Source organism: Burkholderia sp. BCC0398 (genome assembly GCF_902833245.1).
Lineage (GTDB): Bacteria > Pseudomonadota > Gammaproteobacteria > Burkholderiales > Burkholderiaceae > Burkholderia > Burkholderia sola.
Window position 1 is genome coordinate 230,687 of sequence record NZ_CADFEM010000012.1, and the last position, 42,300, is coordinate 272,986.

Sequence of the window (42,300 nt, forward strand, 5' to 3'; positions counted from 1 at the left end):
CACTACCGCCGGAAGTGGCCTGAGCCGGCATCGACCCATTCATCCATGACAAGAAATCGCTTCGTTATGCGGCGTATCGCCACGACCCTGCTCGTGGCCGGCATCATCGTCTCGCAGGCTGCCTACGCTCAGGTCACGCTCAACTTCGTGAATGCGGACATCGACCAGGTCGCGAAAGCGATCGGCGCCGCGACCGGCAAGACCATCATCGTCGACCCCCGCGTGAAGGGGCAGCTCAATCTCGTCGCCGAACGGCCGGTGCCGGAAGACCAGGCGTTGAAGACGCTGCAGTCCGCGCTGCGCATGCAGGGCTTCGCGCTCGTGCAGGATCACGGCGTGCTGAAGGTCGTGCCGGAAGCCGACGCGAAGCTGCAGGGCGTGCCGACCTACGTCGGCAATGCGCCGCAGGCGCGCGGCGACCAGGTGATCACGCAGGTGTTCGAGCTGCACAACGAATCGGCGAACAACCTGCTGCCCGTGCTGCGGCCGCTGATCTCGCCGAACAACACGGTGACGGCCTACCCGGCGAACAACACGATCGTCGTGACCGACTATGCGGACAACGTGCGCCGCATCGCGCAGATCATCTCCGGTATCGACAGCGCCGCGGGTGCGCAGGTGCAGGTCGTGACGCTGCGCAACGCGAACGCGATCGACCTCGCCGCGCAGATGCAGAAGATGCTCGACCCGGGTGCGATCGGCAACAGCGACGCGACGTTGAAGGTGTCGGTCACGGCCGACCCGCGCACCAATTCGCTGCTGCTGCGCGCATCGAACGGCTCGCGCCTCGCGGCCGCGAAACGCCTCGCGCTGCAGCTCGATGCGCCGAGCGCGGTGCCCGGCAACATGCACGTCGTGCCGCTGCGCAACGCCGATGCGGTGAAGCTCGCGAAGACGCTGCGCGGGATGCTCGGCAAGGGCGGCGGCAACGACAGCGGCGCGTCGGCGTCGTCCAACGATGCGAACAGTTTCAACCAGAACGGCGGCTCGTCGTCGAGCGGCAACTTCTCGACCGGCACGTCGGGCACCCCGCCGCTGCCGTCGGGCGGCCTCGGCGGTTCGTCGTCTTCGTCGGCGTATGGCGGCGGCGGTTCGTCCGGCGGTGGCCTCGGTACGGGCGGCCTGCTCGGCGGCGACAAGGACAAGAGCGGTGACGACAACCAGCCGGGCGGGATGATCCAGGCCGACTCGGCGACCAACTCGCTGATCATCACCGCGTCCGATCCGGTTTACCGGAACCTGCGCTCGGTGATCGACCAGCTCGACGCACGGCGCGCGCAGGTCTATATCGAAGCGCTGATCGTCGAGCTGAACTCGACGACGCAGGGCAACCTGGGCATCCAGTGGCAGGTCGCGAGCGGCCAGTTTCTCGGCGGCACGAACCTGAACCCCGGGCTGGGGCTCGGCAACAGCATCATCAACCTGACGGCGGGCGGCTTGACCAACGCGGCCGGCGGGGTCACCGGCGGCGGGCTGGCGTCCAATCTCGGGCAGTTGTCCCAGGGCCTCAACATCGGCTGGCTGCATAACATGTTCGGCGTGCAGGGGCTCGGCGCGTTGCTGCAGTATTTCTCGGGCGTGAGCGACGCGAACGTGCTGTCGACGCCGAACCTGATCACGCTCGACAACGAGGAAGCGAAGATCGTCGTCGGCCAGAACGTGCCGATCGCGACCGGTTCATACTCGAACCTGACGAGCGGCACGACGAGCAATGCGTTCAATACCTACGATCGCCGCGACGTCGGCCTGACGCTGCACGTGAAGCCGCAGATCACCGACGGCGGGATCCTGAAGCTGCAGCTCTACACGGAGGATTCGGCGGTCGTCAGCGGGACCACGAACGCGCAGACCGGCCCGACCTTCACGAAACGCTCGATCCAGTCGACGATCCTGGCCGACAACGGCGAGATCATCGTGCTCGGCGGCCTGATGCAGGACAACTACCAGGTGTCGAACAGCAAGGTGCCGCTGCTCGGCGACATCCCGTGGATCGGCCAGCTGTTCCGTTCGGAATCGAAGCAGCGCGCGAAAACCAACCTGATGGTGTTCCTGCGTCCGGTGATCATTTCCGATCGCAGCACCGCGCAGGAAGTCACCGCGAACCGCTACGACTACATCCAGGGCGTGACGGGCGCCTACAAGTCGGACAACAACGTGATCCGCGACAAGGACGACCCGGTCGTCCCGCCGATGCCGCTGGGTCCGAGCCAGGGCGGCACGCCGGCCGGCAACCTGTTCGATCTCGACAAGATGCGCCGCCAGCAGTTGCAGCGCCAGGTCGCGCCGGTACCGGCCCAGCCGCTGCCGGAAGCAACGCCCGCGCAGCCGCAGAGCGTGCCGCAGCAGGCGGTGCCGCAACAGCCGCTGACCACCGCGCCGGGAGCGTCGCAGTGAGCGACGTGCTCGCGTCATCCGCCCACGACGGCGCGCCGGGCGAGCGCCAGCCGCCGTCGCCGCTCGCCGCGCGCCTGCTGCCGTACGGTTTCGCGAAGAGCGGCCAGGTGCTGATCGCGCATCAGCTCGACGACACGCTCGAGGTGTGGATCAGCGAACGCACGAGCGACGCCGCGCTCGCGGAGATCGCGCGCAACTTCGGCTCGATTTCCGTGCATCGCGTGCCGGCCGACGAGCTCGCACAGGCGATCAACCAGGCCTACGCGCGCCAGGATGGCAGCGCCGCGCAGGTGGTCGGCGAGGTCGAAGGCGAAGTCGACCTGTCGCGGCTGATGCAGGACATCCCCGAAGTCGAGGATCTGCTCGAATCGGAAGACGACGCGCCGATCATCCGGATGATCAACGCGCTGCTCACGCAAGCGGCGCGCGAACAGGCGTCGGACATCCACATCGAGCCGTTCGAGAATGCGTCGGTCGTGCGCTTTCGCGTCGACGGCACGCTGCGCGACGTCGTGCGCCCGAAGAAGGCGCTGCACGGCGCGCTGATCTCGCGGATCAAGATCATGGCGCAGCTCGACATCGCCGAGAAACGGCTGCCGCAGGACGGCCGCATCACGCTGCGCGTCGGCGGCCGGCCGGTCGACGTGCGGGTGTCGACGCTGCCGACCGGGCATGGCGAGCGCGCGGTGCTGCGTCTCCTGGAAAAGGACGCGCAGCGGCTGAACCTCGAAGCGCTCGGGATGGGTCGCGACACGCTCGTCCAGTTCGACAAGCTGATCGCCCGTCCGCACGGCATCGTGCTCGTCACCGGCCCGACCGGTTCCGGCAAGACGACCACGCTGTACGCGTCGATGTCGCGGCTCGAAACCGCGACGACCAATATCATGACCGTCGAGGATCCGATCGAATACGACCTGTCCGGCATCGGCCAGACGCAGGTGAACGAGCGGATCGGGATGACCTTCGCCCGCGCGCTGCGCTCGATCCTGCGCCAGGACCCGGACGTGATCATGATCGGCGAAATCCGCGACCTCGAAACCGCGCAGATCGCGGTGCAGGCGTCGCTGACGGGCCACCTCGTGCTCGCGACGCTGCACACGAACGATGCGGCGTCCGCCGTCACCCGTCTGACCGACATGGGTGTCGAGCCGTACCTGCTCGCGTCGTCGCTGCTCGGCGTGCTCGCGCAGCGCCTCGTGCGCCAGCTCTGCCCCGTCTGCAAGGAAGAGCGGCACGAGGACGGCCGCACCGTGTGGCATCCGGTCGGCTGCGACAAGTGCGGGCATTCGGGCTATGCGGGCCGGCGCGGCGTGTACGAACTGCTGCTCGTCGACGAGTCGATCCGCACGCTGATCCACCGCAACGCGGCCGATGCCGAGATCCTGGCCGCCGGCCGCGCGGAAGGGATGCGCACATTGCGCGACGACGCGGAGCGCTGGCTCGCGTCCGGCGCAACGTCGCTCGAGGAAGTGCTGCGCGTGACGGGAGGCGCATAGCGCGATGCCGGCATTCCGTTTCGAAGCAATCGATTCGGCGGGGCGCGCGCAGAAAGGCGTGATCGATGCCGACAGCGCGCGAGCCGCGCGCGGCCAGCTGCGCACGCAGGGGCTGACGCCGCTCGTCGTCGAGCCGGCCGCCAGCGCGACGCGCGGCGCGCGTTCGCAGCGGCTCGCGTTCGGCCGCAAGCTGTCGCAGCGCGAGCAGGCGATCCTCACGCGCCAGCTTGCGAGCCTGCTGATCGCGGGGCTGCCGCTCGACGAGGCGCTCGGCGTGCTGACCGAGCAGGCCGAACGCGACTACATCCGCGAACTGATGGCCGCGATCCGCGCGGAAGTGCTCGGCGGCCATTCGCTCGCGAATGCGCTGGGCCAGCATCCGCGCGATTTTCCGGAAATCTACCGCGCACTCGTTGCCGCGGGCGAGCACACCGGCAAGCTCGGCATCGTGCTGTCGCGCCTCGCCGACTACATCGAGCAAAGCAATGCGCTGAAGCAGAAGATTCTGCTGGCGTTCACGTATCCGGGCATCGTCACGCTGATCGCGTTCGGCATCGTCACGTTCCTGCTGAGCTACGTCGTGCCGCAGGTCGTCAACGTGTTCGCGAGCACGAAGCAGCAGTTGCCGATCCTCACGGTCGTGATGATGGCGCTGTCGGAATTCGTGCGGCACTGGTGGTGGGCGATCCTGATCGCGGTCGCGCTCGTCGTGTGGTTCGTGAAGGCGACGCTGTCGCGCGCCGGGCCCAGGCTCGCGTTCGATCGCTGGGTGCTGACCGCGCCGCTCGCCGGCAAGCTCGTGCGCGGCTACAACACGGTGCGCTTCGCGAGCACGCTCGGGATTCTCACCGCGGCCGGCGTGCCGATCCTGCGCGCGCTGCAGGCGGCCGGCGAGACGCTGTCGAACCGCGCGATGCGCGCGAACATCGACGATGCGATCGTGCGCGTGCGCGAAGGCTCCGCGCTGTCGCGCGCGCTGAACAACGTGAAGACGTTTCCGCCGGTGCTCGTGCACCTGATTCGTTCGGGCGAGGCGACGGGCGACGTGACGACGATGCTGGATCGCGCGGCCGAAGGCGAAGCGCGCGAACTCGAGCGCCGCACGATGTTCCTGACGAGCCTGCTGGAGCCGCTGCTGATCCTCGCGATGGGCGGCATCGTGCTCGTGATCGTGCTGGCCGTGATGCTGCCGATCATCGAGCTGAACAACATGGTGCAGTGACGGTGCGGCCCGATTCCGACGGATGGGCCGCTACCGTTCAGCGCATGTAGATCGCGGGGGACGGCGTGTTCGCCGGGAGCTGGATTTCGGCGCGGGCGCCGTTGCGGTCGACGATGATCGAGCGCGGCCGGACTTCGGCGAGCTTCGCGCCGGACGTGACCTCCGCGCCGAGCGATACGGCGCGCGGCGGTTCGCCGCCGACGCCGACGATCGCGGCGCCGCCATGATCGAGCGCGAGAATGCCGAACAGGTGGATGTCCTGGACGGGATTCTTGTCGAGCTGGCCGCCGAAGAGCGCCGCGGCGTCCTCGGTGCGGATCGGCAGCCGCGCGGCGGCGGCGGGCAGCGGCGCTTCGCGGGCCGACAGCGTGACGACCCAGTAGGTGGCCGTCGCGCACAAACCCGCGAAGAGGGCGAGGGAAAGGATCCGGATCGAGAGCGCGTTCATGCGCGCTATTGTACGGATGTATATGAAATTTGCGTTGGGTGAAAGCCCTCGGCGATGCGCGCCTTACAATGCGTGCTCCGCGCCCGCCGGTCCGGAAGGTTGCTGTCAGGCAATCGTCCGGTGCGCCGGGTGCGTCACTCAATCGACGACATTTTTTGGAAAGAGGTAGTCAGTCATGCAAACGTGGATCACTCGCCGCAACGCGGCCGTGCGTCGTCAGCGCGGTTTCACGCTGATCGAGATCATGGTGGTGGTCGCGATCCTCGGGATCCTGGCGGCGCTGATCGTGCCGAAGATCATGAGCCGCCCCGACGAGGCGCGCCGCATCGCCGCGAAGCAGGACATCGGCACGATCATGCAGGCGCTCAAGCTGTACCGCCTGGACAACGGCCGCTATCCGACCCAGGAGCAGGGCCTGAACGCGCTGATCCAGAAGCCGACCAACGATCCGATCCCGAACAACTGGAAGGACGGCGGCTATCTCGAGCGCCTGCCGAACGATCCGTGGGGCAACGGGTACAAGTACCTGAACCCGGGCGTGCACGGCGAGATCGACGTGTTCAGCTACGGCGCCGACGGCAAGGAAGGCGGCGAAAGCAACGACTCCGACATCGGCTCGTGGCAGTAAGCCGGCGCTGATCGGCCCGACGTTTCATTCCGTTCTTCATGCTCGCCATTCGCACGACCTCCCGCTGCGGCCGCGATTGCCGCGTGCGTCGCGGTGCGGTGCCGTCCGTACCGGCAGGTGCCGATGGCGGCTTGATGAAGCCCCGCGCGGCGCGCCGTCGCGGGCGCGGCTTCACGCTGCTCGAAATGCTGGTCGTGCTCGTGATCGCCGGGTTGCTCGTGTCGCTCGCGTCGCTGTCGTTGACGCGCAATCCGCGCACCGACCTGCGCGAGGAAGCGCAGCGGATCGCGCTGCTGTTCGAGACGGCCGGCGACGAAGCGCAGGTGCGCGCGCGGCCGATCGCGTGGCAACCAACCGCGCACGGTTTCCAGTTCGACGTGAGCTCGCCCGACGGCTGGCGCACGCTGCGCGACGACCTGCTGCGCCCGCGCGACTGGGACGGCGGCGTCACCGGCGCGGACATCGATTACCCGGGGTCGGACACGCGCGCGAACCGCGTCGTGTTCGGCACCGAGAGCATCGACACGCCGGTGCGCGTGACGCTGCATTCGGCCGCCGGCAGCGCGACGATCGTCGGCACCGGCAACGGTCGCTACGAGGTGCAATGACGATGCGTCGTCGCCTGCCCTTCCCCGTTTCCTCCGCCCGCGGCTTCACGATGATCGAGGTGCTGGTCGCGCTCGCGATCATCGCGGTCGCGCTCGCCGCGTCGATCCGCGCGGTCGGCACGATGGCGAGCAACGCGTCCGACCTGCATCGCCGGCTGCTCGCCGGCTGGAGCGCCGACAACGCGCTTGCGCAGCTGCGGCTCACGCATGCGTGGCCGGAAGTCGGGGAGCAGAGCTTCGACTGCTCGCAAGGCAACGTGCAGCTCGTCTGCACGCAGCGCGTGAGCACCACGCCGAACCCGGTGTTCCGGCGCGTGCGGATTTCGGTGAGTACGCCCGGCCGTGCCGGCGTGCTCGCGCAGATGGTGACGGTGGTCGCGAATGAAACCAGCCGTCCGCTCTGACGCGCCGATGCGACGCCCGTCCACCCGTGCCGCCCGCCTCGCCCGCGGCTTCACGCTGATCGAGCTGATGATCGCGATCGCGATTCTCGCGGTGGTCGCGATCCTCGCATGGCGCGGGCTCGACCAGATCATGCGCGGTCGCGACAAGGTCGCGGCCGCGATGGAAGACGAGCGCGTGTTCGCGCAGATGTTCGACCAGATGCGCATCGACGCGCGGCTCGCCGCGACCGACGACGAGGCCGGCCAGCCGGCGATCGGCGTCGCCGGCAATACGCTGCAGATCGTGCGCGAACTCGACGTGCCGGGCGTCGCGCCGCGGCTGCAGGTGGTCCGCTACCGGATCGCCGGCGGGCGCGTCGTGCGCTATGCATCGCCGCCGATCGACGACACGAACCGGCTGCGCACCCTGCTGAAGGACAGCAGCGTCGACGGCTGGAGCTGGGTCGCGCTGATGGGCGGCGTCGGCGCGATCGACGCGAAGCTGTACGTGCCGCGCGTGGGCTGGACCACCAACCTGCAGACGGCCGACGAAGCGCTCGCACAGAACAACGACGCGCTGAAGGTGCCGCAGATCGGCAACGCGCCGCCGGCGCGCGCGGTGACCGGGCTGCAGGTCAGCATCGGCGCGACGTCGCTGCGCGTGCCGGTCACGCGCATCTTCCTCGTCGGGGAATGACGATGCGTGCGCGCCCTTCCCGTCGAATCCGGGCCCGCCGCCAGCGCGGCGCCGCGATCATCACCGCGCTGCTCGTGGTCGCGCTGTCGGCGATCCTCGTGTCGGGGATGCTGTGGCGCCAGCAGGTGCAGATTCGCCGCATCGAGAACCAGCGGGTAATCGCGCAGGCACAGTGGGTCGCGCGCGGCGCGCTCGACTGGACGCGGATGATCCTGCGCTCCGAAGGCGATACGGCGCCCGGCATCACGTATCTCGGCGGGATCTGGGGCGTGCCGATCGCGAAGACGAAGCTGTCGGATTTCCTCGGCCGCATCGGCGCGCCCAACGACACGGACGCCGAAGACACCTATCTGTCCGGCTCGATCGAGGATGCGCAGGCGAAGTTCAACCTGCGCAACCTCGTGTCGTCGCCGGCGCCCGGCGTGCTGCAGCTGAACGTCACGCAGATGCAGGCGTTCCAGCGCCTGCTGACGACGCTCGGCTACGACAGCGCATTCGCGAAGCGCATCGCGCTGCAGGTGCGTGCGGGGCTGCTGCATTCGGCCACGCGGTTCCAGATGCCGAACCTGCCCGGCGGCGGCGGGACCGCCGCGACCGCCGCGACCGCACCGGTGACGAGCGGCGACATGCAGGGCAGCGGCTTCACCGACGATCCGGGGATGGCCGGCGGCGACCGCGGGCCCGCGCCGCTGATGATGACGCGCGTCGACAGCCTGCTCGACGTCGACGGCGTGACGCCGGAGATGGTCGCGCGGCTGCGCCCGTTCGTCACCGTGCTGCCGACCACGACGCCCGTGAACATGAACACCGCGCCGGCCGAAGTGATCGCCGCGCTGATACCGGGGATGAGCGTGTCGTCCGCGCAGGCGCTCGTGGCGCGCCGCGAGACGGTGTTTTTCCGCAACGTCGGCGACGTGCAGCTCGCGCTGCGCGGCGCCGGCGCGCCGCCGAACGTGACGATCGACTCGAGCCTCGTCGACGTCAATTCGAGCTATTTCATCGTGCATGGCCGGATCCAGCACGAACGCGCGGAGGTCGATCGCACCTCGCTCGTGTATCGTGATCCGACCACGCACTCGACGCGGGTCGTGCGCATCCGCGACCAGCTATAACGACGCCAATCGGGAGAGGAGCTCTTGTGAGCACGTTGATTGTTTCTTTGCCGCCGCGCGAGCCTGCCGTGCCGTTGCAGGAATGGCAGTGGCCCGAGCTGCCGTTCACGCTCGTCGACAAGGCCGGCCACGTGCAGCGCGCGGGCCGCGCCGCGCTCGCATTGCTGCCGCGCGCGAACGCGACGGTGCTGATCGTCGCCGCGCGCGACGTGCTGCTGCTGGCCGCGACCGTGCCGCCGCTGAAGGGGCCGAAGCTGCGCCAGGCGCTGCCCAACATCGTCGAGGATCAGCTGATCCAGGATCCGCTCGGCTGCCATATCGCGCTCGATCCGGCCCCGCTGCCCGACGGGCGCCGCGTGCTGGCTGTCGTCGATCGCGCGTGGTTCCGCACGATCTGCGACGCGTTTACCGCGGCCGGCCACCGGCACCTGAGCGCGGTGCCCGCGACCCGCTGCCTGCCGGCGCCGCGCGCGTCGGCCGACGCCGCATCCGCCGTGCCGGCCGACGGCGAGACCGCCGACGCCGCCGCGCTCGTCGCGGACGTCGCCGAGCCGGCTGCCCGCCCGGCGACGGTCGCCGCGGTGCTCGGGCTCGCGACGGCGGTCGAGCCGGTGCTCGTCGAAGCCGGCGCGCTGCCGGCCGCGGCCGGTGCGCCGCGCCTCGAGCTGGCGGTCGCGCGCGGTGCGCTCGGCGAAGGCTTCGCGGCGCCCGCGTCGCGCGCCGCCGGCACGCTGGCCGCGCTCGCGGGCGGCGGCGACATCGAGCTGTACGAACTCGGTGAGCCGGGCGCGGAGCCGCGGCTCGCGTCGGTCGGCCGCACGGACGCGCCGCTGCTGCCGGGCGCCGCGCCGCTGTCGTTCGATACGTTCGCGCGCCGGGCGCTGACCGAGAAATTCGATCTGTGCCAATTCGAGTTCGAATCGCAGCCGTGGCGCTTCGACCGCGCGACGCTCAAGCGCCTGCGCGTGCCGATCGCGCTCGCCGCGGCGACGCTCGGCGTCGCGGTGATCGGGATGAACGTGCACTGGTGGAAGCTGTCGCGCGAGCGCGATGCGCTGTCCGCGCAGATCACCGAGACGCTGCTGTCTGCCTTTCCGAAGACGACCACCGTGCTCGACCCGCCCGCGCAGATGCAACGCCAGCTCGACCAGCTTCGGCTGGCTGCCGGCGAGCTGTCGCCGAATGATTTCCTCGCGCTGTCGAGCGGCCTGGCGCGCTCGATGGGTGCGCTGCCGCTGAATGGCATCGCGTCGCTCGACTATCACGACCGGCGGCTCGACGTCGGCTTCAAGCCGGAGGTCAAGGTCGATCCCGATTTCACGCAGCGCCTCGCGCGTAACGGACTGTCCGGCGAAGTCGACAGCAACACGGGCAAATGGACGATCCGGAGCCGCTCATGAAAACCGAACAACTGAACCAGACGCTGGCCCAGTTCTGGGGCGAGCGCTCGCCGCGCGAGAAGATGCTGCTCGGCTGGGGCGGCGCCGTGCTGGCCGTCGCGATCGCGTATTCGGTGCTGTGGTCGCCCGCGCAGGAAGGCCGTGCGCGAATCCAGCGCGCGCTGCCGACGATGCGTCACGAACTCGCGCAGATGACCGCGCAGGCGAACGAGGCGAAATCGCTGTCGGCTGCCGCGCAGGGCGTCGCGCCGACCGGCCTCGCGCTCAAGGATGCGCTGACCGCGTCGCTGTCCGATCACGGGCTGCAGGGCGCGCAGGTGCAGATCGTCGGCAATGGCGTGCAGATCCAGATGAAGAACGTGTCGTTCCCGGCATGGACCCAGTGGCTCGACGATGCGCGCCGGCAGTTCAAGGTGCAGGTCGGCGAAGCGCATGCCACGGCGCTGAAGGAAGACGGCCAGGTGGACCTGACGGCCGTGATGCAGCCTTCCGTCCAGAAATAGATGACCGCAGTGGATGACGCAAACGAAGGCCGGCCGATGCGGCCGTGGGTGAGACGGCTCGTCGCCGTGTTGCCATGGGTGCTGGCGGGCGGCGTGGCGACGGCGGTGACGCTCGTCGCGCTCGCGCCGGCCGCGTGGATCGCGCCGCAGTTCGCGCGGGCGACCGGCGGTCACGTGAATCTCGTCGATCCGGACGGGTCGCTGTGGCACGGCTCGGGCACGCTGATGCTCGCGCCGGGCGCCGACCAGAGCGCGGCGACGCTGCTGCCGGGACGGGTCGAATGGACCACGCGCTTCTGGCCGCTGCTGACCGGGCGCGTGCAGATGCGCCTGCGGCAGACGGAAGCGATGCCCGATGCGGTCACGCTCGATGCGACGTGGCGCGGCGCGGTGCTGTCGTCGGGCACGATGGCGGTGCCCGCGTCGCTGCTCGCGGGGCTCGGCACGCCGTTCAACACGCTCGACCTGCAGGGCGACGTGCGGCTCGGCTGGAGCGACTGGCGGCTCATCGGCAACAACGCGTTCGGCCAGTTGACGGTGACGATCGATTCGATGAGTTCGCGCGTGTCGCGCGTGAAGCCGCTCGGTTCGTACCGCGCGGTATTGCAGGCGAAGGGCGCGGGCGCCGATCTCGACCTGTCGACGACGCAGGGCCCGCTGTTTCTCGACGGGCACGGCAGCTTCGGCCCCGGCCAGGGATCGTTTCGCGGGACCGCGCATGCGGCGCCCGAGCAGCAGGCGAACCTCGCCGGGCTGCTGAATCTGCTCGGCCACCCGATCGGCAACAACCAGGTTTCGCTGATCTTCGGCGACGCGCAGCGCTGATTGCGCGCGTCGCCCGCTTCCCTGCCTACTTCTGCGCGAGCGGCGCAGCGACCGACCGTGCGGTAGCCGCGGGCGCGGCCGCACCGGACGCCGGCACCGGCGCCGCCATGTCGCCGTTCTCGCGCGCCAGTTCCGACACGTCCCAGCCGCCGCCGAGCGCCTTCACGAGCCCGACCGACGACACCATCCGCTGCCCGGCGATCGTCGCGAGCTTCTGCTGCGCGGTGAACGCGGTGGTTTGCGCGTTCAGTACGTTCAGATACGCGACCGTGCCCGCCTTGTACTGGTTCGTGACGATCGCGAGCGCGTGCTCGGCGCTGTCGACGGCCTGCCGCTGCACGTCGATTTCCTGCGCGAGGATCCGTTGCGACGCAAGGTTGTCCTCGACGTCCTGAAACGCGGTCAGCACCGCGAGGCGATAGGCGGCGACGTCCTGGTCGTAGGTCGCGCGCGCGGCGTCGGTCTGCGCGGCGCGCAGCCCCGCGTCGAACAGCGTGGCCGCGAGCTGCGGGCCGACCGTCCAGAAGCGCGCCGGCAGCGTGAACAGCTGCGACCACACCGAGCTCTGGAAGCCGCCGGTGGCCGACAGCGTCAGCGTGGGGAAGAACGCGGCGATCGCGACGCCGATCTGCTCGTTCGCGGCCGCCGCGCGGCGCTCGGCCGCCGCGACGTCGGGCCGGCGCTCGAGGATCGTGGACGGCACGTCGACCGGCGTGATCGGCGGCTCGGCCGCGAGCGGGGTCGGCGGCAGCGAGAAGGTCGACGCGGGCTCGCCGATCAGCGTCGCGATCGCATGCTCGTACTGCGCGCGGGCGACGCCGTTGTCGATCTGCGCGGCCTGCGCGCTCTGCAGTTGCGTCTGCGCCTGGATCACGTCCGCGCGCGCGGCGACGCCCTGCGCGTACTGGTTCTGCGTGAGCTGCAGCGAGCGTTCGTACGACTTCACGGTGTCGTCGAGCAGCTGTTGCAGCGCATCGGACGTGCGCAACTGGAAATAGGTCTGCGCGAGCAGCGCCTGCTGCGACAGCCGCGCGTTCGCGAGATCGGCCGCGGCGGCCGCTTCGCCGGCGCGCTGCGCGCTGACGGTGCGGCTCACCTTGCCCCACAGGTCGGGTTCCCAACTGGCGTCGAGGCCGACGCTGTAGCTGTTGTTGATCGACCCGGTCGACCCGCTGCCGAAATTCGACGACGAACCCGACGACAGCGACGTGCGCGGCGACCGCGCGCGCGAGCCCGATGCAGTCAGCCCGACGGTCGGGAAATACGCGGCGCGCGCCTCGGTGACGAGCGCGCGCGCCTGCCGGTAGGCGGCCGCCGATTGCGCGATGGTCTGGTTCGACGCGTTGAGCTTGCCGATCAGCGCATCGAGCTGCCGATCGTTGTAGACCGTCCACCAGGCGCCGCGGTCGGCACGATCGGCGGGCTGCGCGACTTTCCAGCCGGCCGGCGCTTCCTTGAAGGCGGCGGGGATCGACGTGTCGGGCCGGTGATAGTCGGGCCCGACGGCGCAGCCGGCGAGCAGCACGGCCGTCGCAATGGCGACGGCGGCGCTCAGCGGGCGAACGGCGCGCGGGAGGGGGGCGTACGGCATGGTGGTTTTCCTGTCTGGGCGTGACGGCCGGCGAGCGGCGTCGCGCGATGCGGTCGTCGTGCCGCTGGCGGACAAATGGTAACTGACGGCGGGAAAGCTGCGCAGCCCTAAGGGTACGGTGCACGGCGGCCCGGATGTGTTACCGGCGCGGCCGGCCGGTTTACCGGCCATTACGGCTCGCTTGCGGGAAAACGGACGTGCGACCGGGCATACGACGCCGGTCACGCGTGACGCGGCCGGCGATCAGGCGGGATAGTGTGGAGCGTGAGAGCGCTGCGACGTCAGTGGCAGCGCGCGGGCACCGGGACGGGCTCGGCGGCGGCCCGCCATGTCGACGGCTCGGTTGCGGCCGGCTGGCTCGTGCGGCGGGCGCCGCCCTTCGCGTTGCGCTGCCGGCGATGATCGAACCATGCGAACCCGAGCGCCGCGAGCGAGCCGCCAGGCACGACCAGCATCGTCACGTACAGCGCGATCTTCCAGCCGCGGTGCGGCCCGGAGAACACATGATGAGCGGTATCGGTCAGGTTGCGGCGCAGCGCGCCGGCGGCATTTTTCAGGAACAGCATCGCGAACATCCTCGGGGTGCCCGGCAGCGCGGGCCAATCGGTCAGAACATCGTCTCCGGCAGTGCAACATGCACGTCGTAACTGGTTGACTCAAATAATATTGACTAAGCAATCATTTTTCAAGATACTGGGCGCGTTCAAACCCGAAACGCACTATTGCTGCGCGCGCAATCGTATGACCGGCGGCCTCTACGATCCCGAGAACATCGCGCTGGAAACGAGCCTCGGCTATTACCTGTCGAAGGCGAAGCAGGCGCTCGTCGAGCGGATGGATCGCGCGCTCGAGCCGCTCGACCTCACCGCGCAGCAGATCGGCGTGATCCTGCTGCTGTCGCGCGGCTACGCGCGTACGCCGTTCGAGCTGTCGCGCAAGATGTCGTACGACAGCGGGTCGATGACGCGCATGCTCGATCGGCTCGAACGCAAGGGGCTGATCGCGCGTGCGCGCAGCGAGCAGGACCGCCGGATGATCGAGCTGACGCTGACCGAGCGCGGCATCGAAGCCGCCCGCGCGCTGCCGTCGCTGGTCGCGACCGTGCTGAACGCGCAGCTCGAAGGCTTCTCGGCCGACGAACTCGCGACGCTCATCGGCCTGCTGCAACGCTTCATCGCCAACGGGCCCGGTTCGACCGGCTGCCCGACGCCCGACGAACCCGACTGCTGATGCGTGCGGAGACCCCATGTCCAGGTTTAAACAGTCGCTTATTTCTCTGTCTGGGCAGAAGATGACGAGGCACGCGCTCCGCTTTTCCCCTTTTTCATTCCACCCGGCCGGGCCGCGCTGCGTCGCGCGCCCGTGCGTTGCGCCGGCGCGTTGCGCGCGCCGCGTCTAGGAGATCCCGATGTCCGCCACCACGGCATCCGCCCCCGCCGCCGAACCGGCGCCGCTGACCGGCGGCGCGCTCGCGCTGCTGACCGTCGGGCTCGCGCTCGGCACCTTCATGGAAGTGCTCGACACGTCGATCGCGAACGTCGCGGTGCCGACCATCTCGGGCAGCCTCGGCGTCGCGACGAGCGAAGGCACGTGGGTGATTTCGTCGTACTCGGTCGCATCCGCGATCGCGGTGCCGCTGACCGGCTGGCTCGCGCGGCGGGTCGGCGAGGTGCGGCTGTTCACGCTGTCGGTGCTCGCGTTCACGATTGCGTCCGCGCTGTGCGGCCTCGCGACCAACTTCGAGACGCTGATCGCGTTCCGGCTGCTGCAGGGCCTCGTGTCGGGGCCGATGGTGCCGCTGTCGCAAACGATCCTGATGCGCAGCTACCCGCCCGCGAAACGCGGGCTCGCGCTCGGGCTATGGGCGATGACGGTGATCGTCGCGCCGATCTTCGGCCCGTTGCTGGGCGGCTGGATCAGCGACAACTACACGTGGCCGTGGATCTTCTACATCAACCTGCCGATCGGCGTGTTCTCGGCGACCTGCGCGTACTTCCTGCTGCGCGGCCGCGAGACGAAGACGTCGAAGCAGCGGATCGACGCGATCGGCCTCGCGCTGCTCGTGATCGGCGTGTCGTGCCTGCAGATGATGCTCGACCTCGGCAAGGACCGCGACTGGTTCAACTCGTCGTTCATCGTCGCGCTCGCGCTGATCGCGGTCGTGTCGCTCGCGTTCATGCTCGTGTGGGAGGCGACCGAGAAGGAGCCGGTGGTCGACCTCACGCTCTTCAAGGACCGCAACTTCGCGCTCGGCGCGCTGATCATCTCGTTCGGCTTCATGGCGTTTTTCGGCTCGGTCGTGATCTTCCCGCTGTGGCTGCAGACGGTGATGGGCTACACGGCCGGCAAGGCCGGCCTCGCGACCGCGCCGGTCGGGCTGCTCGCGCTCGTGCTGTCGCCGTTGATCGGGCGCAACATGCACCGGCTCGACCTGCGGATGGTCGCGAGCTTCGCGTTCATCGTGTTCGCGGGCGTGTCGCTGTGGAACGCGACGTTTACGCTCGACGTGCCGTTCAACCACGTGATCCTGCCGCGGCTCGTGCAGGGCATCGGCGTCGCGTGCTTCTTCGTGCCGATGACGACGATCACGCTGTCGAGCATCTCCGACGAGCGGCTCGCGAGCGCGTCGGGGCTGTCGAACTTCCTGCGCACGCTGTCCGGCGCGATCGGCACCGCGGCCAGCTCGACGTTCTGGGAGAACGACGCGATCTACCATCATGCGCGGCTGTCGGAATCGGTGAGCGTCTACGCGCAGAACACGACCGACTACCAGGGCGCGCTCGCACAGCTCGGCATCGTCGGGCAGACGGCCAATGCGCAGCTGAACCAGCTCGTCACGCAGCAGGGCTTCATGATGGCGACCAACGACTTCTTCCACCTGTCGGCGGTGATGTTCATCGCGCTCGCGGCGCTCGTGTGGATCACGAAGCCGAAGAAGGGCGCGGGGCCGGCGATGGGGCATTGAGGGCGCAGGACTGGAGACGGTACTTTCGGGCTACGTGCTCGCCTTGCGTGGATTGTCGGATTGAACTAAGCTAATAATTTCAGTGAACTTAGTTCAATTGGGGGACGTGATGCATACCTATAACATGCATGACGCAAAAACGAATCTGTCGCGTCTGATCGACGAAGCCGTGCATGCCGGCGAACCGTTCGTAATCGCAAAAGCCGGCAAGCCGCTCGTCAAGGTGGTTCCGATCAATGCGCCGGAGCCGGTCCGGCCGAGCCGGATCGGTTTCATGAAGGGGCAGATCCGCGTCCCGGACGATTTCGACACAATGGGCGGCGACGAAATCGGCAAGCTGTTCGAGGGTGACGCATGAAGTTGCTGCTCGACACACACTTGCTTCTGTGGGCGGCAGCCGGTGCAGCCGAGCTGCCCGCCCGCGCCAGCACACTGATCAACGATCCCGCCTATACACCGCTTTTCAGCGTTGCGAGCCTCTGGGAGATCGTCATCAGGCGTGGATTGGATCGCGACGATTTCCAGGTGGACCCAAACGTGCTCCGCCGCAATCTTCTTGATGCCGGCTACGTGGAATTGCCGATCACGAGCGCGCATGCACTCGCGGTCGAACAACTGCCGTCGATCCATCGCGATCCGTTTGACCGTCTTCTGGTCGCCCAGGCGATCTCGGAGGGCGTCACGCTGCTCACGCACGACCAAACCGTCGCGCGCTATCCGGGCCCGATCACACACGTCTGATTGCGTCGGGCATCGGCCTCACTCCCGCGCCCGCAATCCTCCAAACGCCAGATCGTCGGCCGGCGCGAGCGGCAGCGTCGCCCGCGCGACGTCGAGCCACGCGCGCGCCGCGTGCGACAGGTAGCCCTTCTTCAGCCAGCCGAGCGCGATCGCCCACGTGATTTCCGGCTCGACGATCGGCCGGCACGTGAACTGGCTCGCGTCGAGCCGCCGGCAATACGGCTCGGGCAGCAGCGCGATGCCGACGCCCGCATGCACGAGCGCGGCCATGAAATCCCAGTGGCCGCTGCGGCTCACGATCGACGGCGTGAAACCGGCTTGCCGGCACGCATCCAGCACCGCGTCGTGCAGCGCGAGGCTTTCCGCATAGAACACGAACGATTCCCGCGCGAGATCGGCGAGCGGCACGGCCGCGTGGTCCTCCCAGCGCGACTCGCGGGGCGCGACGAGCCACAGCGGCGCGCGCACCATCGGCAGTCGCTCGAACGTGCCGGGATCGACCGGCTCCAGCAGCCCGCCGAGTTCCAGCTCGCCCGACATCAGCGCCGCCTCGATCATCCGCGCGCCCTGCTCGAACAGCTTCAGCTCGATGTTCGGGTAGCGCTGCTTGTACGCGGCGATGATCGGCGTGAACAGCGAACCGCCGAGCGGCGGGATGCCGATCGTCAGCTCGCCGCGTCCGAGCGTGCCGAGATCGTTCAGTTCCGACTGCAGCTGCGCCTGCGCGGCGAGCACATCCTGGCCGCGCTGGAACACGATCCGCCCGGCGTCGGTCAGCACCATCTGCCGGCCGTCGCGCAGCAGCAGCGGCGAACCGATCTCGTCTTCCAGCGCCTTCACCATCTTGCTGATGGTCGGCTGCGTGACGAACAGCTTGTCGGCCGCCGCGGTGAAGCTCTGCTGGCGAACCACCTCGACGAAGTACCGCAGCGCGCGCAATTCCATCGATCACTCCCCAGATTGGTGCAGCTGAATTCAAAGCGAATTCCGAATTGGAATGACAAGGATAGAGACAAGTCATTTTATTTATGGTTAGGGGAAACCCTATACTTGCTCCATTGACAGAAACATCTGTAGGGAGCCCGCCATGAACAAGCCGACCGCCACTGCCGCCGCCCGCCCCGCCGCTTCGGGCAGCCTCGCGCACACGGGCCGGATCGTGCTGCAGGCCACCGCGCTCGGCGTGTTGTGGATGGCGGTCGACTGGGCCGTGCGCAAGGTCGGGCTGCCGATTCCGTCCGGTGTGATCGGCCTCGCGGTGCTGCTCGTGCTGCTGTTCTCGGGCCGCGTCGCACCGGCGTGGGTGAAGGACGGCGCGAACTGGCTGCTGTCCGACATGCTGCTGTTCTTCGTGCCGGCCGCCGTCGCGGCCGTGCAGTACGGCGGGCTGTTCCGCGAGGACGGCTGGCGCATCGCGCTGGTGATGCTCGCCGGCACCGCGTTCGTGATGGTCGCGGTGGCCGTCGCCGTCGATCTCGCCGCGAAGCTCGAACGCCGGCTCGCCGTGCAGCGCGTGTTCGCCGAACGCCGCCGCGCGCGCCTGAGCGCCATCGCGCACTGAGCCGGAGCCTTCCATGCTCGCCGCGCTATCGAACCTGCCCGCCGACCGGGTGAATACCGCCATCTCCGTCGGCTGCTTTGTGCTGACGATCGTGCTGTATTTCGCGTCGAAGCGCCTCTATGCGTACAAGAAGACGCTGCTGTTTTCGCCGCTCGTGTTCGTGCCGGGCGTGCTGGTGCTGCTCGTGCTGCTGACCGGCATCCCGTATTCGGTCTATTTCCGCGACACGCGCTGGCTGATGTGGCTGCTCGGCCCGGCGACGATCGCGTTCGCGGTGCCGATCTACGACTATCGCGACCTGATCCGCCGCCACTGGCTGTCGCTGTCGGTCGGCGTCGCGGTCGGAATCGGCGCGGGCGTGTGCGGATCGCTGCTGCTCGCGAAGCTGCTGCACCTGTCGCCCGAGCTGCAACGCTCGCTGATGACGCGCTCGGTGTCGACGCCGTTCGCGCTCGCCGTGTCGGACAAGATCCACGCGCCAAAGGACCTCACGGCCCTGTTCGTGATCGCGACCGGCATCTGCGGGATGCTGCTCGGCGAACTGGTGCTCGCGCTCGTGCCGATGCGCACGCGGCTCGCGCGCGGCGCGCTGTTCGGCGCGGCCGCTCACGGGGTGGGCACCGCGAAGGCGCGCGAGATCGGCAGCGAGGAAGGCGTCGTGTCGAGCCTGACGATGATGATCGCGGGTGTCGCGATGGTGCTGATCGCGCCGCTGCTGTCGCTGCTGCCGATCTGACGATGGATGCGCGGGCGGGCACCGCTGCCCGCCGGCCGCACTCCTTGCCCGAAAGCCCGGTTCCCGCCGGGCGCACGCCGTCCCGCTCCCGCCCGATCGTTTCCCCCCGCCGTTCCTGCCCCGCATCGCGCCGACATCCGGCCGACAATCGGCTGAGATAGCCGCAATTCCCCCCTCTTTTCCGCCCATCGGCCTCGGCCCGGATGCCGAACAATGCATGCTACGAGACATCACGCACGCATTCACATGGCCACGACTGCAACCCCGACCGCCGACAAGCCGGCTTCCTCCGGCAAGTTCAAGCGCATCGCGCTCATCGCCGTCATCGCGCTGGGCGCGGCTGCCGCCGCCGCCGGCGGCATGTACGTGTTCCTGGGCAAGGCAGGCGTCGGCCATCCGAGCGCGCCCGCCGAGCCGGCGCCGCTTGCCGCGCCGGTGTTCTTCGCGCTCGACCCGCTGACCGTGAACCTGCAGTCCGACGACGGCGCGCAGCACTACCTGCGCGCCGGCCTGTCGCTGAAGCTCACCGACCCGAAGGCGCAGGAGCAACTGACCGCGCGGATGCCGGAAATCCGCAGCCGGATCCTGCTCGCGCTGTCGAACAAGCATCCCGAGGAGCTCGCGACGCCGGACGGCAAACGTTCGCTCGCGAAGGAGCTGCGGGAGCTGATCGAGCAGCCGACCCAGCCGGGCAACCAGCGCGCGAAGGTCGACGACGTGCTGTTCACCGAGTTCGTCGTCCAGTAACGCGGCCGCAAAAGGAGCGCGTATGGGTCACCAGGAGTTCATGTCCCAGGAGGAGGTCGATGCCCTCCTCAAGGGCGTCACGGGCGAAACCGATTCGGTCGACGAGCAGCGCGACACATCGGGCGTCCGCCCCTACAACATCGCGACGCAGGAGCGGATCGTCCGCGGCCGGATGCCCGGCCTCGAGATCATCAACGACCGCTTCGCGCGCCTGCTGCGGATCGGCATCTTCAACTTCATGCGGCGCACGGCGGAAATCTCCGTCAGCCAGGTGAAGGTGCAGAAGTACAGCGAATTCACCCGCAACCTGCCGATCCCGACGAACCTGAACCTGGTGCACGTGAAGCCGCTGCGCGGCACGTCGCTGTTCGTGTTCGACCCGAACCTCGTGTTCTTCGTCGTCGACAACCTGTTCGGCGGCGACGGGCGCTTCCACACGCGCGTCGAGGGCCGCGATTTCACGGCCACCGAGCAGCGGATCATCGGCAAGCTGCTGAACCTCGTGTTCGAGCACTACACGACCGCGTGGAAGAGCGTGCGGCCGCTGCAGTTCGAATTCGTGCGCTCGGAGATGCACACGCAGTTCGCGAACGTCGCGACGCCGAACGAGATCGTGATCGTCACGCAGTTCTCGATCGAGTTCGGGCCGACGGGCGGCACGCTGCACATCTGCATGCCGTACTCGATGGTCGAGCCGATCCGCGACGTGCTCAGCTCGCCGATCCAGGGCGAGGCGCTCGAAGTCGACCGCCGCTGGGTGCGCGTGCTGTCGCAGCAGGTGCAGGCCGCCGAGGTCGAGCTGACCGCGAATCTCGCCGAGATCTCGGCGACGTTCGAGAAGATCCTGAACCTGCGCGCGGGCGACGTGCTGCCGCTGGAGATCGAGGACACGATCACCGCGAAGGTCGACGGCGTGCCGGTGATGGAATGCGGCTACGGAATTTTCAATGGTCAATATGCGTTGCGCGTGCAGAAGATGATCGGCGCGAGCGATTCGATGAAGGAAGGTGGATATGAGTGAGCTGAACCAGACGCCCGACGACGACATGCAGGCGATGGCCGATGCGGCCCTCGCGGCGTCGGCCGCCGCGGCATCGGCCGCCGACGCGAAGGCGCCGGCCGCGGCCGACGAAGAGCAGGGCCTCGACGACTGGGCGGCCGCGCTCGCCGAGCAGAACGAGCAGCCGGTGCAGGTGGGCGCCACGGGCGCCGGCGTGTTCCAGCCGCTGTCGAAGGCCGCGGCGAGCTCGACGCACAACGACATCGAGATGATCCTCGACATCCCGGTCAAGATGACGGTGGAGCTCGGCCGCACGAAGATCGCGATCCGCAACCTGCTGCAGCTCGCGCAGGGCTCGGTCGTCGAGCTCGACGGCATGGCCGGCGAGCCGATGGACGTGCTCGTGAACGGCTGCCTGATCGCACAGGGCGAAGTCGTGGTCGTCAACGACAAGTTCGGTATTCGCCTCACCGACATCATCACGCCCGCCGAACGCATCCGGAAGCTGAATCGATGAACGTCGTGAAGCCCGGCTGGCGCGTGTGCCGCGCGATCGCAGCGGCGGCGCTGGCCGCCGCCGCGTCGCTCGCGTGCGCGCCGGCCGGCGCCGCCGACATGAACGCGGTCAACCACGCCGGTTCGATCGCGTCGAGCGTGACGGTCGGCTCGGCCGTGCCGTCGCTCGGCATCGGCGCGGTGCTGCAGACGCTCGTCGGGCTCGCGGTCGTGATCGGCCTCGTATTCGCGTGCGCATGGCTCGCGCGCCGCTTCGGCTTCCAGCCCGCGCGACGCGGCGGCCCGCTGAAGGTCGTGTCGAGCGTCGGGCTCGGCGCGAAGGAAAGCGCGACGATCGTCGAGATCGGCGACACCTGGCTCGTGCTCGGCGTCGCGCCGGGCAACGTGCGCCTGCTGCATACGCTGCCGGCCGGTTCGGTGGCGGCCGCCGCCACGGCGGGGTCGCCCTCGACCGACGCAGCCGCCAGCGGCAATCCGTCCGACGGCACCCTGCCCGGCACGTTCGGCGCGCGGTTTCGCGACGCGCTCGCGGGCGAAGCCGCGAAACGCCTCGGTCGCGGCAAGGACCGCTGACATGGCGCCGCGCCCTCTTTCCGTCTCCGCACTCCGATGAAACACGCATTCCTGCATCACGCGGCGCGTGTCGCGCCCGTGCTGATCCTCTGTCTCGCGCCCGCGCTTGCGTGCGCGCAGGCGAACGGCCTGCCCGCGTTCAATGCGAGCCCGGGCCCGCACGGCGGCACCACCTATTCGCTGAGCGTGCAGACGATGCTGCTGCTCACGATGCTGTCGTTCCTGCCGGCGATGCTGCTGATGATGACGAGCTTCACGCGCATCATCATCGTGCTGTCGCTGCTGCGCCAGGCGCTCGGCACCGCGACGACGCCGCCGAACCAGGTGCTCGTCGGCCTCGCGATGTTCCTGACCTTCTTCGTGATGTCGCCGGTGCTCGACCGCGCGTACAACGACGGCTACAAGCCGTTCTCCGACGGCTCGATGCCGATGGAGCAGGCCGTGCAGCGCGGCGTTGCGCCGTTCAAGACCTTCATGCTGAAGCAGACCCGCGAGACCGATCTCGCGCTGTTCGCGAAGATCTCGAAGGCCGCGCCGATGCAGGGTCCCGAGGACGTGCCGCTGTCGCTGCTGGTGCCCGCGTTCGTCACGAGCGAACTGAAAACCGGCTTCCAGATCGGCTTCACGGTGTTCATCCCGTTCCTGATCATCGACATGGTCGTCGCAAGCGTGCTGATGTCGATGGGGATGATGATGGTGTCGCCGTCCACCGTGTCGCTGCCGTTCAAGCTGATGCTGTTCGTGCTCGTCGACGGCTGGCAACTGCTGATCGGCTCGCTCGCGCAGAGCTTCACGTAAGCGGAGGATCCACGCGATGACGCCTGAACAAGTGATGACGCTCGCGCACCAGGCGATGATGGTCGGCCTGCTGCTCGCGGCCCCGCTGCTGCTGGTCGCGCTCGCGGTCGGCCTCGTCGTGAGCCTGTTCCAGGCCGCGACGCAGATCAACGAAGCGACGCTGTCGTTCATCCCGAAGCTGCTCGCGGTCGCCGCAACGCTCGTGATAGCCGGCCCGTGGATGCTGACGACGATGCTCGACTACCTGCGGCAGACGCTGCTGCACGTCGCGACGCTCGGCGCCGGCTGAGCCGCGCGCAGCACCCGGCGACGATGTTCTCGGTCACCTATGCGCAGCTCAACGGCTGGCTGACGGCTTTCCTGTGGCCGTTCGTGCGGATGCTCGCGCTCGTCGCGACGGCGCCCATGGTCGGCCACGCGGCCGTGCCGGTGCGCGTGAAGATCGGCGTCGCCGCGTTCATGGCGCTCGTCGTCGCGCCGACGCTCGGCGCGATGCCGGACGTCACCGTGTTCTCCGCGCTGGGCATCTGGATCCTCGTCAACCAATTCCTGATCGGCGTCGCGATGGGTTTCACGATGCAGCTCGTGTTCGCGGCCGTCGAAGCGGCCGGCGACTTCATCGGGCTGTCGATGGGGCTCGGCTTCGCGACCTTCTTCGATCCGCATTCGAACGGCGCGACGCCCGCGATGGGTCGGTTCCTGAACGCGGTCGCGATGCTCGCGTTCCTCGCCGTGGACGGCCACCTGCAGGTATTCGCCGCGCTCGCCGCGTCGTTCCAGTCGCTGCCGGTGTCGGCCGAGCTGCTGCACGCGCCGGGCTGGCGCACGCTCGCCGCGTTCGGCGCGACCGTGTTCGAGATGGGGCTGCTGCTGTCGCTGCCGGTCGTCGTGGCGCTGCTGATCGCGAACCTCGCGCTCGGCATCCTGAACCGCGCGGCGCCGCAGATCGGCATGTACCAGATCGGCTTTCCCGTCACGCTGATCGTCGGGCTGTTGCTCGTGCAACTGATGATCCCGAACCTCGTGCCGTTCGTGTCGCACCTGTTCGACATGGGGGTCGATGCGATGGGGCGGGTGTTGATCGGGTGGCGGTAGGCGCCCTGTCGACGCACATAGATCCTCTTCTGCCTCATTCGGGCCGCACTTTCCTTCCGCGATTCTCCCTGCTGGCACCCCGGCATTTGATTCCGACCGTGCCCCTTTTTTCGTCCTTTCCACCGCGGCGCCGACCGCCCGCGGCGCGCCCACCGCCCGCCCCGTGCGACAACCGGCCCGAACCCGCTTCCAGCCCGTCCGGCGGGCGATCGCGGCCGATACAAGCACGTTCGTCGCACATCGGTGCTTGACCTGCGCCGACCGACTCGCTAGCGTTTCGGGTTTGCCCGGGCGGCCATTGCCGCCGGTGCCGTGAGCGCGCCCGACGTCCTGGCGCGCGCGGCCGGGCTCCGATGGAAAAGACGATGCAGAAACTCGATGCGGCCAGCCCGCAGGCGATGTCGACGGATTTCACCGCCGACAACGTCGCGCGCCTGAAGGCGCTGTTCCCCGAACTCGTGACCGAAGGCCCGGACGGCGCGTCGGTCGACGTCGACGTGCTGAAGGCGCTGGTCGGCGAGCGCACGGTCGGCGACGCCGACGAGCGCTACGGCTTTCACTGGCACGGCAAGCGCGCCGCTCGCCAGGCCGCGCTCACGCCGTCGACGGGCACGCTGCGGCCCTGCCCCGACGACAGCGTCGCGTGGGACGACACGCGCCATCTGGTGATCGAGGGCGACAACCTCGACGTGATGAAGCTGCTGCACAAGAGTTACGCAGGCAAGGTGAAGCTCGTCTACATCGATCCGCCGTACAACACCGGCAGCGATTTCGTCTATCCGGACGACTTCAGCGACAGCATCCGCCACTACCTGGCGATGACGGGCCAGACCGAAGCCGGCGTGAAGCGCAGCACCAACACCGAGGCGAACGGCCGGTTCCACACCGACTGGCTGAACATGATGTATCCGCGCCTGAAGCTCGCGCACGCGCTGCTGTCCGACGAAGGGCTGATCGCGGTGCACATCGACGAGCACGAAGTGCATGCGCTCGTGCTGATGCTGCGCGAGATCTTCGGCGAGGAAAACGAGCTCGGCGTGGCCGTGTGGGACAAGCGCAACCCGAAGGGCGACGCGCGCGGCGTCGCGTACCAGCACGAATCGCTGGTGCTGTTCGCGCGCAACGCCGAGACGCTGCTCGAACAGGCGCCGCTCAAGCGCCCGAAGCGCAATGCGCAGCGCATGCTCGACGCCGCGCACGACGCGGTGTACCGCAGCGGCAACCCGAAGGACGCGCAGAAGGCGTACCGCGCGTGGATGAAGGCGCAGACCAACCTGTCCGGCGGCGAGGTGATGTACGACCGGCTGTCGGCGGAAGGCCGCGTGTACCGCCTCGTGTCGATGGCCTGGCCGAACAAGAAGAAGGCCCCGGACGAATATTTCACGCCGCTGATCCACCCGGTCACCGGCAAGCCGTGCGCGATGCCGGCGCGCGGCTGGCGCAACCCGCCCGCGACGATGCAGGCGCTGCTCGAGCGCGGCCAGATCGAATTCGGCCCGGACGAAACCACGCAGCCGCAGCGGATCTACTACCTCGACGAGAACATGTACGAGAACGTGCCGTCGGTGCTGCCGTTCGCGGGCTCCGACGACGCGCTGTTGAAAACGCTCGGCATCCCGTTCGACCTGCCGAAGCCGGTCGACTTCGCGGCCGCCGTGATCGGCTGGTGCACGCGCGGCGACGACATCGTGCTCGACTGCTTCGCCGGCTCCGGCTCGACCGGCCACGCGGTGATGCAGGTGAACGCGACCGACGGCGGCGCGCGCCGCTACATCCTCGTGCAGCTGCCCGAGGCGCTCGACCGACGCGACAAGACGCAGACGGCAGCCGCCGATTTCTGCGCGAAGCTGAAGAAGCCGCTGACGCTCGCCGAAATCACGAAGGAACGCCTGCGCCGCGCCGCGCAGCAGGTCGCGCGCGACTATCCGGAAAGCTATGGCGACCTGGGTTTTCGCGTGTACCGGCTCGACACGACCAACGTGATCGAGTGGGACCCGCGCCGCGACGACTTCGACCATGCGCTGTTCGCGTCCGTCGAACACGTGAAGACCGGCCGCACCGAGGACGACCTGCTCGCCGAGCTGACGCTGAAGCTCGGCCTCGACCTGTGCACGCCGGTCGAGCATCACCAGGTGGCCGGCAAGACGGTGCACCTGATCGGCCGCGCGATCGTCGCGTGCTTCGATGCGCGCATTTCGCGCGACGACGCGGGCCCGCTCGCCGACGGCATCGTCGACCTGCTGGATGCGACCGGCGCGTCGCGCGACGTCACGTGCCTGTTCCGCGACAGCGGCTTCGTCGACGACGTCGCGAAGCTCAATCTCGCCGCGCTGCTCGAACAGCACGGCGTGAAGCGCGTGCGGAGCCTGTGATGCGGCTGCATTTCGAAGCGGATCTCGACTACCAGCGCGAGGCGATCGACGCCGTCTGCGACCTGTTTCGCGGGCAGGAATCGTATCGTGGCGACTTCAGCGTGCTCGCGAACGCCGCGCCCGGCACGACGGCCGCCGCGCAAGGCTCGCTCGGCTTCGCGGTGTCCGAGCAAGGCGTCGGTAACCGGCTGTCGCTGACCGACGACGCGCTCGCACGCAATCTCGCCGACGTGCAGTTGCGCGGCGGGCTGCCGCCGTCCGGCCTGCCCGGCTCGCGCGACTTCACCGTCGAGATGGAGACCGGCACCGGCAAGACCTACGTGTACCTGCGCACGATCTTCGAGCTGAACCGCCGCTACGGCTTCACGAAATTCGTGATCGTCGTGCCGTCGATCGCGATCAAGGAAGGCGTGCACAAGACGCTGTCGATCACCGAGGATCACTTCCGTGCGTTGTACGCGGGCGTGCCGTACGACTACTTCCTTTACGACTCCGCGAAGCTCGGCCAGGTGCGCCACTTCGCGGCGAGCGCGGCGATCCAGATCATGGTGATGACGGTCGCCGCGATCAACAAGAAAGAGATCAACAACCTCTACAAGGACAGCGAGAAGACCGGCGGCGAGAAGCCGATCGACCTGATCCGCGCGACGCGGCCGATCGTAATCGTCGACGAACCGCAAAGCGTCGACGGCGGCCTCGAAGGGCGCGGGCGCGAAGCGCTCGCCGCGATGGCGCCGCTCTGCACGCTGCGCTATTCGGCCACGCACGTCGACCGCCACCACATGGTGTACCGGCTCGATGCGGTCGACGCGTACGAGCGCAAGCTCGTCAAGCAGATCGAGATCGCGTCGGCGATCGTCGAGGATGCGCACAACAAGCCGTACGTGCGGCTCGTCGGCGTGTCGAACCGGCGCGGCGCGATCAGCGCGCGCGTCGAGCTCGACGTCGCGACCGCGGCCGGCGTGAAGCGCCAGATCGTGTCGGCCACCGACGGCGACGATCTCGAGCGCCTGACCAAGCGCGCGCTGTACGCGGGGTTGCGGATCGGCGAAGTGCATGCGGTCAAGGGCGCCGAATACGTCGAGCTGCGCCATCCGGAAGGCGAGGCGTTCCTGTCGCTCGGTGAGGCGTTCGGCGACATCGACACGCTCGCCGTGCAGCGCGAGATGATCCGCCGCACGATCCGCGAGCATCTCGACAAGGAGCTGCGCCTCGCCGAGCGCGGCGTGAAGGTGCTGTCGCTGTTCTTCGTCGATTCGGTCGAACGCTATCGCCGCTACGACGAGAACGGCGTGCCCGTGAAGGGCGACTACGCGCTGATCTTCGAGGAGGAATATGCGCGCGCGGCGCGCGTGCCGGCCTACCGTGCGCTGTTCGACGGCGTCGACGTCGCGCTGGAAGTCGAGCGCGCACACAACGGCTACTTCTCGATCGACCGCAAGGGCGGCTGGACCGACACGAGCGAAAGCAGCGCGGCGGCCCGCGAGAACGCGGAACGCGCGTACGGCCTGATCATGCGCGAGAAGGAAGCGCTGCTGTCGTTCGACACGCCGCTCAAGTTCATCTTCTCGCACTCGGCGCTGAAGGAAGGCTGGGACAACCCGAACGTGTTCCAGATCTGCACGCTGCGCGACATCCAGACCGAACGTGAGCGCCGCCAGACGCTCGGCCGCGGGCTGCGCCTCGCGGTCGACCAGGACGGCGAACGCGTGCGCGACGCGGGCGTGAACACGCTCACCGTGATCGCGACCGAGCGCTACGAGTCGTTCGCGGAGAACCTGCAGAAGGAAATCGAGGCCGATACGGGCATCCGGTTCGGGATCGTCGAGGAACACCAGTTCGCGGCGCTGCCGGTGCAGGAAGACGACGGCCCCGCGCATGCGCTCGGCATCGAGCTGTCGCGCGTGCTGTGGAACCATCTGCACGAGCAGGGCTACGTCGACGCGCAGGGCAAGGTGCTCGACCGGCTGAAGGATGCGCTGCGCCAGAGCGCGCTCGTGCTGCCGGACGCGTTCGAGCGACTGCGCGCGCCGATCGTCGCGACGCTGCGCAAGCTGTCGGGCCGCTTCGCGGTGCGCAATGCCGACGAGCGCCGCGCGATCGCGTTGCGGCGCGATGCGTCGGGCAAGGCCGTCGTGTTCGGCGAGGATTTCCGCGCGCTGTGGGACCGCATCCGCCATCGCACCGTGTACCGCGTCGAGTTCGACAACGCGAAGCTGGTGCGCGACTGCGCGGCCGCGCTGCGCGACGCGCCGGACATCGCGCGCGCGCGGCTGCAGTGGCGCAAGGCCGAGATCGACATCGGCAAGGCCGGCATCGAGGCGATCGAAGTAGCAGGCGCCGGCACGGTGCTGCTCGACGAAGGCGAGTTGCCGCTGCCCGACCTGCTCACCGAGTTGCAGGACCGCACGCAGCTCACGCGTCGGTCGCTCGCGACGATTCTTGCCGACAGCGGCCGGCTCGACGATTTTCGCGTGAATCCGCAGCAGTTCATCGCGGTCGCGGCCGACGCGATCAACCGCTGCAAGCGGCTCGCGCTGGTTGCCGGCATCGCGTACCGCAAGCTCGGCGAGCGCCACGTGCATGCGCTCGAATCGTTCGAGAGCGAGGCGCTGACCGGCTACCTGCGCAACCTGCGGCCGGACGCGCGCAAGTCGATCCACGAAGCGGTCGTGTGCGAGACGGACGCCGAGCGCGCGTTCGCCGATGCGCTCGAAGCGCACGACGGCGTGAAGCTGTACGCGAAGCTGCCGGCGTGGTTCCGCGTGCAGACGCCGCTCGGCAGCTATCACCCGGACTGGGCCGTGCTCGCGGAACAGGACGGCGGCGAGCGGCTGTACTTCGTCGTCGATACGCCGAATGCGGACGGCCACGTGCCGAGCGAGCACGAGCGCGCGAAGCTCGCGTGCGGCGAAGCGCATTTCCGCGCGCTGGTCGAGGGTGACGGCGCGGCGCGCTTCGTGCGCGTCGGGCAGGCGGATGCGCTGTTCGAACCGGCCGCGATTGCGCCACCGGCGGGCGGCGGGCGGTAACACGAAGGGCGGCGACGAGCCGCCCTTTTTTCATGGGCCGGCGGTGTCCTTCTTCCCCCGTCGAATCCGTCCGTCAAGCGCGTGAAAGCGGTTCGTATGATGGCGGGCGGGGCGGCCCAGTTACGGCTGGTTGCAAATCGGGTCGGTTCGACGTTTCGGCGCGACGGTCGCCTCAGCCGCTTGTGTCGCTTGTGCCGCCGCAATGAAAAAAAGGCGCCGAAGCGCCCTTCTCCGGCCTGCGTGCGCCGGCTTACAGCGTCCGGCCGAACGCGTTGCGGTGCGTGTGAGGCGTGGACGTCTTGCCGTGCGTGGTATGGCTGTGCGTATGCCCGCGGCCCGGCTGCGTGCCCGCGCGATCGGCGATCGTGTCGGAACGGTCGGCCGCGCGCGCGAGGCCCTTGTCGCGGTCGCCCGCACTGAAGCCGTTCGAGTTGCTCAGCGCCTGGCCGCTCATGTGACCGGCCGACATGCCGCCCGCGTTGCCACCCATCCCGCCCATCCCGCCTGCGCCGTGACCGCCGCCATTGCCACCGCCATTGCCGCCGGCTGCCGCATTCGCGGAGACGGCACCCAGTGCGAGCAGCGCGGCTGCCAGCACGGACAGATATCGTTGGGTTTTCATTGTTTGCTCCCTGGAGCGTGTTCGAATGATTGCATTCTAGGAACGCGCGGTTTCCGCGCGACTCGACGTTGTAAATGATCGTAACGACGCGCATCGCGCGCATTCGTCCGATCAATTTGCCGTATGCCGGCTGCGTGCGCGGAATGCGCGGCCGGCCGTCGCCGAACAAGGAAGTTGCAAGGCGGAAGCGGCGCGTGCCGTTCCGCCGGTCGATGAAGATGCTAGCTCGGCGCTTATTGCGCCGGCAGCATCCGTTGCGCAGCCGCCTTGTGCTGCGCGGCCTGCTCCTGCTCGTGCTGCTTCGCGACGTGATGGCCGACGATACAGCCGCCGACTGCGCCGACCACCGCGTGGTGCCCCGCATAGTGGCCGGCCACCCCGCCGACCACCGCGCCCTTCATGCAGCCCGCCGCGTGCGCGCTGCCGATCGTTGCGAGCGCAACGACAGCGGCGGCGGCACACAGCCTGATGTATCGCACGGGCATCATGTTTTCATCCTCCTCTTGCGACGATCAGATGGGCCGCTTAATCCCAGCGGCCGCCACGCCAGCCGCCGCGCTCGCGCCACTCGTGCTCGCGCCATTCATGGCGGCGCCATTCGCGTTCGCGCCATTCGCGCTGACGCCAGCCGTCGCCGCGCCAACCGTAGTCGCGATAGCCGACCGGCGCGTACATCACCGGCGGCGGCGCCACATAGACGGGCGCCGGCGCCGTGTAGACGCCCGGCACGCCGATGCCGACCGACAGGTCGACGTGGGCCGACGCGACGCCCGAAGCTGCCAGCGCCGCTACACCGAGAACTGCACCGAGAATAAGTTTCTTGCTCATTTCGCGACTCCCTGCACGTGTCGTGCGTCATGTGACTACGGTTCGGAGTCTAGGCACCGGACGCTGACACAGGTGAAACGGGTATGCGAGACAGGTAACGGACGTTTACGGGTGCCCGCAAAGCCTTATGGAGCAAGGGAAAGGCGACGTTCCGGACACCGTTGCAGCGATGCACCGGGTCGGTAAAAAGGGAATTTTCGGCACGAAACCGGCGATCGGATCGAACCCGCCGGTGTGCACGGGGAGCGAACCGCCCTCACCCCGCGGCGCGGGCGGCTCGCAACGGCGCGCGTTACGCGCGGATATCGTCGACGCTGCGCAGCCAGTGCACGCTGAACAGGTTGTCCGCATCGGTCCACACGGTATCGGGTGCGAACCCGGCGCGGCGCGCGATCGCGTGGAAGCCGTCGATCGTGAACTTGTGCGAGTTCTCCGTGTGGATGCGCTCGCCGGCTTCGAAGCGGAACACGTGGCCGCGCACGTGCACGGTCTGCGCGACGTCGCTGACCAGATGCATCTCGATGCGCTGGCGCTCGCGGTCGTAGAACGCGCAATGCGAGAACGCGTCGACGTCGAAATCCGCGCCGAGCTCCGCGTTTGCGCGCACCAGCAGGTTCAGGTTGAACTGCGCGGTCACGCCCTGCGCGTCGTTGTACGCGTGATGCAGCGTGCGCTCGTCCTTCACGAGGTCGGCCCCCACCAGCAGGCCGCCGCCGCGCAGCAGCCGTGCGGCGTCACGCAGGAACGTGTCGGCCTCTTCCGGCGAGAAGTTGCCGATCGTCGAGCCGGGAAAGAAGCCGATGCGTCGCCGCGGCGTTTCGGTCAGCCCGGCCAGTTGCTCGGCCTTCGTGTAGTCGGCAGCGAGCGGCGCGACGTCGAGCCACGGATAGGCCGCACGCAGCCGCGCGGCCGCACCGTGCAGGTAATCGGCGGAGATGTCGACCGGCACGTAGCGCGCCGGCGCGTTCGCGTAGTTGTCCGCGAACGCGTCGAGCAGCACGCGGATCTTCTCGAGCGAACCCGCGCCGAATTCGACGATGTCCGCATGCGGGCCGACGCGCCGCACGATCTCGGCCGCGCGATCGCGCAGGATGCCGAGCTCGGTGCGCGTCGGGTAGTACTCCGGCAGTTCGCAGATGCGGTCGAACAGCGCGGAGCCGGCCGCATCGTAGAAGTATTTCGGCGGGATGCTGCGCGGCGTGCGCGACAGTCCGTCGATCAGGTCGCGCTCGAACGCGCTCGGCCGCGAATCGCGGGCGGGTTGCAGGCCACCGCTCGTGGCCGTCAGGTCAGACGTCTCGCGCAAGTCGCACCCCCGTGAATTGCCAGCGTGCCGCCGGCGGAAAGAAATTGCGGTACGTCGGCCGTTCGTGCCCGGGCGGCGTCGCGATGCTGCTGCCGCGCAGGACCTGCTGGCCGACCATGAACTTGCCGTTGTATTCGGCCGCGACCCCGGCGAGCGGCCGAAAGCCCGGATAGGGCTCGTAGGACGAACGCGTCCACTGCCAGACGTGCCCGAGCATTTGCCGGATCCCGTCGGCCGCGAACGCGGTTTCCCATTCGAATTCGGTCGGCAGCCGCGCGCCGGCCCATTCTGCATACGCGGCGGCCTCGTAGAAGCTCACGTGACACACTGGCGCGTCGGGCGCGAGCGGTTCGACGCCGTGCAGGCCGAAGGTGCGCCGCACGCGCGTGGCGGCTGCATCGTCGTCGTCCGGGATCCAGTACGCGGGCCCTTGCCACCCTTCCCGCTGCACCGTGGCCCAGCCGTCGGACAGCCAGAACTCGGGGCGCGTATAGCCGCCGTCGGCGACGAACGCCGCGAATTCCGCATTCGTCACCAGGCGGTTCGCGATCTCGTACGGCCGCACGAGTGCGGTGTGGCGCGGCCGTTCGTTGTCGAACGAGAACGTATCGCCGTCGTGCCCGATCTCGACGAGCCCGCCCGGTTGAGGCAGCCAGCGCAGCGGGCCGGCATCGCCCGCGGCGAGCGCGTGTTCCGCCTCGGCGCCGGTACGCGGCCGGAACGCCGGCTTCAACGGGTTGCACGAGAACGCATGGAGCATGTCGGTGACGATCAGCTCCTGGTGCTGCTGCTCGTGATGCAGGCCGAGCACGAGCTCGGGCGCGATCGCGTCGAGCAGCGCCGCATCGGCGCCGGCCAGCGCGCGCAGCATCGCGTCGTCGACGTATTGCCGGTACGCATGCACGTCGTCCAGCGACGGACGCGTGAGCAGCCCGCGCTGCGGCCGCGGATGGCGCGGGCCGAGCGCTTCGTAATAGGAATTGAAGAGGAACTGGAAGGCGTCGTGGAACGGCGCGTAGCCAGGCACGCGGCGCATCAGCACGACGGTTTCGAAGAACCAGGTCGTATGCGCGAGATGCCATTTCGTCGGACTCGCGTCGGGCATCGACTGCACGGCCTGGTCTTCGGGGGACAGCGTCGCGGTCAACGCGACGCTGTGGGCGCGCACGTCCTGGTAACGGCGCTGAAGCTGTGATGCAAGAAGGCTCATCGGTTTACCGTTCACGTCGCGATTCGCTGCGTTGCGTTGCCGGAAAAGGGAAAGCCTTGCGCTGGGATGCGCGCGGCTGACGGGCGATTTGCTGCTGCGTCGTCGGGCAGCCGGCGCGCGCGCCGGGCCGCTCATGCGGCTTCACTTCATCTGCCCGTGCAGAACAGTATGGTCCAGAAATGTGAACGTCGCGAATCGGATTTCGGATGAAACGAAGGCGAAAGAAAAATGAAAGCATACGTGGGGTGGGCGTCGCGCGTTTCAGGAACGGCCGATGCCTGTCGTGACGGGGTTCGGCCGACGGAGGCAACCCGCGTGCCCGCGGCTGCGCCCTACTGACGTCCGGTGACAACCGCTCGGCATGCGTGAAAGGTCGATGGCGCGCGTGCGCCCGAGGCGCGGCGTCAGGCAGCCGATTCGTCAGTCGATATCGCGACCTTCCGGGTGCCCGGCTCTACGGCTCCACCCTTTGCGTGCCGTCGCTTTCTTCTCCGGCCGCAAAAAATTTTTTGCATCGATGTCACACGCGCGGGGTGCTCGCTCGTCATATCGGCGGAACCCACACGAAAGGAGAAGGAACCATGACTGCGAAACTCAATCCGTTTGCCGCCGCCCCCGCGTTGATGAAGAGCTGGATGACCGTGTCGGTCGCCGCTGCCGGGAGCCTCGAGCCGACGCTGATCGAGCTGGTCAAGATCCGCGCGTCGCAGATCAACGCGTGCGCGAACTGCCTTAACATGCACACCGTCGAGGCGCGCGAGCAAGGCGAGACCGAGCAGCGCATCTACCTGCTGTCCGCGTGGCGCGAAGCGCCCTGCTACACCGACCGCGAGCGCGCGGCGCTCGGCTGGACCGAGGCGCTCACGCGGCTGTCGGAGGGCCACGCCGCGTACGAAGCCGCCTATGCGACGCTGAACGACCATTTCAGCGAGGAGGAACAGGTGAAACTCACGGTGATGATCAACGTGATCAACGGTTGGAACCGGCTCGCCGTCGGTTTCGGGCTATGGGTCGACCCGGCCGACGCGAAGGCCGCCGCCGCGAAGATGGTGGCCTGATGCCGAGCCTCGACCCGGTCGGCAGCCACGCCGACGAACGGGCCGACGCGGCGGCGAGCTTCGATCCGCTGCGTCGCACGCTGATCCGCGTCGCATACCGGATGCTCGGTTCCGTCGCGGATGCCGAGGACATGGTGCAGGACGCGTTCATCCGCTGGATGGACGTCGACCGTACCGAGGTGCGCGTGCCCGAGGCGTTCCTGCGCCGCATGGTGATGCGCATGTGCCTCGACCAGCTGAAGTCCGCGCGGCACCAGCGCGAGACCTATATCGGCCCGTGGCTGCCCGAGCCGGTCGTCGAGGAAAACGAACCGGACGACGTCACGCTGCCGCTGCTGCTCGCGCTCGAACGGCTGTCGCCGCTCGAACGCGCGGCGTTCCTGCTGCACGACGTGTTCGGCCTCGAATTCGACGAAGTGGCCACGACGATCCAGCGCGACCCGGCCGCCTGCCGGCAGCTCGCCGCGCGGGCCCGCACGCACGTGCGCGAGGCGCGACCGCGTTTTCATGTCGAAAAGCAGCGCGGGATCGAACTGGCCGAAGCGTTCTTCGCGGCGTCACGCAGCGGCGACATGCGCGCGCTCGGCGCGCTGCTCGCCGAGGACGTGAGCCTGCATTCGGACGGCGGCGGCAAGCGGCCCGCGGCCGGCAAGCCGGTGTTCGGCTTCGAGCGGGTGATGCGGGTGCATGCATACCTGGCCGAGCTGTTCGCGACGCATGCGTCGAAGCTCGTGCGGGCCGGGTTCATCAACGGGCTGCCGGGTTTCGTCACGCTGGAAGCCGACGGCGAGCTGCAGACGACGGCACTCGAGATCGACGACGGAAAGATCGTCGCGATTTATGTCGTGCGGAATCCTGACAAATTGAAGCATCTGCATTGAGCGCGGCGCGAGCATGCGCCGTATGCGATGTGCCCGCCGGCGCCGCCCTCTTCTTTTTGCCCTGCGTTTTCCAATCGCCGGATATCGCGATCAGTACGTCGCGCCTCCGACGTTGCCGATCATGTACAACAGCACGCCGAGCAGCGGCGTCGCGACGGCGAAACCGGCCGCCGCCAGCCAGTTCGTGCCGCCTTGCGCCTCGAGCAGCGCGAGAAACGATTCGCGAGACGTCGCGTGCGGGCGCAGTTTTTCGATCTGGCGTTCGACGTATCGCTTGTAGAGGCTGTTCCCGCACCAGCCGAGCGAGACCGCGATCCCGATGGTGATCGGGTCGAGCGTGCTCGATTCGAAGTATGTCGGGAAGTACAGCAACTCGAGCAGCGTGATGCCGAGCGTGGCGGCAAGCACGGCGGCCGCCTGCCAGTACATGCATCGATACGCCATCCAGGCCGGGCCCAGGAAGCACGCGGCCCAGTTCCACGATTGCCGGCTCTTGCGCGAGTCGGCGATCGCCCATTTTCGTTCGTACCAGGCGGCCTTCTTGCCGACGTAAGCGGCGATTTCGTCGTTGCTTGCCGATGATGCGGCGGTCGTGGCCTCGGACATGATCGTGTGCTCTCAGTCGCGCGGATCGCGCGTCGTTGTTTTGATGTGGTGGAAGTCGGATGACGGGCGAAGCCGCCGCGTCGATGCGCACACGATTCTACGCGCCGTGCAGCGGCAGTTGTGTGGCGGATCGGATGGTTCGTGACGATGCGATGCCGGGCCGTGTATCGCGCAACGCATCGGGGCTTCATGCGTTGTTTTGCGTTGTTTCGGACCGGAAAAGAAAAACGCCACGCGAGGTTGCCGCGTGGCGTTTGTATGTTGGCGAGCCGCGTTGCCTGTAGGCAAGTTGTGCTGCCGGACCCCTTCATTTTGTTCGTTGGTAGGCTCGATTGGATTCGAACCAACGACCCCCACCATGTCAAGGTGGTGCTCTAACCAACTGAGCTACGAGCCTAAGAAGCCGCGAATTATAGAGAGGGTTTTGGGGCAGCACAAGCCCCTTCGTGAAAATTTTTTGAAAGGGGCCGCGCATGCGTGCCGACGATCGATGTCGTGCAGCGATGCTGCGGACGCGGGCTTCGTCTCCACGCATCACAGCAAAACGCGTCGATGTGCTGTGGTGTTATCCACATTGCCCTCTGGATAACCGTCCGGGAAGTCTCTGGATTCACAGTGGAACGATTGAGGATATGTCGGCGCGGCTGTGAATCGACGAAAAGTTGTTCTGTGCTGCCGGACGCTGTTCACGTCGCGCACCCAGGGTTATGCATTTCGGTTCGCGTTGAAAATTCAGTGCGTTACGGAGGTTATCCACTGTGGGGCACAGAGCTTGTTAACTATCACTACGTATATATACGAACCCTGTTAACACCTTTGGATAAGCACAGTCCGTCGACTGTGATCCGCTCAGGATATGCACTGCGTGCAGCGAGCTGACAAACGAAACGGAACGCTGTGAAGCGCGTCGATCGGTGCGCGAGTCTTCATGTCTGTAGAATCGCCGGCATCCAGAATGCAAACGCCCGACGAACGGGTTCGCGGCCAATGACCCATGCTTCGTCGACCCATCTCCAGGCGCTCGATATCGACACCGTCGTACGCCGGATGCAGCACCATCCGGGCGACATCGTGTTGGAGCGACGCGTATCGATACCGGAAGCCGAGGTCCTGTGTTGCCGCTACAACGGCGAGCGATTCAACGTGAAGTTCGATCTCGACTACGAGGTGTCTGTTGATCGTGTCGGCATGCTGTCCGGCGAGGACGTCGCGAAGATCGTTGGATGGCTCACGAAGGAGGCAAGGTGATCACAGCGGGTGACACTGGACGATGCGCGCGATGAAGGCGCCCGTCGACGAGATGCTGGCGACGGACATTGCCGGCCACATTGCGGTCGTCGTGACCGACATGGCGGCTGCGGTCGAGGGGCTGATCCGGTTGGGCTTCGCTCGCCAATCCGATCGGTGGGAACGCGCGATCGCAGACGATACCGATCGCCAGGCGCTCGTCGCCGCGCTTATCGATCTCGATGCGTTGTTTCCCGCAGGCCGCGACTGGAGCCCGCAGGCACTCGTCGAGTATTACCGGGAGATCGGCGTCGTTCGAAGCGGGTACCGTTCGGTTGCATGGCGCGGGCCGACGCAATTCGTCATCGGATGACGTCGAACGACATGACGAAACCGAAGCAGGACCCGGGCGACACCCGTGCTTCAGGAACCATGACACGGGATGGAACATCCGCCTGCGCGGGCGATTGTTATCGGAAGACAGGCGGTGAAATTCGGAGAAGACGATGAGCACATCGAATTTCGGCACGATCGACCGGTGTTCGGTCACGCTCAACACCGCGACGCTGCCCGGCCTGAAAACTGCCTACGAAGACTTTGCGGCGACCGGGCAGGACCTGCGCAGCTTCGAGATCTGTATCACGGATAAAAGGGCATTCACGGTGGATCCCGGACCAGACGATGATGTCATCACCATCACGTTCGTGGCGAAGCTGATTCCGGGCATGCGCGGGCTGGGCAACGCAAACCGGCTCGGAAAGTCGATCCACTGCGTCATCGCGCCGGAAACCGGCGAGATTCTCGGGATAGTCGGGACGAAGTGACCGGAAGCGCGAGCGGCGGTGTGTGGATAACCGGCGCACGATCCAGTCGAAACCCTGTGCCCCCGATCGGTGAGCATTCCGGTTTCGATGGTCCTGTCGGCCTGAATGCCCGACCTGACAAGGCTTTGCCGACAATGAAAGAGGGCAGCGAACAAATCGCGCGCGACGTCTGGAAGTCGAATGCCTTGTGGATATCGACGCCCAAAACAACCCGAAACGCTGTGCACGTCAAAGGTGAGCGAACCGACCGAAGGCGACCTGCGGGACCAGCAGGAGATATGTGGATATCCGGTTCCGCGGCGACTCGAAACCCTGTGATTTTAAAGGTGAGGGCGCCGGCGCGGTGTCGATGTGAATAACTGCCGAGGAAAGTCAGTCGAAACGCTGTGCATTCGAGCGGTGAGCATGCGCCCGTTCAAGCCCGCCAAGCCGCCCCACAAAAGGCGCTGACGGCCACGACCAACCGCCAGCCGGGCGCGCATCCTACCGCTTCAAGTCTGCTGATCGAGCGCCTGCACGACTGCCTTCTCGGCAAGACTCCCCGCCGGTCCGACCACCGCATAGTTGAGCCCATTCACCGATCCATACCGCGCGAGCAGCGCGCCATCCACGCGTTGCCCGTTCGGCAGCAGCCGATGTCCCGATTCCGCCGGCCGGAGATAGAAGCTCAGCGTCCGTCCCGCATCATCCTCATAGAGCACCATCGCAGCAGTCGCCCCGCTGTCCGTCGTGAACAACCGTCCACCGACCGGCCTGAACCCCGCCGCGCTCAAATCCGGCAGCTTCGCCGATGCGCCCACGCCTTTGGTGAGCCATCCCTGCAAATCGCCCGCACCGGTCGGCCGGTAATCGACCTTGGCCGTCCGATCGACCGCCATCATCTGGTAAGCCTTGACCGCATCGCTCATCGGCGCGATAGGCGGCGCCGCGTTCCACCCGCGAGCCTGCCAGCCGCCGAACGTCCCGAGCCCGACGCAGAATACGAACGAAGCCGCCATCGCGAACCGCATCCGGGAGCGCTCGGCCCGCCGGCCGCGAATCGCCGCCGGATCCAGCGCAGGGTTATCGGCCGGCATCCGCACGCTCTCCAGCGCGGCCCGCAACCGCTGCGCGTCCTGTTGCCATTGCTTCACCTGTTCCGCGCGCGCCGGATGCAGCGCGAGATAGCGCTCGACCGCGGCGCGCGCATCGTCGTCGAGTTGGCCGTCGACATAGGCCTGAAGGTCATGTTCGTTCGGAGGCGTGTTCATTTTTTCATCAACCGCAAGGAAGGAGCGGGAAGTTCACCGTCGCTGAGCTGGCGCAGCGCCTGGCGCGCGCGGGAGAGCCGCGACATCACGGTGCCGATCGGCACCTCGAGCAGGTCGGCGACCTCCTGATAGGTGAAGCCCTCGACCGCGACGAGCAGCAGCAGGCTGCGCTGCTCGTCCGAGAGCCGGCCGAACGCTTCGAGCGTCGCGCGCGCCGCGAATTCGCGTTCGGCGGACGGCCAGTGCGCTTCGTCGTCGTCGCCGATGCGGCCAAGCAGCCACGCGTAGCGCTTCGCGCTGCGTTTGCCATCGAGAAACTGCCGGTACAGGATCGTGAAGAGCCAGCTGCGCAGCGATGCGTCGTCGCGACGGCTCGTCCAGCGCGACAACGCGCGCTCGAGCGTCGACTGGACGAGATCGTCGGCTGCATGGACGTCGCGCGCCAGCCAGAGCGCGAAGCGTCGCAGCCTGGGGATGAGTTCGCGCAATGCTTCGTCGTCGAGGGCGGTGGAGGGCATGGCTGGGCCGGTTGCCGAAAGGGTCGTGGATGCCGTGTAGGACGCCGGCCGGCATCGGTTATTCCCTCCAGCATACGAAAAAATTCTTCGTGGAATAAAGCGGCGTGGGCGGCGTCCTACACGCGTTCGACAATGATCTGACGATCGGGAGTGCATTCATGAAGCAATCTTCTTCTTCGCCGCAGCGCGAGCCTGGGCGCGGGTGGTGGCGCTGGGCCGTGATCGGTGGCGCGGTGGCCGGCGTGGCCGCGGCGTTCGGGTATGCCGGCGGATGGCTCGCGCCGGCGCGTCTGACCCCGCACCGGCTCGTCGACGCGCTGCAGACCAACAGCGGCATCCATGCCGGCTACCGGCGCAATCACGCGAAGGGCGTGTGCGTGACCGGCTATTTCGAAGGCAACGGCGCCGCGAGCGCGTATTCGGTCGCGCCGTTCTTCAAGGCGGTGCGCACGCCGGTGGTCGGGCGCTTCGCGTTGCCGGGCGGGAACCCTTATGCGCCGGACAGCAGCGTGCCGATCCGCAGCCTCGCGCTGAAGCTCACCGCGCCGGACGGCGAGCAATGGCGGACCGGGATGAACGCGATGCCGGTGTTTCCGGTGGCGACGCCGCAGGCGTTCTACGAGCAGACGCTCGCGACCCGGCCCGATCCGAAGACGGGCAAGCCCGATCCGGCGAAGGTGAAGGCGTTCTTCGGCGCGCATCCGGAAGCCGGCGCGTTCCTGCAATGGGTGAAGGGTGCGAAGCCGAGCGCGAGCTACGTCACCGAAAGCTATTACGGGTTGAACGCGTTCTACTTCGTCGATGCGGCCGGCAAGCGCCAGGCGGTGCGGTGGCGCGTCGTGCCGGAGCAGACGGCGGGCGCCGGCGACGTCGCGACGGCCGCGGATCCGAACGTGCTGCAACAGGACGTGACGCAGCGCATCGCGGCCGGCCCGCAGAAGTGGAAGCTGCTGGTGACGCTGGCGGAGCCCGGCGACCCGGTGGACGACGCGACGAAGATCTGGCCCGCGCAGCGCACGACGATCGATGCGGGCACGCTCGTGCTCGATCGCGTGGAGGCGCAGGACAGCGGCCCGTGCCGCGACGTGAACTACGACCCGACGGTGCTGCCGCAGGGGATTCAGGTGTCGGGCGATCCGTTGCTGGCGGCGCGTTCGGCCGCGTATGCGGATTCGTATCTGCGGCGCACGAGTGAAGAGGCCGGCGTGGCAGGCGTGGCGCGAGTGAGTGGGGAGGGACGGTGATGAAGGCTTCGACGACGTTTAGTTTGCCGGCGCGGGTGCTGCACTGGGTGATGGCCGCGATGATTCTCGCGATGCTGTTCATCGGAGTGGGGATGGTGGCGTCGGTTTCCGGGCGGCACGAGATCCTGGTGGCGATTCACAAGCCGCTGGGCGTGGCCGTGCTGGTGCTGGTGTGCGTGCGGATCGTGGTGCGGATGCTGTCGAAGCCGCCGGCGTTGCCCGACGATCTGCCGTGGTGGCAGAAGGTGGCCGCGCACGGGTCGCATCTCGTGCTGTATGCGCTGATGGTGGCGATGCCGCTGATCGGCTGGGCGATGCTGTCGGCGGGCGGGTATCCGGTGACGTTGGGTGGCGGCGTGCAACTGCCGGCGCTAGTGTCGGCCGATCCGGTGACGTTCGCGTGGCTTCGGGTCGCGCATCGCGTGCTGGCCTATCTCTTCTTCCTGACGTTCCTCGCGCACTTTGCGGCGGCGCTGTATCACGGGCTGATTCGGCGGGACGGCGTGGTGAGGGCGATGGTGGGGCGGTAATCGACGGAAGGGTGCGTTCGATACGGCGGGGCTGTCCAAGGGCGACCTGCGCCTGCCGTGTCGTCTTATATATGAGCACTGGGAAGTGCTCGGCGGTCCCGGCCATAGCACGTCAAAAATATTTCACAAAAGGGGTTGCGGAGACGGGGGCAGGTGCTTAGAATCACGCCTCTTTCGCGCTAACGGAAACGCAGCGCGGGGGAAGAAGAGGGAAGCGGTGCTGTTGAAGTCGGTTTTATCGATTCCAGTGCACGCGAAATTAAACCGCAGTCGTCGCAACGAAGTAGTTAAAAAAGTTGTTGACGAGTTTCAAAAAACGGTTGATAATCTCGCTTCTCTGCTGCTGAAAATGCAGCGCTGCCGGGAAACACGAAGTTCCTCGCAGAATGCTCTTTAAAAATTAACAGCCGATAAGTGTGGGCGCTTGATGGCAGCGAGCTGATCCTCGGATCAGATAGCGAAAGTATCAAGAGTCTCACACTAAAGTAAGTCAGGTTTATGAAGTGATTCATATTCCTGTCAGCTTTGAGTGAGCGACCGGTTCTATGGAACCGAAAACAGTAACAGGTTTGAACTGAAGAGTTTGATCCTGGCTCAGATTGAACGCTGGCGGCATGCCTTACACATGCAAGTCGAACGGCAGCACGGGTGCTTGCACCTGGTGGCGAGTGGCGAACGGGTGAGTAATACATCGGAACATGTCCTGTAGTGGGGGATAGCCCGGCGAAAGCCGGATTAATACCGCATACGATC

The 42,300-nt window shown here is 67.6% G+C and carries 45 protein-coding genes, 1 tRNA gene and 1 rRNA gene; 34 read left to right on the plus strand and 13 right to left on the minus strand.

Annotated features, from left to right (window positions below; all coding sequences use genetic code 11):
• Nucleotides 1-45 precede the first annotated feature (45 nt).
• The 3 genes from gspD to gspF are packed head-to-tail and all read left to right on the plus strand — an operon-like array spanning nt 46 to nt 5,112.
• Nucleotides 46-2,394 (plus strand): type II secretion system secretin GspD, encoded by a 2,349-nt coding sequence (gspD, locus tag HWX76_RS25755; RefSeq protein ID WP_124631494.1) that lies wholly within the window; start codon nt 46-48, stop codon nt 2,392-2,394.
• Nucleotides 2,391-3,890: a type II secretion system ATPase GspE gene (gene gspE, locus HWX76_RS25760; protein WP_050015776.1), complete on the plus strand. Its 1,500-nt coding sequence runs from the start codon at nt 2,391-2,393 to the stop codon at nt 3,888-3,890. Before gspD ends, gspE begins: the two co-directional genes overlap by 4 nt.
• Nucleotides 3,891-3,894: 4 nt before the next feature.
• Nucleotides 3,895-5,112 carry a type II secretion system inner membrane protein GspF gene (gene gspF, locus HWX76_RS25765; protein WP_050015775.1) on the plus strand — a complete coding sequence of 406 codons (1,218 nt, stop codon included), beginning with the start codon at nt 3,895-3,897 and terminating at the stop codon, nt 5,110-5,112.
• Nucleotides 5,113-5,149: 37 nt separating this feature from the next.
• Here the strand turns inward: gspF and HWX76_RS25770 are convergent, their stop codons facing one another.
• Nucleotides 5,150-5,560, minus strand: coding sequence for a type II secretion system protein N (locus tag HWX76_RS25770; RefSeq protein WP_006477247.1), 411 nt, complete (start codon nt 5,558-5,560; stop codon nt 5,150-5,152).
• Between the two features lie 175 nt (nt 5,561-5,735).
• On the opposite strand from HWX76_RS25770, the gene gspG reads away from it, so the two are divergent.
• From gspG to HWX76_RS25810, 8 genes are read left to right on the plus strand one after another with little or no spacing between them, the layout of a single operon-like run.
• On the plus strand, nt 5,736-6,188 hold the full coding sequence (gene gspG, locus HWX76_RS25775) for a type II secretion system major pseudopilin GspG (RefSeq protein WP_012492990.1): 453 nt from the start codon (nt 5,736-5,738) through the stop codon (nt 6,186-6,188).
• A 38-nt stretch (nt 6,189-6,226) separates the two neighbouring features.
• Complete coding sequence (locus HWX76_RS25780) at nt 6,227-6,796, plus strand: GspH/FimT family pseudopilin (RefSeq protein WP_050015773.1); 570 nt, start codon at nt 6,227-6,229, stop codon at nt 6,794-6,796.
• 2 nt (nt 6,797-6,798) lie between these two features.
• Nucleotides 6,799-7,200 (plus strand): type II secretion system minor pseudopilin GspI, encoded by a 402-nt coding sequence (gspI, locus tag HWX76_RS25785; protein WP_060733874.1) that lies wholly within the window; start codon nt 6,799-6,801, stop codon nt 7,198-7,200.
• On the plus strand, nt 7,178-7,876 hold the full coding sequence (locus HWX76_RS25790; RefSeq protein WP_089488015.1) for a prepilin-type N-terminal cleavage/methylation domain-containing protein: 699 nt from the start codon (nt 7,178-7,180) through the stop codon (nt 7,874-7,876). The genes gspI and HWX76_RS25790 overlap by 23 nt, the downstream gene beginning before the upstream one ends.
• A gap of 2 nt (nt 7,877-7,878) precedes the next feature.
• The gene (gspK, locus tag HWX76_RS25795) at nt 7,879-8,988 is read left to right on the plus strand and encodes a type II secretion system minor pseudopilin GspK (protein WP_050016009.1); all 1,110 of its coding nucleotides are present in this window, start codon (nt 7,879-7,881) and stop codon (nt 8,986-8,988) included.
• Nucleotides 8,989-9,014: 26 nt separating this feature from the next.
• Nucleotides 9,015-10,388 (plus strand): type II secretion system protein GspL, encoded by a 1,374-nt coding sequence (gspL, locus tag HWX76_RS25800; protein WP_176016542.1) that lies wholly within the window; start codon nt 9,015-9,017, stop codon nt 10,386-10,388.
• Nucleotides 10,385-10,891 (plus strand): type II secretion system protein M, encoded by a 507-nt coding sequence (locus HWX76_RS25805; protein ID WP_050015768.1) that lies wholly within the window; start codon nt 10,385-10,387, stop codon nt 10,889-10,891. The genes gspL and HWX76_RS25805 overlap by 4 nt, the downstream gene beginning before the upstream one ends.
• Before the next feature lie 36 nt (nt 10,892-10,927).
• Entirely contained in the window at nt 10,928-11,716 is a 789-nt protein-coding gene (locus tag HWX76_RS25810) for a type II secretion system protein N (protein ID WP_089488070.1), read from the plus strand.
• A gap of 25 nt (nt 11,717-11,741) precedes the next feature.
• Here the strand turns inward: HWX76_RS25810 and HWX76_RS25815 are convergent, their stop codons facing one another.
• Entirely contained in the window at nt 11,742-13,307 is a 1,566-nt protein-coding gene (locus tag HWX76_RS25815; protein WP_176016543.1) for an efflux transporter outer membrane subunit, read from the minus strand.
• A 281-nt stretch (nt 13,308-13,588) separates the two neighbouring features.
• A complete protein-coding gene (locus HWX76_RS25820; RefSeq protein ID WP_089488069.1) occupies nt 13,589-13,873 on the minus strand; it encodes a multidrug ABC transporter ATPase in 285 nt (94 codons plus the stop codon).
• A 175-nt stretch (nt 13,874-14,048) separates the two neighbouring features.
• Between HWX76_RS25820 and HWX76_RS25825 the strand changes: the two genes are divergently transcribed.
• The 4 genes from HWX76_RS25825 to HWX76_RS25840 all read left to right on the plus strand — a co-directional run bounded on the left by HWX76_RS25825 (nt 14,049) and on the right by HWX76_RS25840 (nt 17,013).
• Nucleotides 14,049-14,537 (plus strand): MarR family transcriptional regulator, encoded by a 489-nt coding sequence (locus HWX76_RS25825; RefSeq protein ID WP_050015756.1) that lies wholly within the window; start codon nt 14,049-14,051, stop codon nt 14,535-14,537.
• A gap of 178 nt (nt 14,538-14,715) precedes the next feature.
• Nucleotides 14,716-16,272 carry a DHA2 family efflux MFS transporter permease subunit gene (locus HWX76_RS25830; RefSeq protein WP_050015755.1) on the plus strand — a complete coding sequence of 519 codons (1,557 nt, stop codon included), beginning with the start codon at nt 14,716-14,718 and terminating at the stop codon, nt 16,270-16,272.
• 109 nt (nt 16,273-16,381) lie between these two features.
• On the plus strand, nt 16,382-16,630 hold the full coding sequence (locus tag HWX76_RS25835; RefSeq protein ID WP_089488013.1) for a type II toxin-antitoxin system prevent-host-death family antitoxin: 249 nt from the start codon (nt 16,382-16,384) through the stop codon (nt 16,628-16,630).
• A complete protein-coding gene (locus HWX76_RS25840; RefSeq protein ID WP_176016544.1) occupies nt 16,627-17,013 on the plus strand; it encodes a type II toxin-antitoxin system VapC family toxin in 387 nt (128 codons plus the stop codon). The genes HWX76_RS25835 and HWX76_RS25840 overlap by 4 nt, the downstream gene beginning before the upstream one ends.
• Nucleotides 17,014-17,031: 18 nt before the next feature.
• On the opposite strand, the gene HWX76_RS25845 is transcribed toward HWX76_RS25840, so the two are convergent.
• Nucleotides 17,032-17,958 (minus strand): LysR family transcriptional regulator, encoded by a 927-nt coding sequence (locus HWX76_RS25845; protein WP_089488012.1) that lies wholly within the window; start codon nt 17,956-17,958, stop codon nt 17,032-17,034.
• Nucleotides 17,959-18,100: 142 nt separating this feature from the next.
• Between HWX76_RS25845 and HWX76_RS25850 the strand changes: the two genes are divergently transcribed.
• The 11 genes from HWX76_RS25850 to HWX76_RS25900 all read left to right on the plus strand — a co-directional run bounded on the left by HWX76_RS25850 (nt 18,101) and on the right by HWX76_RS25900 (nt 29,443).
• Nucleotides 18,101-18,574, plus strand: coding sequence for a CidA/LrgA family protein (locus HWX76_RS25850; RefSeq protein WP_050015750.1), 474 nt, complete (start codon nt 18,101-18,103; stop codon nt 18,572-18,574).
• A 13-nt stretch (nt 18,575-18,587) separates the two neighbouring features.
• Nucleotides 18,588-19,310: an LrgB family protein gene (locus tag HWX76_RS25855; RefSeq protein WP_050015748.1), complete on the plus strand. Its 723-nt coding sequence runs from the start codon at nt 18,588-18,590 to the stop codon at nt 19,308-19,310.
• A 246-nt stretch (nt 19,311-19,556) separates the two neighbouring features.
• Nucleotides 19,557-20,057, plus strand: coding sequence for a flagellar basal body-associated protein FliL (gene fliL, locus HWX76_RS25860; protein ID WP_176016545.1), 501 nt, complete (start codon nt 19,557-19,559; stop codon nt 20,055-20,057).
• 22 nt (nt 20,058-20,079) lie between these two features.
• Complete coding sequence (gene fliM, locus HWX76_RS25865) at nt 20,080-21,078, plus strand: flagellar motor switch protein FliM (protein ID WP_050015744.1); 999 nt, start codon at nt 20,080-20,082, stop codon at nt 21,076-21,078.
• Nucleotides 21,071-21,574, plus strand: a complete 504-nt coding sequence (gene fliN, locus HWX76_RS25870) for a flagellar motor switch protein FliN (RefSeq protein ID WP_050015742.1) — start codon at nt 21,071-21,073, stop codon at nt 21,572-21,574. The genes fliM and fliN overlap by 8 nt, the downstream gene beginning before the upstream one ends.
• Complete coding sequence (gene fliO, locus HWX76_RS25875) at nt 21,571-22,146, plus strand: flagellar biosynthetic protein FliO (RefSeq protein ID WP_176016546.1); 576 nt, start codon at nt 21,571-21,573, stop codon at nt 22,144-22,146. The genes fliN and fliO overlap by 4 nt, the downstream gene beginning before the upstream one ends.
• A gap of 36 nt (nt 22,147-22,182) precedes the next feature.
• Complete coding sequence (gene fliP / locus HWX76_RS25880; RefSeq protein WP_089488010.1) at nt 22,183-22,944, plus strand: flagellar type III secretion system pore protein FliP; 762 nt, start codon at nt 22,183-22,185, stop codon at nt 22,942-22,944.
• A 16-nt stretch (nt 22,945-22,960) separates the two neighbouring features.
• Nucleotides 22,961-23,233 carry a flagellar biosynthesis protein FliQ gene (fliQ, locus tag HWX76_RS25885; RefSeq protein WP_006401718.1) on the plus strand — a complete coding sequence of 91 codons (273 nt, stop codon included), beginning with the start codon at nt 22,961-22,963 and terminating at the stop codon, nt 23,231-23,233.
• A 23-nt stretch (nt 23,234-23,256) separates the two neighbouring features.
• Nucleotides 23,257-24,039, plus strand: coding sequence for a flagellar biosynthetic protein FliR (gene fliR / locus HWX76_RS25890; protein ID WP_176016547.1), 783 nt, complete (start codon nt 23,257-23,259; stop codon nt 24,037-24,039).
• A gap of 353 nt (nt 24,040-24,392) precedes the next feature.
• On the plus strand, nt 24,393-26,411 hold the full coding sequence (locus HWX76_RS25895) for a site-specific DNA-methyltransferase (RefSeq protein ID WP_089488003.1): 2,019 nt from the start codon (nt 24,393-24,395) through the stop codon (nt 26,409-26,411).
• On the plus strand, nt 26,411-29,443 hold the full coding sequence (locus tag HWX76_RS25900; RefSeq protein WP_176016548.1) for a DEAD/DEAH box helicase family protein: 3,033 nt from the start codon (nt 26,411-26,413) through the stop codon (nt 29,441-29,443). The genes HWX76_RS25895 and HWX76_RS25900 overlap by 1 nt, the downstream gene beginning before the upstream one ends.
• 250 nt (nt 29,444-29,693) lie before the next feature.
• On the opposite strand, the gene HWX76_RS25905 is transcribed toward HWX76_RS25900, so the two are convergent.
• The 5 genes from HWX76_RS25905 to egtB all read right to left on the minus strand — a co-directional run bounded on the left by HWX76_RS25905 (nt 29,694) and on the right by egtB (nt 33,409).
• Nucleotides 29,694-30,065, minus strand: a complete 372-nt coding sequence (locus HWX76_RS25905) for a hypothetical protein (RefSeq protein ID WP_176016549.1) — start codon at nt 30,063-30,065, stop codon at nt 29,694-29,696.
• Between the two features lie 233 nt (nt 30,066-30,298).
• Nucleotides 30,299-30,553 carry a hypothetical protein gene (locus HWX76_RS25910; protein WP_176016550.1) on the minus strand — a complete coding sequence of 85 codons (255 nt, stop codon included), beginning with the start codon at nt 30,551-30,553 and terminating at the stop codon, nt 30,299-30,301.
• A 37-nt stretch (nt 30,554-30,590) separates the two neighbouring features.
• On the minus strand, nt 30,591-30,893 hold the full coding sequence (locus HWX76_RS25915; protein ID WP_050015728.1) for a hypothetical protein: 303 nt from the start codon (nt 30,891-30,893) through the stop codon (nt 30,591-30,593).
• A gap of 292 nt (nt 30,894-31,185) precedes the next feature.
• The gene (gene egtD, locus HWX76_RS25920) at nt 31,186-32,199 is read right to left on the minus strand and encodes an L-histidine N(alpha)-methyltransferase (RefSeq protein WP_050015726.1); all 1,014 of its coding nucleotides are present in this window, start codon (nt 32,197-32,199) and stop codon (nt 31,186-31,188) included.
• The gene (gene egtB / locus HWX76_RS25925) at nt 32,183-33,409 is read right to left on the minus strand and encodes an ergothioneine biosynthesis protein EgtB (protein WP_176016551.1); all 1,227 of its coding nucleotides are present in this window, start codon (nt 33,407-33,409) and stop codon (nt 32,183-32,185) included. The genes egtD and egtB overlap by 17 nt, the downstream gene beginning before the upstream one ends.
• A gap of 581 nt (nt 33,410-33,990) precedes the next feature.
• On the opposite strand from egtB, the gene HWX76_RS25930 reads away from it, so the two are divergent.
• Both HWX76_RS25930 and HWX76_RS25935 read left to right on the plus strand, forming a co-directional pair.
• Nucleotides 33,991-34,467 (plus strand): carboxymuconolactone decarboxylase family protein, encoded by a 477-nt coding sequence (locus HWX76_RS25930; RefSeq protein ID WP_124594471.1) that lies wholly within the window; start codon nt 33,991-33,993, stop codon nt 34,465-34,467.
• Nucleotides 34,467-35,348 (plus strand): sigma-70 family RNA polymerase sigma factor, encoded by an 882-nt coding sequence (locus HWX76_RS25935; protein ID WP_176016552.1) that lies wholly within the window; start codon nt 34,467-34,469, stop codon nt 35,346-35,348. The genes HWX76_RS25930 and HWX76_RS25935 overlap by 1 nt, the downstream gene beginning before the upstream one ends.
• Before the next feature lie 90 nt (nt 35,349-35,438).
• Here the strand turns inward: HWX76_RS25935 and HWX76_RS25940 are convergent, their stop codons facing one another.
• Both HWX76_RS25940 and HWX76_RS25945 read right to left on the minus strand, forming a co-directional pair.
• Complete coding sequence (locus tag HWX76_RS25940; protein WP_050015720.1) at nt 35,439-35,954, minus strand: DUF2628 domain-containing protein; 516 nt, start codon at nt 35,952-35,954, stop codon at nt 35,439-35,441.
• 320 nt (nt 35,955-36,274) lie between these two features.
• A tRNA-Val gene (locus HWX76_RS25945) sits at nt 36,275-36,351 on the minus strand.
• 590 nt (nt 36,352-36,941) lie between these two features.
• Between HWX76_RS25945 and HWX76_RS25950 the strand changes: the two genes are divergently transcribed.
• From HWX76_RS25950 to HWX76_RS25960, 3 genes are all read left to right on the plus strand, one after another.
• Entirely contained in the window at nt 36,942-37,202 is a 261-nt protein-coding gene (locus HWX76_RS25950) for a hypothetical protein (protein ID WP_124631948.1), read from the plus strand.
• 31 nt (nt 37,203-37,233) lie between these two features.
• Nucleotides 37,234-37,554: a hypothetical protein gene (locus HWX76_RS25955; RefSeq protein ID WP_089488066.1), complete on the plus strand. Its 321-nt coding sequence runs from the start codon at nt 37,234-37,236 to the stop codon at nt 37,552-37,554.
• A gap of 133 nt (nt 37,555-37,687) precedes the next feature.
• Nucleotides 37,688-38,005, plus strand: a complete 318-nt coding sequence (locus tag HWX76_RS25960; RefSeq protein ID WP_176016553.1) for a hypothetical protein — start codon at nt 37,688-37,690, stop codon at nt 38,003-38,005.
• 491 nt (nt 38,006-38,496) lie between these two features.
• Here the strand turns inward: HWX76_RS25960 and HWX76_RS25965 are convergent, their stop codons facing one another.
• Nucleotides 38,497-39,255, minus strand: coding sequence for an anti-sigma factor (locus HWX76_RS25965; protein WP_176016554.1), 759 nt, complete (start codon nt 39,253-39,255; stop codon nt 38,497-38,499).
• A complete protein-coding gene (locus HWX76_RS25970; protein ID WP_089487994.1) occupies nt 39,252-39,773 on the minus strand; it encodes a sigma-70 family RNA polymerase sigma factor in 522 nt (173 codons plus the stop codon). The genes HWX76_RS25965 and HWX76_RS25970 overlap by 4 nt, the downstream gene beginning before the upstream one ends.
• Nucleotides 39,774-39,931: 158 nt before the next feature.
• On the opposite strand from HWX76_RS25970, the gene HWX76_RS25975 reads away from it, so the two are divergent.
• The 3 genes from HWX76_RS25975 to HWX76_RS25985 all read left to right on the plus strand — a co-directional run.
• Nucleotides 39,932-41,017, plus strand: a complete 1,086-nt coding sequence (locus HWX76_RS25975) for a catalase family peroxidase (RefSeq protein WP_176016555.1) — start codon at nt 39,932-39,934, stop codon at nt 41,015-41,017.
• Complete coding sequence (locus HWX76_RS25980; protein ID WP_172843425.1) at nt 41,017-41,547, plus strand: cytochrome b; 531 nt, start codon at nt 41,017-41,019, stop codon at nt 41,545-41,547. Before HWX76_RS25975 ends, HWX76_RS25980 begins: the two co-directional genes overlap by 1 nt.
• A 571-nt stretch (nt 41,548-42,118) precedes the next feature.
• Nucleotides 42,119-42,300, plus strand: a 16S ribosomal RNA gene (locus HWX76_RS25985); the annotation flags it as partial.

Bases quoted from the DNA above. Each gene is read 5' to 3' on its own strand.
- gspD (WP_124631494.1), top strand. From the start codon at position 46: ATGACAAGAAATCGCTTCGTTATGCGGCGTATCGCCACGACCCTGCTC.
- gspF (WP_050015775.1), top strand. From the start codon at position 3,895: ATGCCGGCATTCCGTTTCGAAGCAATCGATTCGGCGGGGCGCGCGCAG.
- HWX76_RS25770 (WP_006477247.1), bottom strand. From the start codon at position 5,560: ATGAACGCGCTCTCGATCCGGATCCTTTCCCTCGCCCTCTTCGCGGGT.
- gspG (WP_012492990.1), top strand. From the start codon at position 5,736: ATGCAAACGTGGATCACTCGCCGCAACGCGGCCGTGCGTCGTCAGCGC.
- HWX76_RS25780 (WP_050015773.1), top strand. From the start codon at position 6,227: ATGCTCGCCATTCGCACGACCTCCCGCTGCGGCCGCGATTGCCGCGTG.
- gspI (WP_060733874.1), top strand. From the start codon at position 6,799: ATGCGTCGTCGCCTGCCCTTCCCCGTTTCCTCCGCCCGCGGCTTCACG.
- HWX76_RS25790 (WP_089488015.1), top strand. From the start codon at position 7,178: ATGAAACCAGCCGTCCGCTCTGACGCGCCGATGCGACGCCCGTCCACC.
- gspK (WP_050016009.1), top strand. From the start codon at position 7,879: ATGCGTGCGCGCCCTTCCCGTCGAATCCGGGCCCGCCGCCAGCGCGGC.
- HWX76_RS25805 (WP_050015768.1), top strand. From the start codon at position 10,385: ATGAAAACCGAACAACTGAACCAGACGCTGGCCCAGTTCTGGGGCGAG.
- HWX76_RS25810 (WP_089488070.1), top strand. From the start codon at position 10,928: ATGCGGCCGTGGGTGAGACGGCTCGTCGCCGTGTTGCCATGGGTGCTG.
- HWX76_RS25815 (WP_176016543.1), bottom strand. From the start codon at position 13,307: ATGCCGTACGCCCCCCTCCCGCGCGCCGTTCGCCCGCTGAGCGCCGCC.
- HWX76_RS25820 (WP_089488069.1), bottom strand. From the start codon at position 13,873: ATGCTGTTCCTGAAAAATGCCGCCGGCGCGCTGCGCCGCAACCTGACC.
- HWX76_RS25825 (WP_050015756.1), top strand. From the start codon at position 14,049: ATGACCGGCGGCCTCTACGATCCCGAGAACATCGCGCTGGAAACGAGC.
- HWX76_RS25830 (WP_050015755.1), top strand. From the start codon at position 14,716: ATGTCCGCCACCACGGCATCCGCCCCCGCCGCCGAACCGGCGCCGCTG.
- HWX76_RS25835 (WP_089488013.1), top strand. From the start codon at position 16,382: ATGCATACCTATAACATGCATGACGCAAAAACGAATCTGTCGCGTCTG.
- HWX76_RS25840 (WP_176016544.1), top strand. From the start codon at position 16,627: ATGAAGTTGCTGCTCGACACACACTTGCTTCTGTGGGCGGCAGCCGGT.
- HWX76_RS25845 (WP_089488012.1), bottom strand. From the start codon at position 17,958: ATGGAATTGCGCGCGCTGCGGTACTTCGTCGAGGTGGTTCGCCAGCAG.
- HWX76_RS25850 (WP_050015750.1), top strand. From the start codon at position 18,101: ATGAACAAGCCGACCGCCACTGCCGCCGCCCGCCCCGCCGCTTCGGGC.
- HWX76_RS25855 (WP_050015748.1), top strand. From the start codon at position 18,588: ATGCTCGCCGCGCTATCGAACCTGCCCGCCGACCGGGTGAATACCGCC.
- fliL (WP_176016545.1), top strand. From the start codon at position 19,557: ATGGCCACGACTGCAACCCCGACCGCCGACAAGCCGGCTTCCTCCGGC.
- fliM (WP_050015744.1), top strand. From the start codon at position 20,080: ATGGGTCACCAGGAGTTCATGTCCCAGGAGGAGGTCGATGCCCTCCTC.
- fliN (WP_050015742.1), top strand. From the start codon at position 21,071: ATGAGTGAGCTGAACCAGACGCCCGACGACGACATGCAGGCGATGGCC.
- fliO (WP_176016546.1), top strand. From the start codon at position 21,571: ATGAACGTCGTGAAGCCCGGCTGGCGCGTGTGCCGCGCGATCGCAGCG.
- fliP (WP_089488010.1), top strand. From the start codon at position 22,183: ATGAAACACGCATTCCTGCATCACGCGGCGCGTGTCGCGCCCGTGCTG.
- fliQ (WP_006401718.1), top strand. From the start codon at position 22,961: ATGACGCCTGAACAAGTGATGACGCTCGCGCACCAGGCGATGATGGTC.
- fliR (WP_176016547.1), top strand. From the start codon at position 23,257: ATGTTCTCGGTCACCTATGCGCAGCTCAACGGCTGGCTGACGGCTTTC.
- HWX76_RS25895 (WP_089488003.1), top strand. From the start codon at position 24,393: ATGGAAAAGACGATGCAGAAACTCGATGCGGCCAGCCCGCAGGCGATG.
- HWX76_RS25900 (WP_176016548.1), top strand. From the start codon at position 26,411: ATGCGGCTGCATTTCGAAGCGGATCTCGACTACCAGCGCGAGGCGATC.
- HWX76_RS25905 (WP_176016549.1), bottom strand. From the start codon at position 30,065: ATGAAAACCCAACGATATCTGTCCGTGCTGGCAGCCGCGCTGCTCGCA.
- HWX76_RS25910 (WP_176016550.1), bottom strand. From the start codon at position 30,553: ATGATGCCCGTGCGATACATCAGGCTGTGTGCCGCCGCCGCTGTCGTT.
- HWX76_RS25915 (WP_050015728.1), bottom strand. From the start codon at position 30,893: ATGAGCAAGAAACTTATTCTCGGTGCAGTTCTCGGTGTAGCGGCGCTG.
- egtB (WP_176016551.1), bottom strand. From the start codon at position 33,409: ATGAGCCTTCTTGCATCACAGCTTCAGCGCCGTTACCAGGACGTGCGC.
- HWX76_RS25930 (WP_124594471.1), top strand. From the start codon at position 33,991: ATGACTGCGAAACTCAATCCGTTTGCCGCCGCCCCCGCGTTGATGAAG.
- HWX76_RS25935 (WP_176016552.1), top strand. From the start codon at position 34,467: ATGCCGAGCCTCGACCCGGTCGGCAGCCACGCCGACGAACGGGCCGAC.
- HWX76_RS25940 (WP_050015720.1), bottom strand. From the start codon at position 35,954: ATGTCCGAGGCCACGACCGCCGCATCATCGGCAAGCAACGACGAAATC.
- HWX76_RS25950 (WP_124631948.1), top strand. From the start codon at position 36,942: ATGACCCATGCTTCGTCGACCCATCTCCAGGCGCTCGATATCGACACC.
- HWX76_RS25955 (WP_089488066.1), top strand. From the start codon at position 37,234: ATGAAGGCGCCCGTCGACGAGATGCTGGCGACGGACATTGCCGGCCAC.
- HWX76_RS25960 (WP_176016553.1), top strand. From the start codon at position 37,688: ATGAGCACATCGAATTTCGGCACGATCGACCGGTGTTCGGTCACGCTC.
- HWX76_RS25965 (WP_176016554.1), bottom strand. From the start codon at position 39,255: ATGAACACGCCTCCGAACGAACATGACCTTCAGGCCTATGTCGACGGC.
- HWX76_RS25970 (WP_089487994.1), bottom strand. From the start codon at position 39,773: ATGCCCTCCACCGCCCTCGACGACGAAGCATTGCGCGAACTCATCCCC.
- HWX76_RS25975 (WP_176016555.1), top strand. From the start codon at position 39,932: ATGAAGCAATCTTCTTCTTCGCCGCAGCGCGAGCCTGGGCGCGGGTGG.
- HWX76_RS25980 (WP_172843425.1), top strand. From the start codon at position 41,017: ATGAAGGCTTCGACGACGTTTAGTTTGCCGGCGCGGGTGCTGCACTGG.